The organism is Streptomyces sp. ISL-87 (assembly GCF_018614095.1).
GTDB lineage: Bacteria > Actinomycetota > Actinomycetes > Streptomycetales > Streptomycetaceae > Streptomyces.
On sequence record NZ_JAGGOY010000022.1, the window covers coordinates 56,455 to 110,677 of the forward strand.

Annotated in this window: 45 protein-coding genes (1 of these 45 cut by a window edge); 17 read left to right on the top strand and 28 right to left on the bottom strand. The window is 71.0% G+C overall.

The features are described from left to right. From J7I97_RS08255 to J7I97_RS08290, 8 genes are all read left to right on the top strand, one after another. Positions 1-3,722, top strand: partial view of a nitrate- and nitrite sensing domain-containing protein gene (locus J7I97_RS08255; RefSeq protein ID WP_214932239.1) — the 3' portion only. It extends 34 nt beyond the left edge of the window; 3,722 of the gene's 3,756 nt are visible here — the last part of the coding sequence; its start codon lies beyond the left edge, outside the window; it ends in the stop codon at positions 3,720-3,722. A 9-nt stretch (positions 3,723-3,731) separates the two neighbouring features. After that, positions 3,732-4,145 carry a roadblock/LC7 domain-containing protein gene (locus tag J7I97_RS08260; protein ID WP_150207164.1) on the top strand — a complete coding sequence of 138 codons (414 nt, stop codon included), beginning with the start codon at positions 3,732-3,734 and terminating at the stop codon, positions 4,143-4,145. 154 nt (positions 4,146-4,299) lie between these two features. After that, positions 4,300-4,695, top strand: coding sequence for a DUF742 domain-containing protein (locus J7I97_RS08265; protein WP_214932242.1), 396 nt, complete (start codon positions 4,300-4,302; stop codon positions 4,693-4,695). Further along, positions 4,676-5,260, top strand: a complete 585-nt coding sequence (locus J7I97_RS08270) for an ATP/GTP-binding protein (RefSeq protein WP_214932245.1) — start codon at positions 4,676-4,678, stop codon at positions 5,258-5,260. Before J7I97_RS08265 ends, J7I97_RS08270 begins: the two co-directional genes overlap by 20 nt. A 334-nt stretch (positions 5,261-5,594) precedes the next feature. Next, complete coding sequence (locus J7I97_RS08275) at positions 5,595-8,783, top strand: nitrate- and nitrite sensing domain-containing protein (protein WP_214932248.1); 3,189 nt, start codon at positions 5,595-5,597, stop codon at positions 8,781-8,783. 10 nt (positions 8,784-8,793) lie between these two features. Next, positions 8,794-9,207 carry a roadblock/LC7 domain-containing protein gene (locus J7I97_RS08280; protein ID WP_214932360.1) on the top strand — a complete coding sequence of 138 codons (414 nt, stop codon included), beginning with the start codon at positions 8,794-8,796 and terminating at the stop codon, positions 9,205-9,207. A 93-nt stretch (positions 9,208-9,300) separates the two neighbouring features. Further along, positions 9,301-9,867 carry a DUF742 domain-containing protein gene (locus J7I97_RS08285; protein WP_214932251.1) on the top strand — a complete coding sequence of 189 codons (567 nt, stop codon included), beginning with the start codon at positions 9,301-9,303 and terminating at the stop codon, positions 9,865-9,867. Then, positions 9,848-10,429, top strand: coding sequence for an ATP/GTP-binding protein (locus J7I97_RS08290; protein WP_037792108.1), 582 nt, complete (start codon positions 9,848-9,850; stop codon positions 10,427-10,429). Before J7I97_RS08285 ends, J7I97_RS08290 begins: the two co-directional genes overlap by 20 nt. Before the next feature lie 149 nt (positions 10,430-10,578). On the opposite strand, the gene J7I97_RS08295 is transcribed toward J7I97_RS08290, so the two are convergent. Next, the gene (locus tag J7I97_RS08295) at positions 10,579-10,782 is read right to left on the bottom strand and encodes an acyl-CoA carboxylase subunit epsilon (protein ID WP_214932254.1); all 204 of its coding nucleotides are present in this window, start codon (positions 10,780-10,782) and stop codon (positions 10,579-10,581) included. A gap of 22 nt (positions 10,783-10,804) precedes the next feature. Further along, a complete protein-coding gene (locus tag J7I97_RS08300) occupies positions 10,805-12,388 on the bottom strand; it encodes an acyl-CoA carboxylase subunit beta (protein ID WP_214932256.1) in 1,584 nt (527 codons plus the stop codon). Positions 12,389-12,642: 254 nt separating this feature from the next. Here J7I97_RS08300 and J7I97_RS08305 point away from each other — a divergent pair, with 254 nt between their 5' ends. Then, the gene (locus tag J7I97_RS08305) at positions 12,643-13,257 is read left to right on the top strand and encodes a YceI family protein (protein WP_214932258.1); all 615 of its coding nucleotides are present in this window, start codon (positions 12,643-12,645) and stop codon (positions 13,255-13,257) included. A 277-nt stretch (positions 13,258-13,534) separates the two neighbouring features. On the opposite strand, the gene J7I97_RS08310 is transcribed toward J7I97_RS08305, so the two are convergent. The 6 genes from J7I97_RS08310 to ureA form a co-directional block, all read right to left on the bottom strand. Next, positions 13,535-14,890: a hypothetical protein gene (locus J7I97_RS08310; RefSeq protein WP_214932266.1), complete on the bottom strand. Its 1,356-nt coding sequence runs from the start codon at positions 14,888-14,890 to the stop codon at positions 13,535-13,537. A 126-nt stretch (positions 14,891-15,016) separates the two neighbouring features. Beyond that, on the bottom strand, positions 15,017-16,642 hold the full coding sequence (cimA, locus tag J7I97_RS08315; RefSeq protein WP_214932268.1) for a citramalate synthase: 1,626 nt from the start codon (positions 16,640-16,642) through the stop codon (positions 15,017-15,019). Positions 16,643-16,923: 281 nt separating this feature from the next. Beyond that, entirely contained in the window at positions 16,924-17,532 is a 609-nt protein-coding gene (locus J7I97_RS08320) for a TetR/AcrR family transcriptional regulator (protein WP_214932270.1), read from the bottom strand. 33 nt (positions 17,533-17,565) lie between these two features. Beyond that, positions 17,566-18,600, bottom strand: a complete 1,035-nt coding sequence (locus J7I97_RS08325; RefSeq protein ID WP_214932272.1) for an agmatine/peptidylarginine deiminase — start codon at positions 18,598-18,600, stop codon at positions 17,566-17,568. Between the two features lie 11 nt (positions 18,601-18,611). After that, on the bottom strand, positions 18,612-20,294 hold the full coding sequence (locus J7I97_RS08330; RefSeq protein ID WP_214932362.1) for an urease subunit alpha: 1,683 nt from the start codon (positions 20,292-20,294) through the stop codon (positions 18,612-18,614). 47 nt (positions 20,295-20,341) lie between these two features. Further along, positions 20,342-21,064 (bottom strand): urease subunit gamma, encoded by a 723-nt coding sequence (gene ureA, locus J7I97_RS08335; protein ID WP_214932274.1) that lies wholly within the window; start codon positions 21,062-21,064, stop codon positions 20,342-20,344. Between the two features lie 157 nt (positions 21,065-21,221). Here ureA and J7I97_RS08340 point away from each other — a divergent pair, with 157 nt between their 5' ends. After that, positions 21,222-22,664, top strand: a complete 1,443-nt coding sequence (locus J7I97_RS08340) for a cytosine permease (protein WP_214932276.1) — start codon at positions 21,222-21,224, stop codon at positions 22,662-22,664. 76 nt (positions 22,665-22,740) lie between these two features. Here J7I97_RS08340 and J7I97_RS39485 read toward each other — a convergent pair whose 3' ends face one another. From J7I97_RS39485 to J7I97_RS08355, 5 genes are all read right to left on the bottom strand, one after another. Beyond that, positions 22,741-22,869 (bottom strand): hypothetical protein, encoded by a 129-nt coding sequence (locus J7I97_RS39485; RefSeq protein ID WP_285441024.1) that lies wholly within the window; start codon positions 22,867-22,869, stop codon positions 22,741-22,743. A gap of 174 nt (positions 22,870-23,043) precedes the next feature. Beyond that, on the bottom strand, positions 23,044-24,129 hold the full coding sequence (locus J7I97_RS08345; RefSeq protein ID WP_214932278.1) for a branched-chain amino acid aminotransferase: 1,086 nt from the start codon (positions 24,127-24,129) through the stop codon (positions 23,044-23,046). Positions 24,130-24,361: 232 nt separating this feature from the next. Further along, a complete protein-coding gene (locus J7I97_RS08350) occupies positions 24,362-25,402 on the bottom strand; it encodes a 3-isopropylmalate dehydrogenase (protein WP_214932280.1) in 1,041 nt (346 codons plus the stop codon). Positions 25,403-25,490: 88 nt separating this feature from the next. After that, complete coding sequence (locus tag J7I97_RS39490; protein ID WP_285441022.1) at positions 25,491-25,619, bottom strand: hypothetical protein; 129 nt, start codon at positions 25,617-25,619, stop codon at positions 25,491-25,493. A 272-nt stretch (positions 25,620-25,891) separates the two neighbouring features. Then, positions 25,892-26,815: a LysR family transcriptional regulator gene (locus tag J7I97_RS08355; protein ID WP_308369170.1), complete on the bottom strand. Its 924-nt coding sequence runs from the start codon at positions 26,813-26,815 to the stop codon at positions 25,892-25,894. Positions 26,816-26,916: 101 nt separating this feature from the next. On the opposite strand from J7I97_RS08355, the gene J7I97_RS08360 reads away from it, so the two are divergent. Further along, positions 26,917-27,933, top strand: a complete 1,017-nt coding sequence (locus tag J7I97_RS08360; RefSeq protein ID WP_214932283.1) for an NADP-dependent oxidoreductase — start codon at positions 26,917-26,919, stop codon at positions 27,931-27,933. Positions 27,934-28,321: 388 nt separating this feature from the next. Here the strand turns inward: J7I97_RS08360 and J7I97_RS08365 are convergent, their stop codons facing one another. The 3 genes from J7I97_RS08365 to J7I97_RS08375 are packed head-to-tail and all read right to left on the bottom strand — an operon-like array spanning position 28,322 to position 30,138. Next, complete coding sequence (locus J7I97_RS08365) at positions 28,322-28,864, bottom strand: GNAT family N-acetyltransferase (RefSeq protein ID WP_214932284.1); 543 nt, start codon at positions 28,862-28,864, stop codon at positions 28,322-28,324. Further along, complete coding sequence (locus J7I97_RS08370) at positions 28,861-29,409, bottom strand: SMI1/KNR4 family protein (RefSeq protein WP_214932368.1); 549 nt, start codon at positions 29,407-29,409, stop codon at positions 28,861-28,863. The genes J7I97_RS08365 and J7I97_RS08370 overlap by 4 nt, the downstream gene beginning before the upstream one ends. Before the next feature lie 18 nt (positions 29,410-29,427). Continuing rightward, the gene (locus J7I97_RS08375; protein WP_251058589.1) at positions 29,428-30,138 is read right to left on the bottom strand and encodes a tyrosine-protein phosphatase; all 711 of its coding nucleotides are present in this window, start codon (positions 30,136-30,138) and stop codon (positions 29,428-29,430) included. A gap of 88 nt (positions 30,139-30,226) precedes the next feature. On the opposite strand from J7I97_RS08375, the gene J7I97_RS08380 reads away from it, so the two are divergent. Continuing rightward, a complete protein-coding gene (locus J7I97_RS08380) occupies positions 30,227-30,952 on the top strand; it encodes a nitroreductase family protein (protein ID WP_214932288.1) in 726 nt (241 codons plus the stop codon). A 121-nt stretch (positions 30,953-31,073) separates the two neighbouring features. Here J7I97_RS08380 and pruA read toward each other — a convergent pair whose 3' ends face one another. Together pruA and J7I97_RS08390 are read right to left on the bottom strand one after the other, a co-directional pair. After that, a complete protein-coding gene (gene pruA / locus J7I97_RS08385; protein ID WP_214932290.1) occupies positions 31,074-32,705 on the bottom strand; it encodes an L-glutamate gamma-semialdehyde dehydrogenase in 1,632 nt (543 codons plus the stop codon). 32 nt (positions 32,706-32,737) lie between these two features. Next, positions 32,738-33,664, bottom strand: a complete 927-nt coding sequence (locus J7I97_RS08390; protein WP_214932291.1) for a proline dehydrogenase family protein — start codon at positions 33,662-33,664, stop codon at positions 32,738-32,740. Positions 33,665-33,863: 199 nt separating this feature from the next. On the opposite strand from J7I97_RS08390, the gene J7I97_RS08395 reads away from it, so the two are divergent. Continuing rightward, the gene (locus J7I97_RS08395; protein WP_214932293.1) at positions 33,864-35,072 is read left to right on the top strand and encodes a CdaR family transcriptional regulator; all 1,209 of its coding nucleotides are present in this window, start codon (positions 33,864-33,866) and stop codon (positions 35,070-35,072) included. 87 nt (positions 35,073-35,159) lie between these two features. Here J7I97_RS08395 and J7I97_RS08400 read toward each other — a convergent pair whose 3' ends face one another. Further along, positions 35,160-35,747, bottom strand: a complete 588-nt coding sequence (locus tag J7I97_RS08400) for a TetR/AcrR family transcriptional regulator (protein ID WP_214932295.1) — start codon at positions 35,745-35,747, stop codon at positions 35,160-35,162. 89 nt (positions 35,748-35,836) lie between these two features. On the opposite strand from J7I97_RS08400, the gene J7I97_RS08405 reads away from it, so the two are divergent. Beyond that, positions 35,837-37,372 carry an MFS transporter gene (locus J7I97_RS08405; RefSeq protein ID WP_214932297.1) on the top strand — a complete coding sequence of 512 codons (1,536 nt, stop codon included), beginning with the start codon at positions 35,837-35,839 and terminating at the stop codon, positions 37,370-37,372. 96 nt (positions 37,373-37,468) lie between these two features. Here J7I97_RS08405 and serA read toward each other — a convergent pair whose 3' ends face one another. The 6 genes from serA to J7I97_RS08435 all read right to left on the bottom strand — a co-directional run bounded on the left by serA (position 37,469) and on the right by J7I97_RS08435 (position 47,249). Then, positions 37,469-39,058, bottom strand: a complete 1,590-nt coding sequence (gene serA, locus J7I97_RS08410; RefSeq protein ID WP_214932300.1) for a phosphoglycerate dehydrogenase — start codon at positions 39,056-39,058, stop codon at positions 37,469-37,471. 285 nt (positions 39,059-39,343) lie between these two features. Then, on the bottom strand, positions 39,344-40,345 hold the full coding sequence (gene ilvC, locus J7I97_RS08415; protein ID WP_214932301.1) for a ketol-acid reductoisomerase: 1,002 nt from the start codon (positions 40,343-40,345) through the stop codon (positions 39,344-39,346). Positions 40,346-40,458: 113 nt separating this feature from the next. Then, positions 40,459-40,983, bottom strand: a complete 525-nt coding sequence (ilvN, locus tag J7I97_RS08420) for an acetolactate synthase small subunit (protein WP_214932313.1) — start codon at positions 40,981-40,983, stop codon at positions 40,459-40,461. Between the two features lie 32 nt (positions 40,984-41,015). After that, entirely contained in the window at positions 41,016-42,902 is a 1,887-nt protein-coding gene (locus tag J7I97_RS08425; RefSeq protein ID WP_214932315.1) for an acetolactate synthase large subunit, read from the bottom strand. A gap of 204 nt (positions 42,903-43,106) precedes the next feature. Beyond that, positions 43,107-46,028, bottom strand: a complete 2,922-nt coding sequence (locus tag J7I97_RS08430; RefSeq protein WP_308369168.1) for an EAL domain-containing protein — start codon at positions 46,026-46,028, stop codon at positions 43,107-43,109. A 273-nt stretch (positions 46,029-46,301) separates the two neighbouring features. Then, on the bottom strand, positions 46,302-47,249 hold the full coding sequence (locus J7I97_RS08435) for a 2-hydroxyacid dehydrogenase (protein ID WP_214932318.1): 948 nt from the start codon (positions 47,247-47,249) through the stop codon (positions 46,302-46,304). A gap of 71 nt (positions 47,250-47,320) precedes the next feature. Between J7I97_RS08435 and J7I97_RS08440 the strand changes: the two genes are divergently transcribed. The 3 genes from J7I97_RS08440 to J7I97_RS08450 all read left to right on the top strand — a co-directional run bounded on the left by J7I97_RS08440 (position 47,321) and on the right by J7I97_RS08450 (position 49,918). Beyond that, a complete protein-coding gene (locus tag J7I97_RS08440) occupies positions 47,321-48,340 on the top strand; it encodes an aldo/keto reductase (RefSeq protein ID WP_214932321.1) in 1,020 nt (339 codons plus the stop codon). A 159-nt stretch (positions 48,341-48,499) separates the two neighbouring features. Next, positions 48,500-49,702, top strand: a complete 1,203-nt coding sequence (locus tag J7I97_RS08445; protein ID WP_214932324.1) for a sorbosone dehydrogenase family protein — start codon at positions 48,500-48,502, stop codon at positions 49,700-49,702. A gap of 42 nt (positions 49,703-49,744) precedes the next feature. Further along, on the top strand, positions 49,745-49,918 hold the full coding sequence (locus J7I97_RS08450; protein ID WP_251049261.1) for a DUF6191 domain-containing protein: 174 nt from the start codon (positions 49,745-49,747) through the stop codon (positions 49,916-49,918). A 38-nt stretch (positions 49,919-49,956) separates the two neighbouring features. Here the strand turns inward: J7I97_RS08450 and J7I97_RS08455 are convergent, their stop codons facing one another. From J7I97_RS08455 to J7I97_RS08465, 3 genes are all read right to left on the bottom strand, one after another. Continuing rightward, a complete protein-coding gene (locus tag J7I97_RS08455) occupies positions 49,957-52,983 on the bottom strand; it encodes a helix-turn-helix transcriptional regulator (RefSeq protein WP_214932374.1) in 3,027 nt (1,008 codons plus the stop codon). 80 nt (positions 52,984-53,063) lie between these two features. Then, positions 53,064-53,231: a hypothetical protein gene (locus tag J7I97_RS08460; RefSeq protein WP_214932326.1), complete on the bottom strand. Its 168-nt coding sequence runs from the start codon at positions 53,229-53,231 to the stop codon at positions 53,064-53,066. 188 nt (positions 53,232-53,419) lie between these two features. Next, positions 53,420-54,031 carry a hypothetical protein gene (locus tag J7I97_RS08465; protein ID WP_214932329.1) on the bottom strand — a complete coding sequence of 204 codons (612 nt, stop codon included), beginning with the start codon at positions 54,029-54,031 and terminating at the stop codon, positions 53,420-53,422. Between the last annotated feature and the right edge of the window lie 192 nt (positions 54,032-54,223).

Here is a 54,223-nt window from a genome sequence, read left to right on the forward strand (position 1 = left end):
CGGCGGAGCAGGAGCCGCGCGGCGGGACCGACCGTGGCTCCTCGCCCCAGCACGCCCAGAACCGCGGGCCGGCTGTCGAAGGAGCGAGCCCCGATGCCTCCGCCACGGTGAAGGCGAAGGGTCGCGGCAGGTCCGTCAAGGCCAAGGGCAAGGGCAAGGACCAGTCGGCTGAGCTGGACGTGGCGATACCGAAGGCCCCCAGTGGGCCCGGTTCCCGTCTCCACATGCAGAACTGGCGCATCAGCACGCGACTGGTGTCGCTGCTGACCCTGCCCGTCGTCGCGGCCACCACGCTCGGTGGCTTCCGTATCAACGACTCGCTCAACGACATCGGGCAGCTGGAGCACATGCAGCTGCTGACGACGATGACCCGGCAGGCCACCAACCTGGCCGCCATGCTCCAGGAGGAGCGGGACAAGTCGGCGGGTCCGCTGTCGGTCCCCGAGGCGGCGGGCAGGCCCAACAGCCTCGTCGACGGTGTTCGCGAGCAGACCGACGCCGCCGCCAAGGCCTTCGCCGCCGCGACCGACAAGGTCGACAGCGCGGAGGACAAGGACGAGACCCTCAAGTCGATCCGCAACAACATCCTGCAGATCGGCCGCCAGCTCACCGGCATCGAGGACATCCGCAAGAAGGCGTACCAGAACGGCGCCCAGCAGACCGTCACCGAGTACAACGCGCTGATCGTCTCGCTGCTCTCGCTCTCGCAGGACATGGCCCAGGCCACCTCCAGCCCTGAGATGATCAAGCGTACCCGTGCTCTGGCGGCCTTCTCCTCCGCCAAGGAGTACGCCTCCATCCAGCGCGCGATCATCGCCGCCTCGCTCCCCGAGAGCGGCGACAAGACCGGCAAGCTGGAAGAGAACGACCGCCTCTACGCCCTCTCCGCCCTCCGCGGCGAGAGCCAGGCGAAGAAGACCTTCGAACTCGTCTACCAGGGCAAGCCCGAGGAACTCCTCGCGGCGCTCGGCGACGGCAACCAGGAGATCGGCACCGCCGACCACTACGCCCGCCGTGTCCTGAGCACCCAGGGGCAGTTCGGCAAGGAGAAGAACCGGTCCTGGATGGACTGGTACGACGCCGACGACACCAAGCTCCAGGCCATGAAGGTCATTGAGCTCACCCTGCTCGAGGACATGGAGCAGAAGGCCCGAGAGCTCAAGAGCGAGTCGCAGCAGGACGCCATCATCAACGGTGCCCTGATCCTCCTCGTGCTCGGCGTCTCCCTCGTCGGCGCCTTCGTCATGGCCCGCTCGATGATCCGCTCGCTGCGCCGCCTCCAGGACACCGCGACCCGCGTCGCCCAGGACCGTCTGCCCGAACTCGTCAAGCAGCTCTCCGAGTCCGACCCGCAGGACGTGGACACGTCCGTGGAGTCGGTCGGTGTGCACACCCGCGACGAGATCGGCCAGGTGGCCGCGGCCTTCGACGACGTGCACCGCGAGGCCGTCCGCCTCGCCGCCGAGCAGGCCCTCCTCCGGGGCAACGTCAACGCGATGTTCACCAACCTCTCGCGCCGCTCGCAGGGTCTTATCCAGCGTCAGCTCTCGCTCATCTCCGAGCTGGAGTCGCGCGAGGCCGACCCGGACCAGCTGTCCTCGCTCTTCAAGCTCGACCACCTCGCGACCCGTATGCGCCGTAACGGCGAAAACCTCCTCGTCCTCGCGGGCGAGGAGCCGGGCCGCCGGTGGACCCGCCCCGTCCCGCTCGTCGACGTGCTCCGCGCCGCCGCGTCCGAGGTGGAGCAGTACGAGCGCATCGAGCTCGCGTCGGTGCCGGGCACCGAAGTCGCCGGCCGCGTCGTCAACGACCTCGTGCACCTCCTCGCCGAGCTGCTGGAGAACGCCACCTCATTCTCCTCCCCGCAGACCAAGGTCAAGGTCACCGGTCACGCGCTGCCCGACGGCCGTGTGCTCGTCGAGATCCACGACACCGGTATCGGCCTCTCCCCCGAGGACCTCGCCGCGATCAACGAGCGGCTCGCGTCGCCGCCGACCGTGGACGTCTCCGTCTCCCGCCGCATGGGCCTCTTCGTGGTCGGCCGCCTGTCCCTGCGACACGGCATCCGCATCCAGCTGCGCCCCTCCGACTCGGGCGGTACGACGGCCCTCGTCATGCTGCCGGTGGATGTCGCCCAGGGCGGCAAGAAGCCGGGTCCGATGCCGGGCCAGGGCGGACAGGGTGCCGTCGGCGGTCCGGGGGCTTCCGGTCCGCAGGACGGCCAGCGGCCTTCCGCCGCGCAGGGTTCGGTCGCCGGCGCGGGTGCGCGTCCCGGCGTGGGCGCGGCCCCGCAGCGCGGCCAGGTCTCCGGCGGCGGCCAGCGTGCCGCACTGCCCGGGCGTGACGGCGCGAACGGCCAGCAGCGTCCGCAGGGCCCGCAGGGCGGCCGGCCGCAGCAGCCGGGCGGTCCCGGTGCCCGCCCGCAGGGTGCGTCTTCCGCTCCCACGGGCCAGGGTCAGGGCCAGGGTGCCTTCGGCGCCGGTACGTCCCCGCTGCCGGGCCGCGGTCCGGCCGGTGGCCCGCAGGCCCGTCCGGTGCCCGCTCCCGCGGCGCCTTCGGCGTCCGGTCCCTCCGGGTTCCCCCAGGGCAACGGCTTCGAGCGCCCGCAGCAGCCTCACCAGATGAACCAGCAGCCGTCCGCCCCCGCCGCCCCGGCTCAGCGCGGCTCCCGGCCGCAGCTGCCGCCGCGCGGTGGCGCCGCGCGTCCGGAGCTCCCGGGCGCGGGTGCCCCGTCGGCCGGGATCCCGCAGAGCGCCAGCTGGGGCGCCGGCCAGGGCGGCCATGAGGTTCCGCGCGGCCACGACGAGCTCTCGGGCCCCGGCTCGACGGCCGAGTTCGCCCGCCCGGACTTCAACGCCCCCCTGCCGCCGGCGAACAACGACGGCAGCACGACCGGCCAGTTCGAGCGTCCCGACGTACGCGGCCCCCTGAGCCCGTCCGGCACCGGGCAGTTCGAGCGCCCGGAGCTGCGCGGCCCCGCGAATCCGGCGTCGACCGGCCAGTTCGCCCGACCGGACTACCAGGCCCCCCGGCCCGGCGGCCCCGGTGTCGGCGGATTCGGCCAGCAGCCGCAGGCTCCGCAGCCCCAGGCTCAGCAGCCCGGCGGTAACTACGCCCCCGCGCGGCCCGAGACGCCGCAGCTGCCCCAGGCCCACCAGCCCGAGGCGCTGCCGCCGGCCCAGAGCTCGGGCGACTTCCGCAGCCCGATCTTCGACACGCTGGAGTCGAACTGGTTCCGCCAGGAGGGCGAACAGCCCCCCGCGTCGGCACCGGCCGCACCCCAGCAGCCGCAGCAGGCTCAGCAGGCGGCCCCCACGGCCCCGGCTGCGCCGCAGCGCGCACAGCAGCCCCTGCCGCAGCGCGGCCAGGAGCTCGCGGCCGAGCCCGCCCAGGCGACGACCGGCAGCACGCCGACCGTCAGCTGGCGCTCCTCGCCGAACGACGAGCTGATGCGGCAGGCCGAACGCGTGCGCCAGCCCGCCGCCGGCGGCATCACCACCTCGGGGCTGCCCCGCCGGGTACCGCGGGCGAACCTCGTGGCCGGCACCGCGCAGCAGCAGGCCGAGGCCCAGGCCGGTCCGCAGGTCTCGCGTGCCCCGGACGAAGTCCGCGGCCGTCTGACCAACCTCCGACGCGGTATCCAGCAGGGACGCCAGGCCAGCACCAGCGGTCCGGCCACCGGCAGTTACCACATCGACCCCACTTACCAGCAGGAGCGATAGTTGAGTTCGATGAGCCAGGCGGCACAGAACCTGAACTGGTTGATCACCAACTTCGTGGACAACACCCCAGGGGTGTCCCACACGGTGGTGGTCTCGGCCGACGGCCTCCTTCTGGCGATGTCGGAGGGCTTCCCGCGCGACCGCGCCGATCAGCTGGCGGCCGTGGCCTCCGGTCTGACCTCGCTGACCGCCGGAGCCTCCCGCATCTTCGAGGGCGGCCCCGTCAACCAGACCGTCGTGGAGATGGACCGTGGGTTCCTCTTCCTGATGTCCGTATCCGACGGATCCTCGCTGGCCGTACTCGCGCACCCCGAGTGCGACATCGGCCTCGTGGGCTACGAGATGGCCCTCCTCGTGGACCGCGCCGGCAGCGTCCTCACCCCGGACCTGCGCGCGGAGCTGCAGGGAAGCCTGCTCATCTGACCTTGCAAAGCTCCCGGCCGGACGGTACTTCCGGCCGGGAGACCGGGGCACCCGCCCCGGAACCCAGTACCGCCGCCAGGCCGTCATACCCGTCCCCCCACCGGCCGCCCTGTCAGACGGCACGCTGACCACTGCTGTCCAGCCCGGAGGATCAATGACCCCGCCCCCCGCCTATTCCGATTCGTACGGCGACTCGTCGTACTCGGAAGGCGACCAGCCGCTGGTGCGTCCGTACGCGATGACCGGCGGCCGGACCCGGCCGCGCTACCAGCTCGCCATAGAGGCGCTGGTCAGCACCACGGCCGATCCGATGCACCTGTCCGGCCTCCTCCCGGAGCACCAGCGGATCTGCACCCTGTGCCGTGAGGTGAAGTCGGTCGCGGAGGTCTCCGCACTGCTGTCGATGCCGCTCGGTGTCGCCCGGATCCTCGTCGCCGACCTGGCGGAGGCCGGAATGGTGGCCATCCACCAACCGGGCAATGGAGAGACCGGCGGCACGCCGGATGTAACGCTGCTCGAGAGGGTTCTCAGTGGACTTCGCAAGATCTGACGGTGGGGCGGCTCCTCGCTCCACCACCTCCGCGAAGATCGTGGTGGCGGGCGGCTTCGGCGTGGGCAAGACCACGTTCGTCGGCGCGGTCTCCGAGATCGACCCGCTGCGTACCGAGGCCGTGATGACGTCCGCCAGCGCGGGCATCGACGACCTGACCCACACCGGTGACAAGACGACCACCACGGTCGCCATGGACTTCGGCCGCATCACCCTGGACCAGGACCTGATCCTGTACCTCTTCGGTACGCCGGGCCAGGACCGCTTCTGGTTCATGTGGGACGACCTGGTCCGCGGCGCCATCGGCGCGATCGTGCTGGTCGACACGCGCCGCCTCGCCGACTGCTTCCCCGCCGTCGACTACTTCGAGAACAGCGGGCTGCCGTTCGTCGTGGCACTCAACGGTTTCGAGGGGTACCAGCCGTACACCCCCGAAGAGGTCCGCGAGGCGCTTCAGATCGGTCCGGACGCACCCATCATCACCACCGACGCCCGCCACCGGGCGGACGCCAAGAGCGCGTTGATCACGCTCGTAGAGCATGCCCTGATGGCGCGGCTGAAGTAACAGGTGTTCCGCGAAGGCTCCGTGAAAGCTCCGTGAAGGCGCCGAAAGCTCTGTGAAGGAGCCAAAGGGCGGGCTGTGTCATAGAACACGGCCCGCCCTGCTCGTTCATAACGTTTCGACAGAGAATTCACGCGAGTTGGACACAGGGCGCGTTCGCCCGGTGTCCCTGCGCGCACAACTACCCCCATATTTGCCGCAGCTCGCTCTTTATGTCCGGTTTATGTGAGGCGTAGGTCTCCAGGAGGGGCCTTTTCCAACTGTTTGGAACAGGGCCGTCAACCGTGCTGGAATTCAACGAACTAGCTAGTAGCACCGCCGAGAGGTTGTTGGTCGAGTGAGGCGAAGCAACACGAGCCCCGCGGATGAACCCGCGCGTGGCAACTTCACCCCGCCGCAGCGCGCGGGGGTGTCACCCTTCGACGTACCCGTGGACCCGCCCACGAGCGGCGGCAGCACCAGCAAGTTCGCGCCCCGCAACTGGCGTGTGCCGACCAAGCTGAACGCCATCCTGCTCGTGCCCGTCCTCGTCGGACTGGTCATGGGCAGCTTCCAGGTCAAGGGCTCCGTCGACACCTGGAACGAGGCCAAGGACGCCGAGAAGACGGCTCGCATCGTCCAGGCCGCGGCCGAGTACGGCCAGGCTCTCCTCAACGAGCGCGACCTGTCCGCCGCGCCGCTCCTCAAGGGCGACCGCACCAACGACGCCGTCACGAAGGCGTACGCCGCCACCGACGCGGCCAAGGCGAAGTTCGCCCAGGCCGTGAAGGACGTGCCCGACGGTCAGGGCATGGAGCGCCGCCTTGAGCTCTTCCGCCAGGAAGAGCCCAAGCTGGAGCAGGTCCGCAAGACCGCCTACGCGGTGCCGGAATCGGCGAAGAAGAACCTCCCCACCACGGCCGGCCCCATCCCGACCGAAGAGGGCTATGTGCTGGTCCAGCACTACCTCATGCAGTTCTCCAACGAACTGGGTCTCGGCACCGGCAATGTGACCAGCTACGGCCGCATGGTCTACGCGGTCGAGCTGGCCAAGGCCGCGAACTCGCTCCAGCGCTCCGTCGGCACCCACCTGCTGGTCCGGCCGAACGAGAACGAAGACGTCCGCAAGGCACAGCTGGTCGCCTTCTCCTCGTACGCCTACCTCGAAGAGATAGCCATCGGTGAGTACGTCGCCGCCGGCACCGAGGACGACGTGACCCGCCTCAAGGAGGTCATGGGCGCGAAGTCGAAGGAGGGTGCAGCCAAGCTCGCTGCCGCCAAGCAGCAGGCAGAGCAGGCCGGTACCACCTTCAAGGCCCCGCCCGTGGTCAACGGCTCCGCGCTCACCGGTATGACCGAGGCGATAGCCAGCGGCGAGAAGAACACCAAGCTGGCCCAGAACGGCACTACGGCTCCGGCCTGGCAGGCCGCCGCCACCGCCAAGTTCGACGGTTACGCCCAGATCGAGAAGGAACTCCTCGACAAGGCCGTACTGGACTCCGTCGCGGTCTCCGACGACGCCCGCAACGACGCCTTCATCACCGGCGCCATCGTGGTCGTGGCCCTGCTCGCCGCCTTCATCATGGCCGGCATGATGGCCCGCCAGATGGGCCGCTCGATGCGCCGGCTGCGCAGCGCCGCCTTCGACATCGCCGAGCAGCGCCTGCCGATGCTCGTCGACCAGCTCTCCCGTACGGACCCGGGCAAGGTCGACACCCGTGTCGCCCCGATCCCGATCGACTCCCAGGACGAGATCGGCGAGGTCGCCCGCGCGTTCGACCAGGTGCACCGCGAAGCCGTCCGTCTCGCCGCCGAGCAGGCGCTCCTGCGAGGGAACGTCAACGCGATCTTCACGAACCTCTCCATGCGCAACCAGTCGCTGATCGAGGGTCAGCTGACCCTCATCACCGACCTGGAGAACAACGAGGCCGACCCGGACCAGCTGGAGAACCTCTTCCGCCTGGACCACCTGGCCACCCGTATGCGCCGCAACGGCGAGAACCTCCTCATCCTCGCGGGTGAGGAGCCGGGCCGCCGCTGGGACCAGCCGGTGCCCCTCGTCGACGTCCTGCGCGCCGCCTCCTCCGAGGTGGAGCAGTACGAGCGCATCGAGCTCTCGGGCGTCTCCGAGGCCGAGATCCACGGCCAGGCCGTGACCGACCTCGTGCACCTGCTCGCCGAGCTCCTGGAGAACGCCACCACGTTCTCCTCCCCGCAGACCAAGGTCCGCGTCAACGCCACGCGTCTGCCCGACGGCCGCGTGATGGTCGAGATCCACGACAAGGGCATCGGCCTCACCGCCGAGGACTTCGCGGACATCAACCACAAGCTGGCCAACCCGCCGACCGTGGACGCCGCGATCTCGCAGCGCATGGGTCTGTTCGTGGTCGGCCGGCTGGCGGACCGCCACAGCATCCGCGTCCAGCTGCGCCCCTCGGGCGAGGCGGCCGGCACCACCTCGCTGGTCATGCTCCCCGACGCCATCACCCACGGTGGCGGTGGAGAGGGTGGCCCTGGGCTAGATTCTGACGACTTCACCGTCTCCCAGATCATTCCGCAGCAGCAGGCCCAGCAGGCCGCCCCGCTGCGCACGGCCGCCGAGCTCGGCTTCGACGACTCGCGCTACGACCAGCAGGGCGCCGACGGCGCCGGGCTCGACCCGGTCGGCCGGTCCCTGAGTCACCAGGAGCGCCGGGCCGCGCTGGCGGCCCAGGTGGGCTACCCGCAGGAGCAGCAGGAGTATTCCGGGCAGGAGTATCCGGAATCTCAGCCCGAGCACGGGTACCAGCCGTACCAGGGGTACGAGCAGCAGCCGGAGCAGGGCTACGACACGGCGTACGAGTCCCAGCAGGCCCAGCAGGGCTACGAGGCGTACCCGCAGCAGGGCTACGAGTATCCGGAAGCCTCCTACCAGGACGGACAGCCGGACAGCCAGGGCTACGACGGCGGCTACGATTCTCAGTCCCACCAGGCCGAGTGGCCCGAGCAGAAGACGTATCCGGCTGCCTACCAGCAGGACTACGGGACCGAATCGGAATCCGCGGCCGCTCCCGAACCGGCTGCGGAACGCGTAGGCTTCGACCGTCCGGGCGCCGCTGCCGACACCGGTCACGCGGTGACCGGAGCGGGCCTGCCGCGCCGCGGCAGCCAGCAGCAGTGGCAGCCGGCACAGCAGGAAGCGGAGTCCTCCGGATCCCTCTTCGAGCAGCGGCCGCAGCGTCAGCAGCAGCCCGCTGAGACGAAGCAGGCTCCGGAGGGTACGGAAGGCAGCGCGGCCTGGCGTTCGACGAACGACGAGCGCTGGCAGCAGGCCGGCAAACTCCGTGAGCCGAAGGCGGGCGGGGTAACACCCTCCGGCCTCCCTCGGCGTGTGCCCAAGGCCAACCTGGTCGAGGGCGCTGCGGAGACGACCCCGCAGGGCGGCCCCCAGGTCTCCCGCGCCCCGGAGGACGTCCGTGGCAGGTTGAGCAACCTGCGACGCGGTGTCCAGCAGGGACGTACCGCGGGTTCTGAGCAGTCAAGTAACAGCTATGACCAGGAGCGTTAGTGTGAGCCCGATGAGCCAGGCGGCACAGAACCTGAACTGGTTGATCACCAACTTCGTGGACAACACCCCAGGGGTGTCCCACACGGTGGTGGTCTCCGCCGACGGCCTTCTTCTGGCGATGTCAGACGGATTCCCGCGCGACCGCGCCGATCAGCTGGCGGCCGTGGCCTCCGGTCTGACCTCGCTGACCGCCGGAGCCTCCCGCATCTTCGAGGGCGGCCCCGTCAACCAGACCGTCGTGGAGATGGACCGTGGGTTCCTCTTCCTGATGTCCGTATCCGACGGATCCTCGCTGGCCGTACTCGCGCACCCCGAGTGCGACATCGGCCTCGTGGGCTACGAGATGGCCCTTCTTGTGGACCGAGCGGGCAGCGTCCTCACCCCGGACTTGCGTGCGGAGCTGCAGGGAAGTCTTCTCAACTAGCAGACAGACAGTGCGTTTCGCGTCATCGCACCATAGGGTGCGGTGGCGCGGTTCCACAGGGAGTACTGCGTTCTTGGAGTCGGAGGAGGAAACGTGACAACACCCGGAGGACATCCTTATGGCGGCGCGCAGCAGCCGCAGGGTGGACACGACCAGAACCGATTCAACTTCCCTTCCGCGCCCAGCCGGCCGGTGCCGGAGCAGCACAACCCGTACCAGCAGCAACCGTACGGCCAGCCCCAGCAGCCCCAGCAGCCTCAGCCGCCGCACCGGCAGGCGCAGCCCCCGCGGGCTTCGCAGCCGCAGGCTCCCAAGGCGCACAACCCGCTGGTGCGTCCGTACGCGATGACCGGCGGCCGTACCCGGCCGCGCTACCAGCTCGCCATCGAGGCGCTGGTCAGTACCACGGCCGATCCCGCGCGCCTGCAAGGGCAGTTGCCCGAGCACCAGCGCATCTGCCGTCTGTGCCAGGAGATCAAATCCGTCGCGGAGATCTCGGCACTTCTCTCCATTCCTCTTGGTGTCGCCCGAATCCTCGTCGCCGACTTGGCGGAGGCGGGCCTTGTCGCCATTCACCAGCCCGGCGGCGACGAGTCTGCCGGCGGCCAGCCAGATGTGACACTGCTCGAAAGGGTGCTCAGTGGACTTCGCAAGCTCTAACGGCGGAGCGGCTCGCTCCACCACCTCCGCGAAGATCGTGGTGGCGGGCGGCTTCGGCGTGGGCAAGACCACGTTCGTCGGCGCGGTCTCCGAGATCAACCCGCTGCGCACCGAAGCCGTCATGACCAGTGCCTCGGCCGGTATCGACGACCTCACCCACACCGGTGACAAGACGACGACCACGGTCGCCATGGACTTCGGCCGCATCACCCTGGACCAGGACCTGATCCTGTACCTCTTCGGTACGCCGGGCCAGGACCGCTTCTGGTTCATGTGGGACGACCTGGTCCGCGGCGCCATCGGCGCCGTCGTGCTGGTCGACACGCGCCGGCTGGCCGACTGCTTCCCGGCCGTCGACTACTTCGAGAACAGCGGCCTGCCGTTCGTCATCGCCCTCAACGGCTTTGACGGACACCAGCCTTACACCCCGGAGGAAGTCCGCGAGGCGCTGCAGATCGGCCCGGACGCCCCCATCATCACCACCGACGCCCGCCACCGCGCGGACGCCAAGAGCGCGCTCATCACCCTGGTTGAGCACGCCCTGATGGCCCGCCTGCGGTAGTCGCCGGACAGTTCGCGAGAGGCCCCCACACGCTTCGGAGCGTGTGGGGGCCTCTCGCATGTCCTCCCGTGTCCCCAGGGGCACGAGAACCGTCGCCCCATGCGAAAGGCCCCGCACCTTCAGGGTGCGGGGCCTTTCGGAGCGGGGTGTCAGCCCTGCCAGCTGTGCGGGGCGCGGAAGCCCGGGGTGCGCTCCAGGCGGCGCCAGCCGGCCTGGGTGCCGATGCGGTGCACGGTGGCGGTCGCCGGGGCGGCGGCGGCGCGGGCGAGCAGGATCGCGGTGATCGCGGCCAGCTCCTCGGGCTCGGCGTGGCCCTTCTCGACCTTCAGCAGGGTGTCGGCGGTGATGCTCATGAGTGGCAGGTCTCCTTCGCTGCTACTGCGGCGGGTTGCCGTGCTTGCGGGACGGCAGGTCGGCGTGCTTGTTGCGGAGCATCGAGAGAGCGCTGATCAGGGTGGACCGGGTCTCGGCGGGGTCGATGACGTCGTCGACGAGGCCGCGCTCGGCCGCGTAATACGGGTGCATCAGCTCGGACTTGTACTCCTTGACCATGCGCGCGCGCATGGCCTCGGGGTCTTCGGCGTCCGCGATCTGCTTGCGGAAGATGACGTTGGCCGCGCCCTCGGCGCCCATGACGGCGATCTCGTTGGTCGGCCAGGCGTAGGTGATGTCGGCGCCGATGGACTGGGAGTCCATGACGATGTACGCGCCGCCGTATGCCTTGCGCAGGATCAGCGAGATCCGCGGGACGGTGGCGTTGCAGTACGCGTACAGCAGCTTGGCGCCGTGGCGGATGATGCCGCCGTGCTCCTGGTCGACGCCGGGCAGGAAGCCCGGGACGTCCAGCAGCGTGATGATCGGGATGTTGAACGCGTCGCAGAGCTGCACGAAGCGTGCGGCCTTCTCCGAGGCGTGGATGTCCAGTACACCGGCGAGGTGGCCGGGCTGGTTCGCGACGATGCCGACGACCTGGCCGTCGAGACGGGCCAGGGCGCAGATGATGTTGCGGGCCCAGCGCTCGTGGATCTCCAGGACGTCGCCTTCGTCGACGAGTTCCTCGATGACCTTGAGCATGTCGTACGGACGGTTGCCGTCCGCCGGCACCAGGTCGAGGAGGACGTCCGAGCGGCGGTCGGCCGGGTCGGTCGTCTCGTGGACCGGCGGGTTCTCGCGGTTGTTGGAGGGCAGCATCGAGATGAGGTAGCGCACCTCGGCGATGCAGGTCTCCTCGTCGTCGTACGCGAAGTGCGCGACGCCCGAGGTCTCGGCGTGCACGTCCGCGCCGCCGAGCCCGTTCTGCGAGATCTCCTCGCCGGTCACCGCGCGGACGACGTCCGGGCCGGTGATGAACATCTGCGAGGTGTCCCGGACCATGAACACGAAGTCCGTGAGGGCGGGGCTGTAGGCCGCGCCGCCGGCGCAGGGGCCCAGCATGACCGAGATCTGCGGGATGACGCCCGAGGCCTTGGTGTTGCGCTGGAAGATGCCGCCGTAGCCGGCGAGGGCGGAGACGCCCTCCTGAATACGGGCACCCGCACCGTCGTTGAGCGAGACCAGCGGAGCACCGGCCGCGATGGCCATGTCCATGATCTTGTGGATCTTCGTCGCGTGAGCCTCGCCCAGCGCGCCGCCGAAGATCCGGAAGTCGTGCGCGTAGACGAAGACCGTACGGCCCTCGACCGTGCCCCAACCGGTGATCACACCGTCGGTGTAAGGCTTCTTGGCCTCCAGGCCGAACCCGGTCGCCCGGTGCCGGCGGAGCTGCTCGACCTCGCGGAAGGAACCTTCGTCGAGGAGGAGCGCGATGCGCTCGCGGGCGGTCAGCTTGCCCTTGGCGTGCTGCGCCTCGGTCGCACGGTCGCTGGGGCCGCGCCGGGCCTGCTCGCGCAAGTCCTGCAGCTCGGCCACGCGCCCACGGGCGTCCGTCGGCTCGCTCGAAGTCTGATCCACAACGGTCATGTACTGACCTTACGAAGCCGGTCGAGGAAAACCCTCCGTTGGATCCGCACAGTCTCGGACGCGTTCCGCTGTGTGGGCCGGACAGAACCATTGAACGATGCACGGAGTCCACCAGCGGCAGCCGTGGACCTTTGTTGAGTTTCCACAAAATCGTGGAATGAGCCCCAGATGTTGAAATTTGAACGGAATAGGTCTAGCGTCGTTCTCGTTGAACGTTCAACAAGAACGGTCAGCACCCTACCGAGGAGGAAGCCATGGGCCTCTTCACCCGCCGCAGCCAGGACAACACCGCAGTCGCCACCCTCGACGCCCCCGACGTGAACCCGGCCCTGGCCGCGCTCACCGGCGACTACGTCATCGACTCCGCGCACAGCAGCATCGGCTTCACCGTCCGCCATGCGATGGTGACCAACGTCCGCGGCGCCTTCGCCGACCACGAGGGCACCCTGTACCTGGACGGCAACGACCCGTCTCGCTCCACCGCCGCGATCGACGTGAAGATCTCCTCCGTCGAGACCGGTATCGCCGACCGCGACGGCCACCTGCGCGGCGGAGACTTCTTCGACGCCGAGGTCTTCCCGCTGATGAGCTTCCGCTCCACCGAGGCGGCCACGCTGGGCGGCGACAGCTACCGCATCACGGGCGACCTGACGATCAAGGACGTCACGCGTCCGCTCTCCATCGACCTGGAGTTCAACGGCTCCGCCACCGACGTCTACGGCAACGAGCGCGTGGGCTTCGAGGGTGCCACGGAGATCCTGCGCTCCGACTGGGGTCTGACCTGGAACGCCGCGCTTGAGGCGGGCGGCGTGATGGTCAGCGACAAGGTGAAGCTGACGTTCGACATCTCGGCCATCAAGCAGGCCTGACCTGGCGCGGCCAGACGCGGCCAGACGCGGCCAGACGCGGCCAGACCTGGCCAGACTGGCGCAGGCCAGGACATACGGGGACAGGCGGCCCGGGGGCGGTGTCCGGGCGGTCGGCCTAGGTCGTGTCTTTTGGATCAGGCCGGATCAGCTCGCGGCGTCTGGCGCCGTGCATCGCAAGGCCGAGGAGGGAGCCATTGCGGAGCACTGGCGACCGACGAGAACGCCGCGAGGCGCGGCGCCAGGCGTCGCGGGCCCGGCATGATCCAAAAGACACGGCCTAGAAGCCGCCCCCGCCGTCGAACCCGCCGCCGCCGTCGAAGCCCCCACCGCCGCCGAAGTCCCCGCCGCCGAAGTCGGACGGGTTGAAGTCGGCTCCCGACACGTCCCCGCCGTCGAAGCCGTTCCCGCCGCCGAAGTCGGAGGCGTAGGCGGGGCTGGACATCATCGAACCGAGCATCGTGCCCATCAGCAGGCCGGGCAGGATGCCGCCGCCGAAGTAGCCGCCGGCCCAGGGGCCGTACGCCGGGCCGGCGTCGTAGTACGGGCGCGGCCCGCGCTCGGTGTCGACGGTGCGGACCGCCGGGTCCAGGCCGTCGCGCAGCCGTACGGCGTCCGCCGCGCAGACCGGGACGGTACGGGCGGCCCCGCCGGCCGGGGCCCAGGGCGCGTCCTCGGTGCTCGGCCCGTGCCGGGGGTCGAAGAAGCAGGGGGACCGGCGCTCCGGGAGCGGCTTGCCCTGGCGGCGGGCATCGAGTGAGGCCAGCGCAAACCGCCCGTCCTCCAGGGCCTGTGTCACCCCCTTGACCTCCTCCGGGTACTGCACGGAGGCCATGATCTGCTTGGCCCTCTCGTAGGAGTCCAGGCCCTGCTCGTAATCCTTCCGCATGGCGTCGTCGGCGCCGGGCTCGCCTGGGTGGAAGTCCAGCCGGTCGAGCTCCTCGCCGAAGGCGGTGATGTCCTCGTCCACGACCACGCGGAGGCGCTCGATGGCCTCGCGTCGCGTCTCTTCCTTCCTGGCGCGGTTGCGGCGCACCAGTGCGTACGCGCCACCGCCGCCGACGGCGGCCACCACGCCGAGAGTGATCAGCCCGCCGACCGGGGCGCCGTTGTCGTCGCCGGTGCTGCCCCAGGAGGCCGGGGCGCCGCCCTTGGCCTGGGCCAGGGCCTGGTCGACGAAGCTGTTGAGCTGGGTACCCGCGTCCACCGGCCCGCCCGCCTTCACGGCGTCGGTGAGATTGCGTACGGCGTTGGCCGGCATGACCGCCCTGTCGGCTCCGGCGTCGAAGCCGTCGCCGAGCCGGATCGCGTAGAGCCCGGTGATGCCGGTCTCGGTACGGACCGTGCGCAGCACGCTGGCCGCGGGGAACTCACTGGTGGCCGGCAGCACGGCGACGAACACCGGCTTCCCGGCATCCTTGATCTTCTGGGCGAGCGCGTCCGCCTCACCCTTGGGCAGCTGCGCCTCGGCCCGGGGGTCGACGTAGACCGGCCCCTGCTTGAGGGCCTCCGCCACGGCGGCGGGCCCGGTGGCGGCCGACGCCTGTGGGGCGCCCACGAGGGCTGTCGCGGACAGGGCCAGCAGCAGACCGGCCAGCAACCGCCCGGAAAGTACGGATATAAGCCTGGTCCTCATACTCCCGACGCTACCGGAACCGGGACATTCCTGTGTGAGCCGAACATAAGGACCTTGACCGCGGGGCCCGACACGGCAGACCTCGCCCGGCTGGAGCCCGGCGAGGTCTGGTCCGACGACCGCGAGCTACTCGGCCGGCTCCACGCCCGCGTGGAGGAGGCCGTAGGTGAAGGCGTCCTCCAGGGCCTGCCAGGAGGCGGCGATCACGTTCGGGGCGACGCCGACCGTGGACCAGTCGCGGGTGCCGTCCGTCGTGGAGATCAGGACGCGGGTCGTGGACTCCGTGCCGTGCTTGCCCTCCAGGATGCGGACCTTGTAGTCGACCAGCTCGAACTTGGCCAGCTGGGGGTAGAAGCGTTCGAGGGCGACGCGCAGGGCCCGGTCCAGCGCGTTGACCGGGCCGTTGCCCTCCGCCGTGGCGACGATCCGCTCGCCCTTGGCCCACAGCTTGACCGTGGCCTCGTTGGCGTGGGTGCCGTCCGGGCGGTCCTCGACGATCGCGCGCCAGGACTCCGTACGGAAGTACTTGCGCGCGCGGCCCTCGACCTCCGCGCGGAGCAGCAGCTCGAAGGAGGCGTCGGCGGCTTCGTAGGTGTAGCCCGCCAGCTCCCGCTCCTTGACCCGCTCGACCACCCGGGAGACCAGCGCGCGGTCGCCGCCGAGCTCGACGCCGAGCTCCTTGCCCTTGAGCTCGATGGAGGCGCGGCCGGCCATGTCGGAGACCAGCATCCGCATGGTGTTGCCGACCCGCTCGGGGTCGATGTGCTGGTACAGGTCCGGGTCGACCTTGATGGCGGAGGCGTGCAGGCCGGCCTTGTGCGCGAAGGCGGAGACGCCGACGTAGGGCTGGTGCGTGGAGGGGGTGAGGTTGACGACCTCGGCGATGGCGTGGGAGATCCGGGTCATCTCGGCGAGCGCGCCCTCCGGGAGGACCTGGCGCCCGTACTTGATCTCCAGCGCGGCGACGACCGGGAAGAGGTTGGCGTTGCCGACCCGCTCGCCGTAGCCGTTCGCGGTGCACTGGACGTGCGTGGCGCCCGCGTCGACCGCGGCCAGGGTGTTGGCCACCGCGCAGCCGGTGTCGTCCTGGGCATGGATGCCGAGGCGCGCGCCCGTGTCGGCGAGGACGGTCGCGACGACCGCGGTGACCTGCGCGGGCAGCATGCCGCCGTTGGTGTCGCAGAGGATGACGACGTCGGCGCCGGCCTCGTGGGCGGCGCGTACGACGGACTTCGCGTACTCGGCGTTGGCCCGGTAGCCGTCGAAGAAGTGCTCGCAGTCGACGAAGACCCGGCGGCCCTGTCCGACCAGGTAGGAGACGGTGTCCCGGACCATCTCCAGGTTCTCGTCCAGCGTGGTGCGCAGCGCCAGCTCGACATGGCGGTCGTGCGACTTGGCCACCAGCGTGATCACCGGAGCGCCCGATTCCAGCAGCGCCCGCACCTGCGGGTCCTCGGCGGCCGAGCCGCCGGCCCGCCGGGTCGCGCCGAAGGCGACCAGCTTGGCGTGCTTGAAGTCGATCTCGGCCTGCGCGCGGGAGAAGAACTCGGTGTCGCGGGGGTTGGCGCCCGGCCAGCCGCCCTCGATGAAGCCCACCCCGAAGTCGTCCAGGTGCCGGGCGATCGTCAGCTTGTCCGCGACGGTGAGGTTGATGCCCTCACGCTGGGCGCCGTCGCGCAGGGTGGTGTCGAAGACGTGGAAGCTGTCGTCGAGGACCGCTACTGCCCCTGTCGCCTCTGGTGTCGTCGTCATGCTGATCTGACTCCTGTCGGATGAGTGGTTCCGGATTCCCGGGATCCACTGCCCCCATCATCGCGCGCAGCCTGCTCCCGGCCTGGATGGTGCCGGAAAACGAAAAAACCTCTCGCGGGTGCGAGAGGTCTGCGCGCGGGTCTGGGGCACTGTGGCCGCCTCCGCGAAGTTCGTTCACGGTTCAGCGGTCACTGCGGACCGGCGCGCTGCTGTCCATAATCATGAGCTGAGCAGGCACGCCCGCAGTGTGGCACAGCCGTCCGCGTGCATGGACACGCGTCTCACGATACGAGCGCCTCGTCAAAGAATTCCGAGACGTGGGCCAGGATGTCGTCCCGCCCGATCCCGGGCAGGCCCACGGCGACCTGGATGCTGAACCCGTCGAGCAGGGCCCGCAGCCGGGCGCCGAAGCGGTCGGGGTCCACGGCCCGGAACTCCCCGCGCGAGATGCCCGCGGCGAGCAGCGCCACCAGGTCGCGGTGCCAGGCGCCCTCGATGGCCGCCTGGCGGTCGCGTTCCTTCTGGCCCGCGTTCTGCGAGCGGTTCCAGACCTCCAGCCACAGGGTCCAGTGCGGGTCCCGGGGGCCGTCGGGCACGTACAGGTCGACGTACGCCTGGAGGCGCTCGCGCGCCGTCCCGCTGCGGGACAGCAGCGCCCGCCGCTCGGCGCCGAGGGCCGCCTCGCTCCACTCCAGGGTCTGGAGCAGCAGCTCGTCCTTGCTGCCGAAGTAATAGAGGAGGTGGCCGCTGCTCATGCCGACCTGGCGGCCCAGGCCGGCCATGGTCAGGCCGTCCAGGCCGCGCTCGGCGATCGTGGCCATGGCGGCGACGAGTACGTCCTCGCGCGGCGGGGCGTTCTTCCGAGCCGCGCGTACTCCACCCGCCACCATGGGCCACTCCTTTTACATGAGGTCAGCCGTGGGTCAGACCTTCGGCTGCTGCTGGGTGATGCAGTGGATACCGCCACCCCCGGCGAAAATCGTACGTGCGTCAACCAGTGTCACGGTCCGCTCGGGGAACAGTCCACGGAACATCTCCGCCGCTTTCTCGTCGCGCGGGTCGTCGAAGGAACAGAGCACGACGCCGCCGTTGCACTGGTAGTGGTTGATGTAGGAGTAGTCGACCCACTCACCATCCTCCTCCAGGACGGTCGGCGCCGGGATCTCCACGACCTCCAGCTGCCGGCCCCGGGCGTCGGTGGACGCGCGCAGGATGGCGGCGATGGTCTTGCAGCGCTCGTGGTCCGGGTGGGCGGGGTCGGGCTGGGTGTGGACCATGACCACGCCGGGGCGGGCGAAGGCGGCGACGATGTCCACGTGGCCCTGGGTGCCGTAGGTGCCGTAGTCGCCGGCCAGGCCGTACGGCAGCCAGATCGCCTTGGTCGTGCCGAGGTGGGCGTGGATCTCGGCCTCGACCTGCTGGCGGGTCCAGCCGGGGTTGCGGCCCTCACCCAGCTGCACGGTGTCGGTGAGGAGCACGGTGCCCTCGCCGTCGACGTGGATGGCGCCGCCCTCGTTGACCAGCGGGGTGCTGTACGTACGGGTGCCGACCAGGTCCGAGATGTGCCGGGCGATCTTCGCGTCGTGGTCCCAGCGGGCCCACTCCTGGGCGCCCCAGCCGTTGAAGGTCCAGTCCACGGCCGCCAGCTCGCCGGCGTCGTTGGTGACGAAGGTCGGGCCGATGTCGCGCATCCAGGCGTCGTCGAGCTCCTGCTCGACCAGGTCGACGTCGTCGCCGACGATGGCGCGGGCGCTCTCGGCGTCACCCGGGGAGACGATGAGGGTGACGGGCTCGTACGTGCGGACCGCGCGCGCGACGGCGCCCCAGGCCTCGCGGGCCTCGGCGAGCTCCTGCTCGTTGGTGAAGGTCGGGTTGGGGCTGGGCCAGGCCATCCAGGTGCGCTCGTGGGGCGTCCACTCGGCGGGCATCCGGAATCCGTCGGTTGCGGGCTTCGTCATGGCAAAGGTCCTTAAAGGAAGTACAGGCGGTTGAGGGAGACCGAATCGGCCGCTTCGGAGCGCAGCGGGTCACCGTCGAGGGTGACGAGCCCACTGCGCGCGTCCACATCGACCGCGCCCACCCGGGAGTTCAGGAGGAGGTTCCCCGGGCCGATGCCGCGGGTGCCGCGGACGGCGACCCGGCGCCGGCGGGTCGGCATCTCGTCGCTGCCGAGGGCTGCCGCCGCGGCGGAGACGAAGGCGACGGAGATGTCGGCGGCCGTGGCCCCGTACGAGCCGAACTGCGGGCCGAGGACCAGCGGTTCGCAGGTGTCGGTGGCGGCGTTGGGGTCGCCGGTGACCCCGTAGGCCGGGAAGCCGGACTTGAGGACCAGCTGCGGCTTGGCGCCGAAGAACTGGGGGCGCCACAGCACGATGTCGGCGAGCTTGCCGACCTCGATGGAGCCGATCTCGTGGGCCAGACCGTGGGCGATGGCCGGGTTGATGGTCAGCTTGGCCATGTAGCGCAGGACGCGGGCGTTGTCGTCGCCCTCACCGTCGCCGGCCAGCGGACCCAGCTCGCCCTTCATCTTGGCGGCCATGGCGAAGGTGCGGCGGATGGTCTCGCCCGCGCGGCCCATGCCCTGGGCGTCGGAGGAGGTGATGCCGATCGCGCCCAGGTCGTGCAGCACGTCCTCGGCGCCCATCGTCCCGGCGCGGATCCGGTCGCGGGCCATGGCGGCGTCGCCGGGGAGGTCCGGCTTGAGGTCGTGGACGGAGACGATCATGCCGTAGTGCTCGGCGACCGCGTCCCGGCCGAAGGGCAGGGTGGGGTTGGTGGAGGAGCCGATGACGTTCGGCACGCCCGCCATCTTGAGCACGTTGGGGACGTGCCCGCCGCCGCAGCCCTCGATGTGGAAGGCGTGGATGGTGCGGCCGTCCAGGACGCGCAGGGTGTCCTCGACGGAGAGGCACTCGTTGAGGCCGTCGCTGTGCAGGGCGACCTGTACGTCGTACTCCTCGGCCACGCGCAGGGCGGTGTCCAGGGCGCGGGTGTGGGCGCCCATGTCCTCGTGGACCTTGAAGCCGCTCGCGCCGCCTTCGGCCAGGGCCTCGACCAGCGGGGCGGCGTCCGAGGAGGAGCCGCGGGCGAGGAAGCCGATGTTGACGGGCCAGGCGTCGAAGGCGTTGAAGGCGTGCCGCAGCGCCCACGGGGAGTTGACGCCGACGCCCCAGACCGGGCCGAACTCCTGGCCGATGACCGTGGTGACGCCCGCGGCGAGCGAGGCCTCCATGATCCGCGGGGAGAGCAGGTGGACGTGGGTGTCGACGGCGCCGGCGGTGGCGATCAGGCCCTCGCCGGAGACGATCGACGTACCGGTGCCGACCACGACGTCCACCCCGTCGAGGGTGTCCGGGTTGCCGGCCCGGCCGATCGCGTGGATACGGCCCTCGCGGATGCCGATGGAGACCTTCCGGATGCCGAGGACGGCGTCGATGACCAGAACGTTGCTGATCACGACGTCGCAGGTCTCGCGGACGGCTGCGGCCTTCAGGTGCAGGCCGTCGCGGGCGGTCTTGCCGAAGCCGGCCAGGAACTCGTCGCCGGGCTGCTGGGCGTCGTGCTCGACCCGGACGGTCAGCCCGGAGTCGCCGAGCCGGACCCGGTCCCCGGCGCGGGGGCCGAAGACGGAGGCGTACTCGTGCGGGTCGATGTGCCGGCTGCCCGGCGCGCAGTGGTCGCTGTGGGGGGTCTGCCTGCTCACGCCTTGTCTCCGTCCGTGCCGCCGGCGGGCTCGCTGATCCCCGTACCCAGGTAGCCGCAGGCGGCGGCTCGGGCCAGGGCCTCCTCCTTGGCGCCCGGGGCGTCCAGGGGGCCGTCCACCAGGCCGGCGAAGCCGACGGCGATCCGGTCGCCGCCGATCGGGACCAGCCCGACCTCGCCCTCGCCGTGCGGGTCGAACCGTACGGACGAGCCCGCCGGGACGCACAGCCGCATCCCGTAGGCCGCGGCGCGGTCGAAGTCGAGGCGGGGGTTCGCCTCGAAGAAGTGGAAGTGGGAGGTGACGCTCACCGGCACGGACGCGGTGTTGCGCACGCGCAGGTGCAGGGCCGGCTCCGGCTGGGGGGCGCCGGGGCCGGGCAGGACCGCGCCCGGGGCGTCGTCGCCCAGGCCGACCGCTCCACGGATCGGGGACGAGACCACCGCCAGGCGGGATCCGTCGTCGAAGACGGCCTCCACGTGGACCTCGGCGACCACGTCGGCCACGCCGGGCAGGACATCGTCCGGGCCCAGCACGCTCCGGGCCTCCTCGATGGCCTCCGCCAGCCGCTTGCCGTCGCGTGCGGCCTCACAGACCGTGTCCGCGATCAGCGCGGTGGCCTCCGGGACATTGAGCCTGAGGCCCCGGGCCCGCCGGGCCCTGGCCAGTTCCGCAGCGCTGCGCAGCAGCAGCCGGTCGCGCTCCGTAGGGGTCAGCCGCACGCCGATCCACCACCTTTTGAGTCGATGGGTTAGAGCATCACTCTAACTCTTCATTTCTCTGCAATGAAGCATTGACCTGGGACCAGGGCTTAGGTCACATTGAGTGTCGCTCAAACAAATGCGAACCACCCCCCGCCCTGCCAAGGGAGTTCCCCCCATGCCCATCGAACAGCGCGGAGTCGACACCATCCCCGAAGAGGAGCGGACGAGCGGTCCCCGTGACTTGATCTCGATCCTCCTCGGCTCCAATCTCTGCCTCGGCGTGATCGTGTTCGGCTGGCTGCCCCCGTCCTTCGGACTGGGTCTGTGGCCTTCCGTCACCGCCATCGTGACCGGAACCCTCGTCGGTATCGCCTTCACCGCGCCGCTGGCGCTGGTCTCCCTGCGCACCGCGACCAACCTCTCCACTTCCAGTGGTGCCCAGTTCGGCGTCCGCGGCCGGCTGGTCGGGTCCGTAGTCGGCCTGCTCCTCGCCCTCGGCTACACCGCGCTGACGCTGTGGATCGGCGGCGACGTCATGGTCGGCACCCTGTCCCGGCTCGTCGGGCTGCCGGACACCGGCTTCACGCACGCCGCGATGTACGGCGTACTCGCCGCCTGTACCGTCGTCGGGGCCGTATTCGGCTACCGGCTGCTGCTCCGCATGAGCAAGGTCCTGTCCATCGGCATGGTGGCCCTGCTGGCCGTCGGCATCTACGCCTACGCCCCCGACTTCACCACCGCCGCGCCGCCGGACACCGCGTACCTGCTCGGCTCCTTCTGGCCGACCTGGATACTCGCCGCCGTCGCCGCGGGCCTCAGCGGTCCGGTCGCCTTCATCACCCTGCTCGGCGACTACACCCGCTACATCTCCCCCCTCAAGCACAGCTCCCGCAAGGTCTACTGGGCCACCGGCTTCGGCCTGCTCATCGGCCTGCTGATCCCGCAGCTGTTCGGCACCTACACCGCGCTCGCCGCCAAGGCCGGCGCCGACTACGCCGGACCGCTCGTCGACGCCGCGCCGTTCTGGTACCTGGTCCCGCTGCTCGCCGCCGCCGCGGCCGGCTCGGTGGGCAACGCCGGGCTGATGCTCTACTCCATGGGCCTCGACCTCGACGCCATCGTGCCCAAGGCCACCCGGACCAAGGCCACCGTGATCGCCGCGGCCGTCGCCACCGCGTTCGTCTTCTTCGGCTCCTTCGAGTGGGACGTGCAGTCCGCGATGACCTCGTTCGTCCTGCTGCTGACCGCGATCGGCACCCCCTGGGCCGTGATCACCCTGATCGGGTACGTCCGCTGCCGCGGGCAGTACGACGCCGACGCGCTTCAGGTCTTCAACCGCCGCTCGGTGGGCGGGATCTACTGGTACCGCGCCGGCTGGAACGTACAGGCCACCGTCTCCTGGGTGATCGGCGCCGGCGTCGGCCTGCTCGCCGTGACCACCCCGTTCTACGAGGGCCCGCTGCTCGCCCTGACCGGCGGCGTGGACTGCTCCTTCGTCCTCTCCGGCCTGGCCGGCGGCCTGGTGTACCTGGCGCTGACCTTCCGGACCGCGAACGCGTCCGAACCCGCCGGGACGGCCGCGCCGGCCGCGGTCGCGGTCGGGGTCGCCGCCGACTGACGGCGGCGCTCGTCGCCATGGCGCGGGCCCCGGGGAGAACGTCTCCCCGGGGCCCGCGCCCTGTCGCAGGCTGCCGTCAGCCGCCCGGGCACTTCTGAGCGGTGGCCGCCTCGCTGACCGACTGGTCGAGCTTCTGGATCTTCGGCTGGAGCTGGGTCAGCGCGTCCTTGCCGGTGTCCGGCGCCGGATCGGCTGGCGCGTTCAAACTCGCACGGCGGTACGCACCCCCGCATCTGCGCCGAGGCGGACTTCGCACGCCCGCACGAGGCGAAGCCGGGGCCGGAAAGCCCACAGGCCCCTGCCGCGCGGTGCGGCAGGGGCCTGTGGAAGGGCAGCGCCCCGGGGTTCGCCCGTACAGGTGGAACTGTCGGGCGCGCTCCTAGCCCAGCGGGTGCATCCAGCCGTGGGCGTCGGCGGCGTGGCCGGTCTGGAGGTCAAGGAGCGCCTTGCGGAGCTTCATGGTGACCTCGCCGGGCTCGCCGTTGCCCTGGGTCCAGTTGGCGCCCTCGGACTTGACGGTGCCGACCGGGGTGATGACGGCGGCGGTGCCGCAGGCGAACACCTCGGTGAGGGTGCCGTTCTCGGTGTCGCGCTTCCAGTCCTCGGTGGTGATCCGGCCCTCCTCGGCGGTGTAGCCGAGGTCGCGGGCGATGGTGAGGAGGGAGTCGCGGGTGATGCCGGGGAGGAGCGAGCCGGTGAGCTCGGGGGTGACGATGCGGTCGCCGTACACGAAGTACAGGTTCATGCCGCCCATCTCCTCGATCCAGCGGTGCTCGACGGCGTCGAGCCAGACCACCTGGTCGCAGCCGTGCGAGGCGGCCTGGGCCTGGGCCACGAGGGAGGCCGCGTAGTTGCCGCCGGTCTTGGCCGCGCCGGTGCCGCCCTTGACCGCGCGGACGTAGTCCTCGGAGAGCCAGACGGAGACGGGCTTGACGCCGCCGGGGAAGTACGCGCCGGCGGGCGAGGCGATGACGATGAAGAGGAACTCGTTGGCCGGACGGACGCCCAGGCCGACCTCGGTGGCGAACATGAACGGACGCAGGTAGAGGGAGGCCTCGCCGGAGTCCGGCACCCAGGCGCGGTCCTGCTTGATCAGCGCGTCGCAGGCCTCGATGAAGAGCTCGGCCGGCAGCTCGGGCATGGCCATGCGGCGGGCGGAGGACTGGAAGCGCTCGGCGTTGGCCTGCGGGCGGAAGGTGGCCACGGTGCCGTCGGGCTGGCGGTACGCCTTGAGGCCCTCGAAGATCGTCTGCGCGTAGTGCAGGGTCATGTTCGCCGGGTCGATCGACATCGGCGCGTACGGGACCAGCTCGGCGTCGTGCCAGCCGCGCCCCTCGGTCCACTTGATGGTCACCATGTGATCGGTGAAGTGGCGGCCGAAGCCGGGGCTGGCCAGGATCGCCTCGCGCTCCGCGTCGGACAGGGGGTTCGAGGAGGGCTTCAGCTCGATCGTGGGCGTCGTCATGAGTGCTTGTCCTTCACCGGTTGTGTATGGCGGACCGCGCTCACGGCGTACTAGGACGTCCGAGCTTCCCCGCATTCCGCGGCCTCGCGTTCGATTATCGCGCGCGGGGCACCTTCGGTGAAACGGGGGGATAGCGGCCCAGGGGAGATGGTGGCACCCGGAGCCGCACAGGAAAAGCCGCCGGGTGCGATGGTCGCATGACCCGGCGGCTTCCTGAGGTGGAGCTGCCGGGTCAGCCGGCTACTCGCGCGGCGAGGGCGTCGCCGATCGCGTCGGTGGAGCGGAAGGTGCCGTCGCGCTCGGCCAGGTCGGCGGCGACCGCGTCCTCGATGCGGACGGCCTGGGCCTCGTAGCCCAGGTGGCGCAGCAGGAGGGCGACCGAGAGGATCGTCGCGGTCGGGTCGGCCTTGCCGGTGCCCGCGATGTCCGGGGCCGAGCCGTGGACGGGCTCGAACATGGACGGGAAGCTGCCGGTCGGGTTGATGTTCCCGGAGGCGGCGAGGCCGATTCCGCCGGTCACGGCGGCGGCCAGGTCGGTGAGGATGTCACCGAAGAGGTTGTCCGTGACGATGACGTCGAAGCGCTCGGGCTGGGTGACGAAGAAGATGGTCGCGGCGTCGACGTGCAGGTAGTCGGTGGTGACCTCGGGGTACTCCTGGCCGACCTTGTCGAAGATGTTCTTCCACATGTGGCCCGCGTACACGAGGACGTTGTTCTTGTGAACCAGCGTCAGCTTCTTGCGCGGGCGGGCGTTGGCCCGCTCGTACGCGTCGCGGACGACACGCTCGACGCCGTACGCCGTGTTGATGCTGACCTCGGTGGCCACCTCGGCGGGCGTACCGGTGCGCAGGCTGCCGCCGTTGCCGGTGTACGGGCCTTCGGTGCCCTCACGGACCACGACGAAGTCGATCTCCGGGCGGCCGGCGAGCGGGGTGGCCGTGTTCGGGAAGAGCTTCGAGGGGCGCAGGTTGATGAAGTGGTCGAAGGCGAAGCGGAGCTTCAGCAGCAGGCCACGCTCAAGGACGCCCGACGGGACCGAGGGGTCGCCGATGGCGCCCAGCAGGATCGCGTCGTGATGCTTGAGGGATTCGAGCTCCGCGTCCGGGAGGGTCTCACCGGTGCGGTGCCAGCGCTGGGCGCCGAGGTCGTATTCCTTGGTCTCCAGCTTCACATCCTGGGGCAGGACCGCGGTAAGGACCTTGAGTCCCTGAGCCACGACTTCCTGGCCGATGCCATCACCGGGGATCACTGCGAGATTGATGCTGGTCGACATGTCGGAACCGTACTCCCTGTCCCAGCCCTCAGACATATTGCGTCCATCATCTGGACGCAATATGTCGTCCTGAGGGGCCTGCAGCCCGTCAGTGGCCCGTCGAGCCGCCGTTGTCGCGGCGATCCAGGGCGCGCTGGAGGGCGGCGGCGGCGTTCTTGCGGTCGGCGTCGGCCGTGGAGGAGTGGCGGACGCGGCGAACAGCGGTGATTGCGGTCATGGTGATCGACTCCTTGAGATCACGGCGTGGCGGAGCCACGGATGAGGGGTTTCTTCAAGGCGCCGGAAGAGGCGGGGAGCGATGCGCCGCAGGGGTTGCCTGCCAAAGGGCGCGCGCTCTCGACCGCCATTCGCTGGATCAGCGAGACGTTCGGCTTCTACAAAGCTAGGGCAGCTCGCGCTGTATGTCTCCGCAATTACTCGGACTTCCTAGTATCTGAGACGGGAACCGCTCGAGTGGATCTCCCCGGCGGCCCCGTCTTCGCTCCGTTTTCAGCTCCTGTCGGAGCGAAGTTCCCTGATCAGAGCCCTGACGGCGAGAGTTGCAGCAGATTCCGGGGTGGTGACGTATCCCACGCGCCTCAGAGGCCTCCGTGGGCCCAGATCGGTGATCTCAACGGCGTCCGTGGCCTCGCGGAGCGACAGCTCGGGCAGGATCGCCATGCCGAGTCCCCGGCCGACCATGGTGAGCACCATCGCGTCGTCCTCCGCCTTGACCGTGGCCCGCGGGATCCAGTCCTGGGCCCGCCACCAGTCGCGGGTGTACGAGCCGCAGTTCTCGTCCCAGTCCAGCAGGGGCAGCGACTTCGGGTCCGGGTGCCCGGCCGGGTGGACCAGGGCGTACGCCTCCTCCGCGAGCACCCCGGTGAGCAGGCCGGCCGGGCCGCCCTGGGCGCCCCGCGCGCCCTGCCCTTCGGGGGCACCCGCGTTCAGCGTCGCGATGCCGAGGTCGGCGCGGCCGGCCACCACCTCCCCGGCGGCGCCGGCGCCGAGCTCGCGCACCACCCGTACCTCAGGGCGGATTCCGGGGTGCCGGGCGGTGAGCCGCTCCAGGGCGGGCGGCAGCAGATGCAGGGCCGCGCTCCGGAAGGCGGCGATGCGCAGGGTTCCTCCGACGACCTCGACCGAACCGCCGGCCGCGCCCCGGGCCTCCGCGCGCAGGGCCTCGTAGAGCCGCAGGATCCGGCGGGCGTGCCCGACGGCCCGCTCCCCCGCCGGAGTGGGCGAGGCGCCGCCGCGCCCGCGCTCGAAGAGCACCGCCCCGACCTTGGCCTCGCTGCCGCGGACAGAGTGCGAGACGGCCGACTGGGTGAGGCCGAGTGCGGCCGCGGCGGCGGAGAAACCGCCGGACTCGGCGACGGCGACCAGGACACGGAGTTCCTGAGGCAGCAGATCGGCCTGGGCGGGGCTGGCCACGGGGGCTCTCACCTCGTTCTATGAGCGGTGTTCATGGATGGGCGGCTTCCATGAGCGGAACCCCCTGCCCGGGCCGGTGATTCCTTCCTAGCGTGCCGCCCATGACCACGAACACCACTGCCTACGCCGTCCACCAGATCGCCCGCCCCACCGGCTTCCCGGACGCGGCCCATTTCGCCTACGTCGAGACCCCGGTCCCCTCCCCCGCCCCGGGCACCGCACTTGTGGAGAACCTCCTGTTGTCCGTGGACCCGTACCACCGCGGACTGATGGACGGCGGCGAGGGCGGCTTCGAGCTGAACACCCCATTGGAGGGACGCTCGGTGGGCCTAGTGGTCGCCTCCCGCGACCCGGGGCTGCGCGAGGGCGACCTCGTCTACCACCGCGAGGGCTGGCGCACGCACGCGCTCGTCACCCTCGGCGTGGCCGGCACGCGCAAGCTGCGCGGGTACGAGGGCGTGCCGCTGGAGGCGTACCTCAGCATCCTGGGCGGCACCGGCCTGACGGCGTACGCCGCCCTGACCCGGACCGCGGCCCTGCGCGAGGGCGAGGACCTGTTCGTCTCCGCCGCGGCGGGCGGGGTCGGCACCGCGACCGGCCACATCGCCCGGCTGCTCGGCGCCCGCCGGATCACCGGCAGCGCGGGCTCGGCCGCGAAGGTCCGCCACCTCACGGAGCGGCTCGGCTTCGACGCGGCCTTCGACTACCACGACGGGCCGGTCGGCGAGCAGCTGGCCGAGGCCGCCCCGGACGGCATCGACGTCTACGTGGACAACGTCGGCGGGGACCACCTGGAGGGCGCGATCGACGTACTGCGCGAGTACGGACGGATCGCATGGGTCGGCGGGATCTCGATGTACAACGGCGACCGCTCGCCGGCCGCACCCCGCAATCTCTTCGAGGTCGTACACAAGTCGCTGCGCCTGGAAGGGGTATTGGTTCGCAATCACACCAATCTTCAGGAGGAGTTGGAGGACTTCCTCGTCCCGCATCTGCGCAGTGGTCGCGTGAGTACCGACACGACCGTTGTGCAGGGATTTGACCGGACGGTGGAGGCCTTCCTAGGGGTGCTCCGGGGGGACAATCTGGGCAAGATGCTCGTCCGCGTCGACAGCTGATTCCAGCCACCCGGATGTTCACCGACTTCTTACCGCACGGATGTAGACCTTTGGACCGGCTCCCGTCACTCTTGCGGTCAACGTGCCAGCGGGGCACTGGAGTTGGAGGCGAGTAGCCAGTGACACCGATCAGCCGCAGAGGATTCGTGGGAATCGGCGCCGGGCTGATGGCGGGAACGGCCCTGCCCGCGGTCGCGCCGGCGACGGCGGCCGCGGCTGCCGCGGCCGCCGCGACCGGCACGATCACCGATGTGAAGCACGTGGTGATCCTGATGCAGGAGAACCGCAGAATGCGGGGCGCTCGGCTCCGGCCTCCGGGCGGCTCTGGGCTCCGGGCTCCGGGCGGCTCCGGGCTCCGGGCTCCGGACTCCGGGCTCCGGACTCCGGACTAGAGCACGTCCCCGGTGCGCCAGTCGAAGTCGAGCCGCCCGGCGGCGGGTTCGGGCAGGGCCCCGCCGTCCGGCACCCACAGGTACGTGGACCCCTCCTCTTCGGCCAGCCGCCGGGGCCCGTCCGGCCCGAGCACCCCGATCCGCCCGGCCCACACCTGCCAGCCCCGCCCCGCGTACAGCGCGGCGCCCGCCTCCGAGGCCGACAGCGCGCCCAGCACGTACGCCCGCGCGATGATCCGTTCCAGCTCGGCCATGACGGCCCCGCCGAGCCCCCGCCCACGCCGGTCGCCCCGTACCGCGACCCCCTCCACGTACCCGGTCCGCAGCGCCTGCCCCCGGTGCGCGACCCGCCGCTGCACCACACTCCCGTGCGCGACGAGCTCACCGCCCTCCCGCACCAGCACGTGCATCCCGCCCAGCGCGTGGTCGAAGTCCTCGTCGGAGAAGTCCCCGTCGAAGGCGCCGTCGAGCAGCGTCCGGATCTCGCCGAGCTCCCCGGCGGTCAGGTCCGAGGTGTGCCGTACAAGGGTCCCGCTCATGCCTGCTCCAGCCATGCGGTGTACCAGCCGCGGAAGTCGGGGGCCTGGGGCACGAAGCCACCCCAGTCCGGGTCGAGCCCCCACACCTCCCCGGCGTACGGCCCGTTCAGGACCAGCCGGGAGAACATCCCGCAACCCTGCTCGGCGAGGGTCAGCGTGCCCCGGGTCCACTCCTCGGCCTCCACCGGCCCGAGCGGTCCCGGCCGGGGCCCGCTCAGCGGGAACGGCGCGGCGAGCCGTCCCGGGCGCCGGTCGTCCTCCCACTCTCCGTCAACGGCCCAGTCGTCACCGGCCTCGGGCCTCGGCGTGGTGAGGGGGAGCAGCCCGTGGTGCGGACCGGCGGGCCCGTTCCCCACGCCGACGACGAACGCCCGGTACGCCCCGGGCAGCCGGATCCCGTGCGCGCTCTCGAACCCCCGCACCTCCGCCTCCCCCAGCGGCGCCCCCATGGCATAGCGATGCGTCTCGGCCCCGGACCGCGTCAGCCCCGGGTCGCTCTCCCCCAAGCCCCGCACCCGCGCCCGTACGGCTACGCCGTCCCACATCTCCACCCCCGGACCGTATCAACGCCCCTGAAGCCGCCCGCCCAGCCGCTCCAGCGCGTCCGCGTCGAGCCCAGCGGCGCGCAGGTACGGCCCGGCCTCCAGCCAGGCGGCGGTTTCGCGGGACAGGTCGTGGACGGTCGTGCCGAGCCCGTCGACGTACTCCTCGATCTCCGCGGCGTCGTACGGGCGGCCCTGCGCGGAAGGCATCGCCCGTACCCGGGGCTCGCTCAGCCCGTGGTCAGCGGCGATCTCCTCGGGCGTCGCCCCGGCCAGCCGCAGCAGGACGAGCGCGATGATCCCGGTGCGGTCGCGGCCGAGGCCGCAGTGGAAGGCCACCCCGCCCGGCGGGGCTTCGGCGATCGCTCGGGCCACGGCCGCCACCCGGTCGGGGAAGCGCTCCAGGAACGGCCGGAAATAGGCGGGGGTTCCGAAACCCGGAGTGCCCCACCACACGTCCCAGAAATCCCGGTGCTCGATCCCGTCGAGCGGTATCCGCACGGTGGTGAGGCCGGCCGGGCGGGCCGCGCGGTCCACCCGGACCTCGTCGTCATTGCGCAGGTCGACGACGGTCCGCACCCCGTGCGCGGCCAGGCTGGTCCAGCCGTGCGCGGTGAGCGCGTCGAGCCCGTCGGCCCGGACGGCCGCACCCGGCACGACCCGCCCCAGGCCCCCCAGCTCGCGCACGTTGAAACAGCCGTCCCACTCAAGGAATCGACCGGCGGTCGCCATACCCATAGCCCCCCTGTCAGTACACATCGGACAAGGCATGACGACGCGACCCTGGCGACGAACGGTTCCCCCGCGTGAAAATCTGTCCATGTCGCCTGAGACCACTCCCGGGACCACGCCCGAAACCAAGAAGTGGACCCCCACCCACGGTGAGCCGTACCACCCCGTCGCCTACCGGCCGGAGCGGATGCCGCGCCCCGAATCCCTCGTCCGCTCCGCGGAGTTACGGGCCCGCATGGGCGAGCGGCGCACCGTACGCCACTTCTCCCCCGACCCCGTGCCCGAGCAGGTCATCCGGGACGCGATCGCGTGCGCCGCGACCGCGCCGTCCGGGGCGCACCAGCAGCCGTGGACCTTCGTCCTGGTCAAGGATCCCGCGATCCGGCAGCAGATCCGCGCCGCCGCCGAGCAGGAGGAGGAGCTCTCCTACGACGGCCGCCTCGGCGACGAGTGGCTCGCGGCCCTGCGCCCCATCGGCACGGACGCCGTGAAGACCCACCTGACGGACGCCCCGGCGCTCTTCGTGGTCTTCCAGCAGCGCTACTGGCTCGGCCCGGACGGCACGAAGCGCAAGCACTACTACGTCGACGAGTCGGTCGGCATCTCGGTCGGCATGTTCCTCTCCGCCCTCCACCTCAGCGGCCTGGCCGCCCTGATCCACACCCCGAGCCCGATGCGCTTCCTGGGCCACGTCCTGAACCGCCCGGAGAACGAGAAGGCCTTCGCGGTGATCCCGATCGGCTACCCCGCCGACGACTGCGAGGTCCCCGACCTCCTCCGCAAGTCCCTGGACCAGGTCCTGGTCGAGGTCTGAGGGGGACCTCGTGCACCCGCCCCGTGCCCCCGCCCCGTCCACCCGCACCCGGAAATTGGAACCGCCCCCGCTCCGGGCTTGGGGGTACCGGAGCGGGGGCGGGGTTCTGCGGGGGCCGGGGTCAGCCCATGTGGGGGTACGCGTAGTCGGTCGGGGCGACCAGGGTCTCCTTGATGGAGCGGGTCGACGTCCAGCGCATCAGGTTCGACGCGGCGCCCGCCTTGTCGTTCGTGCCCGAGGCGCGGCCGCCGCCGAAGGGCTGCTGGCCGACGACGGCACCGGTCGACTTGTCGTTGATGTAGAAGTTGCCCGCCGCGAAGCGGAGCTTCTCCATCGCGTCGGCCGCCGCGTAGCGGTCCTGGGCGATGACGGCGCCGGTCAGCGCGTACGCCGACACCGACTCCATCTGCGCCAGCATCGCGTCGAACTCCGCGTCCTCGTACACGTGGATGGCCAGGATCGGGCCGAAGTACTCGGTCGTGAAGACCTCGTTCTCCGGGTCCGTGCACTCGATGACGGTCGGGCGGACGAAGTAGCCCTCCGAGTCGTCGTACGTGCCGCCAGCGACGATCGTGCAGGTCGGGTCGGCCTTGGCGCGGTCGATCGCGGCCTTGTTCTTCGCGAACGAGCGCTCGTCGATGACGGCGCCGATGAAGTTCGACAGGTCGCGGACGTCACCCATGGAGATTCCGTCGACCTCGGCCGCGAAGGCCTCCTTGAAGCCGTCGTTCCAGATCGACGCCGGGACGTAGGCGCGCGAGGACGCCGAGCACTTCTGGCCCTGGAACTCGAAGGAGCCGCGGGTCAGGGCGGTCTTCAGGATCGCGCGGTCCGCGGACGGGTGCGCGACGACGAAGTCCTTGCCGCCGGTCTCGCCTACCAGGCGCGGGTAGGACTTGTAGTTCTCGATGTTGTTGCCGACCGTCTTCCACAGGTACTGGAAGGTCTTGGTCGAGCCGGTGAAGTGGATGCCCGCGAGCTCGGGGTGGGTCAGGGCCACCTCGGAGACGGCGATGCCGTCGCCGGTCACCAGGTTGATGACGCCCTTGGGCAGGCCGGCCGCCTCGAGGAGCTCCATCAGCAGGACCGCGGAGTGCGTCTGCGTCGGGGACGGCTTCCACACGACCACGTTGCCCATCAGGGCCGGGGCGGTCGGCAGGTTGCCGGCGATGGCCGTGAAGTTGAACGGGGTGATCGCGTAGACGAAGCCTTCGAGCGGCCGGTGGTCGCTGCGGTTCCACACGCCGGCCGAGTTCGCGGCCGGCTGCTCGGCCAGGATCTGGCGGGCGAAGTGGACGTTGAAGCGCCAGAAGTCGACGAGCTCGCACGGGGTGTCGATCTCGGCCTGCTGAACGGTCTTCGACTGGCCCAGCATCGTCGAGGCGGCCAGCTTCTCGCGCCACGGGCCGGCCAGCAGCTCGGCGGCGCGCAGGATGATCGCGGCGCGGTCGTCGAAGGACATCGCACGCCACGCCGGGGCGGCGGCGAGGGCGGCGTCGACGGCCTCCTGGGCGTCGGCCTCGGTGGCGTTGGCGTACGTACCGATGACCGACTTGTGGTCGTGCGGCTGCACGACGTCGAAGCGCTCGCCGCCGCCCATCCGCTTGACGCCGTTGATCGTCATCGGGAGGTCGATCGGGTTCTCGGACAGCTGCTTGAGCTGGATCTCGAGACGTGCGCGCTCCGGGCTGCCGGGGGCGTACGAGTGCACCGGCTCGTTGACCGGCGCGGGGACCTGGGTCACAGCATCCATGGGGCTGGTAACTCCTTGAGCTAGTTCTGGACCTAGTTCTTGGTGATCATCGAGCGGAGGAAGAAGAGGAGGTTGGCCGGCTTCTCCGCCAGGCGGCGCATGAAGTAGCCGTACCAGTCCGTCCCGTACGCGGTGTAGACACGCATCCGGTGGCCCTCGGCGGCGAGCCGCAGGTGCTCCTCGCTGCGGATGCCGTACAGCATCTGGAATTCGTACTCATCCAGTTTGCGCCCGGCCTGGCGGCCCAGCTCCTGCGCGATGGCGATCAGACGCGGGTCGTGGGACCCGATCATCGGGTAACCCTCGCCCTCCATCAGGATCTTCATGATGCGGACGTACGCCTTGTCGATCTCGGCCTTGTCCTGGTAGGCGACCTCGGCGGGCTCCTTGTAGGCGCCCTTCACGATCCGGACGCGGCTGCCCGCGGCGGCCAGCCGGCGGGCGTCGGCCTCGGTGCGGAAGAGGTACGCCTGGATCACGCAGCCGGTCTGCGGGAAGTCGCGGCGCAGCTCCTCGTGGATGGCGAACATCGAGTCGAGGGTGGTGTGGTCCTCGGCGTCCAGCGTGACGGTGGTGCCGATGGCCGCGGCGGCCTCGACGACCGGGCGGACGTTGGCGAGGGCGAGCTCGTGGCCGCCCTCCAGCGCCTGGCCGAACATCGACAGCTTGACCGACATCTCGACGGTCTCGCCGAGACCGAGGACCGCCAGGCGCTCGATGAGCTCCAGGTAGGCGTCACGAGCGGCGTGGGACTGTTCCACGGCGGTGATGTCCTCGCCGACGACGTCGAGGGTCACCTCCAGCCCGTTGCGGGTGAGGTCCTCGACGATCGGGATGACCTGGTCGACCGTCTCACCGGGGATGAACCGGTTCACCACGGGCTTGGTCACCGGGGCGGCAGAGACGATTCGGCGCATCTTGTCGCTGCGCGAGGCGGCGAGGATCACGGGACCCAGCACGGGGGCACCTCCAACGGGTGGCAGAAGCGGGCACGGTCCGCCGCGGGGGTGGGCTGGGGACCGTAGGGAAACGCAAGTAAAACCACCGTGAAACCTAAGGATCGCCTCGATCCTCTGCCATCGACAGCTGTCACGCATCCGTGGTCCGGATCTCATACATCTGTCTGAAGCAGCGGTTTCCGGGTGGGAGAATGTCCGGGTGAAGGGCGATTACCAGGACCTGGTGGACGAGATCTCGGCGCTGCTCGGCGCCCCGGCGACGCTGGAGAACCGGGACTTCCGCCTCATCGCCTTCGGCGCGCACGACGGCGAATCCGGCGAACTCGCACTGGACCCCGTACGCACCCGCTCGATCCTGACCCGTCAGTCGACGGCGGCCGTCCGGTCCTGGTTCGAGGCCTTCGGCATCGCCCGGGCCACCGGGCCGGTGCGGATCCCGGCGGCGCCGGACGCGGGGGTCTTCCGGGGGCGGATCTGCCTGCCGGTGCGGTACCGGGGCATCGTGCAGGGCTACGTATGGCTCCTCGATCCGGAGCCCGGCTCCGAGGCGGGGCCCGGGCCGGAGGCGCTGGCCTCGGCCATGGAGGTGGCGCAGCGGATCGGGATCCTGCTCGCCGAGGAGGCGAAGGCCGGGGCCGATCTGTCGCGGGAGTTCCTGGCGGTGCTCACGGCCGGGCGGGGCTGGCAGCAGGACATGGCGGTGGCCGCGCTCCGGGTCGCCCTGGGCCCCGGAGCCGACGGACTGCACGCGGCGGTGTGCGTGGCCCCGTGGACCGGGGAGGCCCCGGCGTCGGTCCCGGGGGCGTCGGCGGTGTGCCTGGCCCCCTGGCGGGGGCGCGGTGACCGGGGCCCCGGCCCGGGTCCGGCAGGCGAGGCATCGGATCCCGCCGGCCGAGAGCCCGTCCAGGCGCTGGCCCTGCTGGTCCGGCTCCGCTCGGCGGACACCCTCACCCCCGCCACGGCCATGGCGACCCGGCTGCTCCAGCAGGGCGGCGCGGCCGCCGGTATCGCGGAGCCCCGCCGGGGGCTGACCAGCCTGGCCGACGCCTGGGCGGAGGCCTCGGCGGGAGCCCGGGCGGCAGCGGCCCAGCCGCGGTTCGGCCCGGTCGCGCAGTGGTCGCGGATCGGCCCGTACCGGCTGCTGGCGACCCTGGCGGCGGACCCGGTGGACGACCCCGCGACGCGGGCCCTGCTGAGCCCCGCCCACCGCGAACTCGCCCGCACGGCCGAGGTGTTCCTGGACTGCGCGGGCCAGGCCGGCCGCGCCGCGGCGGCCCTGGGCATCCACCGCCAGACCCTGTACTACCGGCTCGCCAGGGTCGAGCAGCTGACCGGCCTCGACCTGGACGAGGGGGAGGACCGCCTGCTGCTCCACATGTCCCTCAAGGCGGCCCGCCTGCACGGCTGATCCACCGTCACCCCGCGATTCGTCCGCCCACCGCGTCGAGCCGCAAGTCCCCTTCGCCCGGGCGGCGGTTCCCGGCTCCGCCTCCGCCTAGCCCGCCGCTCCCGAAGCCTTGGCCATACCCTCCACCGCCCGCCGCATCCCCTCCGTCAGCTCCGCCGGGGTCGCGGCGGTCGTTGGGTCGAACAGCCACTGGATCATGAAACCGTTCAGCAGCGCCTGGTAGAACGCGCCCGTCGTGCGCAGGTCCTCCTCACTCAGCCGCTCCTCCGGCACGCCGGTGAACATCGAGACCAGCCCCCTGCGCCCCTCCCCCTGCGAGGACGCGAGCAGCTCCCGCAGCTCCGGCAGCCGCTCCCGGGACAGCGCGACCTCCATGCTGGCCGCCCACACCGGGCCCGACTCCTCGTGCCCGGCGTGCACCGCCTCCCACACCGAACGGAAGCGCTCCAGCGAGCCGCCCTCCCCCGTCACGGCGCCCGTGAACTTGTCCCCCCACTCCTCGATCAGCGCGATGAACGCCTGCGTCAGCAGTGCGTCCTTCGAGCCGTAGTGGTAGCCGATGGACGCCAGGTTCGCGCCCGACGCCTTGACGATGTCGCGCGCGGTGGTGCGCACGAAACCCTTCTCGACCAGGCACTCCTTGGCGCCTTCCAGCAAGTCTTCGCGATGTCCCATGGCCTCACGGTAACAAGACAGCCGTCCTAGACGGAAGTTCTAGACAGTCGTACTAGACAAGCGTTTATGACGCTTGTACATTGCTGCTCATGACGAACCCCGCAGCACGTCTCGCCGGTCGCCGGGAATGGATCGCCTTCACCGTTCTCGTGCTCCCCCTGCTCCTGGTCTCGATGGACGTCTCCGTCCTCTACTTCGCCATCCCCGCCATCACCCGGGAGCTCGACCCGAGCGCCACCCAGCAGCTCTGGATCTTCGACAGCTACGCCTTCGCCCTTTCCGGACTGCTGATCACGATGGGCTCGCTCGGCGACCGGATCGGCCGCCGCAAGCTCCTGCTGATCGGCGCGACCGCCTTCGGCCTCGCCTCCGTCGGCGCCGGCTACGCCAACAGCGCCGAGATGCTGATCGCCTGCCGGGTCCTGCTCGGGATCGGCGGCGCGACCCTGATGCCGTCCACGCTGGCCCTCATCCGGAACCTCTTCCAGGACGCCAAGCAGCGCGGCCGGGCCATCGCCATCTGGTCCGGGGCCATGACCGGCGGCATCGCCCTCGGCTCGGTGATGAGCGGCGTGATGCTGAACCACTTCCGGTGGGGCTCGGTCTTCCTGATCAACGTCCCCGCGATGCTGCTCCTGCTGATCCTGGTTCCGGTGCTGGTCCCGGAGTTCAAGGACCCGGCCCCCGGCCGCTTCGACCTGCTGAGCGTGCCGCTGTCCATGGCCGCCGTGCTGCCCGTCGTCTACGGGCTCAAGGAGATCGCCGCCGAGGGCTTCGAGCCGCTCTACGCGATCTGTGCCGGTATCGGCCTGGCCTTCGGGTACGTGTTCGTCCGCCGCCAGCGCACCCGTGACGACGCCATAATCAGCCGGGCCCTGTTCCAGGGACGCGGTTTCGGGGCGGGCATCGGCCTCAACACCCTGGCCGCATTCGCCATGATGGGCTCGGCCTACTTCACCACCCAGTACCTCCAGTCGGTGCTCGGCATGGGCACCCTGGAAGCCGCCCTGTGGAGCCTCGCCCCCTCCGTCGTCATCGGCGCGGCGGCCCCGGTCAGCGCGGCCCTGGCCCAGAAGACCGACCGGGCCCACGTCATCGCGGGCGGCTTCGCCCTCGCCGCCGCCGGCTTCGCCCTGATCGGCCTGGTGGGCACCGACTCCCTGTGGCTGCTGCTGACCGGCGCCGGCGCGCTGGCCTCCGGCATCGTGACCGTGATGTCCCTGGTCTCCGACATGGCGCTGGGCTCCGCCCCCGCCGAGAAGGCCGGCTCGGCCGCCTCCCTGCTGGAGACCGGCCAGGAGTTCGGCGGCGCGCTGGGCATGGCGGTCCTGGGCAGCCTCGGCACCGCGGTCTACCGCGAGGACCTGAGCGGCTCGGAGCCGGCTGTACGGGAGACCCTGGGCGGCGCCGTCGCCACCGCCCACCAGCTCGGCGGCCCGGCCGGTGAGCAGGTGCTGACGCTGGCCCGCGAGGCCTTCGTCCACGGCATGCAGTACGCCGCCTGGGGCGGTGCGGCCTTGCTGATCGCGGCCGGCGTCCTCTCCGTGGCCCTGCTGCGGGGTCTGGGAGCTCCTGCCGCGGCTACGGCGGCTCCGGCCGAGGCCGGCGAAGCCCTCGTGCACTGAGCGACGTAGACGTAAGACGTAAGACGTAAAGGGTGGAACCGCGAAAGGGCCCGGGGTCTCCCCCGGGCCCTTCCCGTGTTCAAGCCAGTGCGCGGATCAGGCGAGGCTGACCGTGCGCGCCGAGACGGCGCCGATCTCGGCGGCGATGTCCGTGAGGACGTTGGCCGGGACCTCGGCGTCGACGGTGAGCACGCCGAGCGCCTCGCCGCCCTCCTCGGCACGGGCGACCTGCATGCCCGCGATGTTCAGGCCGGCCTCGCCGAGGATGCGGCCGACGGTGCCGACGACGCCCGGGCGGTCGGCGTAGCGCAGGACGAGCATCTGCTCGGCCAGCGCCAGGTCCAGGTCGTACTCGCCGATGCCGACGATCTTCTGAAGGTGCTTCGGGCCCGCGAGCGTGCCGGAGACCGAGACCTCCTGGCCGTCCGAGAGCGTGCCGCGGACGGTCACGACGTTGCGGTGGTCCGGGGACTCCGAGCTGGTCGTCAGACGTACCTCGACACCGCGCTCCTGCGCGAACAGCGGGGCGTTGACGTAGGAGACCGTCTCGTCGACGACGTCCTCGAAGACGCCCTTCAGCGCGGAGAGCTCCAGCACCTTGACGTCGTGCTGGGTGATCTCGCCGTAGACCTCCACGTCGAGGCGGACCGCCACCTCGCCCGCGAGGGCGGTGAAGATGCGGCCGAGCTTCTCGGCGAGCGGCAGGCCCGGACGGACGTCCTCGGCGATGACGCCGCCCTGGACGTTGACCGCGTCCGGCACGAGCTCTCCGGCGAGCGCGAGGCGCACCGACTTGGCGACCGAGACACCGGCCTTCTCCTGGGCCTCGTCCGTGGACGCGCCGAGGTGCGGGGTGCAGACGACCTGGTCGAGCTCGAACAGCGGGGAGTCCGTGCAGGGCTCCTTCGCGTACACGTCGAGGCCGGCGCCGGCGACGCGGCCCTCCTTGATGGCCGTGTACAGCGCGGCCTCGTCCACGATCCCGCCGCGGGCGGCGTTGACGATGCGGACGGAGGGCTTCACCTTGTGCAGGGCCTCGTCCCCGATGAGACCGAGGGTCTCGGGGGTCTTGGGCAGGTGCACGGTGATGAAGTCGGCGACCTCCAGCAGCTCGTCCAGCGTCAGCATCTTGACGCCCATCTGGGCGGCGCGCGCGGGCTGTACGTAGGGGTCGTACGCGACGACCTTCATGCCGAAGGCCGACATGCGCTGGGCGACCAGGACGCCGATGCGGCCGAGGCCGACGACGCCGAGGGTCTTCTCGCTGAGCTCGACACCCGTGTACTTGTTCCGCTTCCACTCGCCGTTCTTCAGGGCGGTGTTGGCCTGCGGGATGTTGCGGGCGGTGGCGACGAGCAGGCCGCAGGCGAGCTCGGCGGCGGTGACGATGTTGGAGGTCGGGGCGTTCACGACCATCACGCCGGCCTTGGTGGCCGAGGAGACGTCGACGTTGTCGAGGCCGACACCGGCGCGCGCGACGACCTTCAGCTTCTTGGCGGCGGCGATGGCCTCGGCGTCGACCTTGGTCGCGGAGCGGACCAGGATGGCGTCGACGTCCTCGATCGCGGGCAGCAGCTCCGCGCGGTCGGCGCCGTTGCAGTGCCGGATCTCGAAGTCGGGGCCGAGCGCCTCGACGGTGGCAGGCGACAGCTCTTCGGCGATGAGTACGACAGGTTTCGAGCTCACGTGGGTCCTCACAAGTCCAGTGCGGACGGCCGTCCCGACGGCCGCAGGCGGTGGAGGGGGGTAGCCGCGTGGAAGACGCACGACACTGTGGGCCTGACGCGTTGTGTTCAGCAGTGTAGTAGCGGATCCCGAGCGGTATTCCGCCTGTACGGAAGGATCACCCTTCCGGGGTTGGCCAGGGTGGACAAGCAACACTTTCGGAGGTCTACATTCCGGCAGATCTCCGGGAGCGCCGGATACGCGGCGGGGCCGGAACTCACCGTCCCGGCCCCGCCGCGTACACGATCAGCTCTCGTCGCTGTCGACCCAGCTCATCAGCTTGCGCAGCTTCTTGCCGGTGGTCTCCAGCAGGTGCGCCTCGTCGGCCTTCTTGTACTCGTTGTACTTCGGCAGACCGGCCTTGTACTCGGCCATCCAGGTGTTGGCGAACTCGCCGCTCTGGATCTCCGCGAGGACCTTCTTCATCTCGGCCTTGGTGGCGTCGGTGATGACGCGGGGGCCGGTGATGTAGTCGCCCCACTCGGCGGTCTCGGAGACCGACCAGCGCATCTTCTCCAGGCCGCCCTCGTACATGAGGTCCACGATGAGCTTCAGCTCGTGCAGGCACTCGAAGTACGCGATCTCCGGCTGGTAGCCGGCCTCGGTCAGGGTCTCGAAACCGGCCTTGACCAGGGCGGAGGCGCCACCGCAGAGGACGGCCTGCTCACCGAACAGGTCGGTCTCGGTCTCCTCGGTGAAGGTGGTCTTGATGACGCCGGCGCGGGTGCCGCCGATGCCGGCCGCGTACGAGAGCGCGAGCGCGAAGGCGCTGCCGGTGAAGTCCTGCTCCACGGCCGCGATGCAGGGCACGCCGCGGCCTTCCTCGTACTGACGGCGGACCAGGTGACCCGGGCCCTTCGGAGCGACCAGGGCGACGTCCACGTTGGCCGGGGGCTTGATGAAGCCGTAGCGCACGTTGAAGCCGTGGCCGAAGAAGAGCGCGTCGCCCTCCTCGAGGTTGTCCTTGATGGACTCCTCGTAGATCTCGGCCTGGAGCGGGTCCGGGGTCAGGATCATGATGACGTTGGCCCACGCCGCGGCCTCCGACACGGAGACGACCTTCAGACCCTGCTCCTCGGCCTTGGCCTTGGACTTCGAGCCTTCCTTCAGACCGACGACGACGTCGACGCCGGAGTCACGCAGCGACAGCGCGTGGGCATGGCCCTGGCTGCCGTAGCCGATGACCGCGACCTTGCGGCCCTGGATGATGGACAGGTCGGCGTCGTTCTCGTAGAACAGCTCGGCCACTGGGATATCTCCTTGGTGCGCTGGTGTTGCTCCCACCGTATGGCGGGGAACGGAATCGAAGTTTCCTGGTCTCGCTATGCGAGAGGCAAAGACTGGTGCGCCGGTCGAGCGCGTCAGGCGCTGCGGTCGAGCGAGCGCAGGCTGCGGTCCGTGATGGACCGTCCGCCACGCCCTATGGCGATCGTGCCGGACTGCACGAGCTCCTTGATGCCGAACGGCTCCAGCATCTTGAGCATCGCGCCGAGCTTGTCGGCGCCGCCGGTGGCCTCGATGGTGACGGCCTCCGGGGAGACGTCGACCGTCTTGGCGCGGAACAGCTGGACGATCTCGACGATCTGCGAGCGGGTCTCGTTGTCGGCGCGGACCTTCACCAGAACGAGCTCTCGCTCGATGGCGTTGTGCGGCTCCAGCTCGACGATCTTGAGCACGTTGACCAGCTTGTTGAGCTGCTTGGTCACCTGCTCCAGCGGGAGGTCCTCGACATTCACGACGATGGTGATGCGGGAGATGTCGGGGTGCTCGGTGACGCCGACCGCGAGGGAGTCGATGTTGAACCCGCGGCGGGAGAACAGCGCGGCGATCCGGGCGAGGATGCCGGGCGTGTTCTCGACCAGGACGGAGAGCGTGTGCTTGGACATGTGAGGCGTTCTCTCTCTCAGGCTCTCTCGGCTCAGTCGTCTTCGTTGTCGCCGAAGTCGGGACGGACGCCCCGGGCTGCCATGACCTCGTCGTTGGAGGTGCCGGCGGCGACCATCGGCCACACCATGGCGTCCTCGTGGACGATGAAGTCGATGACCACCGTACGGTCGTTGATCGCGTTGGCCTCGGCGATGACCTTGTCCAGGTCGGCCGGGTCCTCGCAGCGCAGCGCCACGCAGCCCATGGCCTCGGACAGCTTCACGAAGTCCGGGACGCGGGTGCCCTTGCGGGGGGCGATGGACTCGCCGAGCTGGGAGCCGACGGCGTCGTGGCCCGTCTCGTCCGCGTGCAGCACGGTGCTGGAGTACCGCTGGTTGTAGAACAGGGTCTGCCACTGGCGGACCATGCCCAGCGCACCGTTGTTGATGATCGCGACCTTGATCGGGATGTTGTTCAGCGCGCAGGTGACCAGTTCCTGATTGGTCATCTGGAAGCAGCCGTCACCGTCGATCGCCCAGACCGTGCGGTCCGGCATGCCGACCTTGGCGCCCATCGCGGCGGGGACCGCGTAGCCCATGGTTCCGGCGCCGCCGGAGTTCAGCCAGGTGCGGGGCTCCTCGTAGTTGACGAAGTGCGAGGCCCACATCTGGTGCTGGCCGACGCCGGCCGCGTAGATGGTGTGCTCCGGCGCGAGCTGGCCGATGCGCTCGATGACCTGCTGCGGCGACAGCATGCCGTCCGAGGGCTTCTCGTAGCCCAGCGGGTACGTGTCGCGCCAGCGGCTGAGGTCCTTCCACCAGGCGCTGTAGTCGCCGGCGTGGCCCTCGGTGTGCTCCGCCTGGACGGCCTGGATCAGGTCGGCGATGACCTCGCGGGCGTCGCCGACGATCGGGACGTCGACCGCGCGGTTCTTGCCGATCTCGGCCGGGTCGATGTCCGCGTGGATGATCTTGGCGAACGGGGCGAAGCTGTCCAGCTTGCCGGTGACGCGGTCGTCGAAGCGGGTGCCGAGCGCGATCAGCAGGTCCGACTTCTGGAGTGCGGTGACGGCCGTGACCGCGCCGTGCATGCCGGGCATGCCGACGTGCAGCGGGTGGCTGTCGGGGAAGGAGCCCAGCGCCATCAGGGTGGTGGTGACCGGGACGCCGGTCAGCTCGGCCAGGACCTTCAGCTCGGCGGTCGCGCCGGACTTCATGACGCCGCCGCCGACGTACAGGACCGGGCGCTTGGCCTGGCAGATGAGCTTGGCGGCCTCGCGGATCTGCTTGGCGTGCGGCTTGGTGACCGGCCGGTAACCGGGGAGGTCCTGGGTCGGCGGCCACGTGAAGGTGGTCTTCGCCTGCAGGGCGTCCTTGGCGATGTCGACCAGGACCGGGCCGGGGCGGCCGGTGGAGGCGATGTGGAACGCCTCGGCGATCGTCCGCGGGATGTCCTCGGCCTTGGTGACCAGGAAGTTGTGCTTGGTGATCGGCATGGTGATGCCGACGATGTCCGCCTCCTGGAAGGCGTCGGTGCCGATCGCCTTGGAGGAGACCTGGCCGGTGATCGCGACGAGCGGGACGGAGTCCATGTGCGCGTCGGCGATCGGGGTGACCAGGTTGGTGGCGCCGGGGCCGGAGGTGGCCATACAGACGCCGACCTTGCCGGTGGCCTGCGCGTAGCCGGTGGCGGCGTGGCCGGCCCCCTGCTCGTGGCGGACCAGGATGTGACGGACCTTCTTGCTGTCCATCATCGGGTCGTACGCGGGGAGGATGGCGCCACCCGGAATCCCGAAGACGGTGTCGCACCCCACCTCTTCGAGAGAGCGGATGAGGGACTGCGCACCCGTGACGTGCTCAACTGCGGCGGACTGCTGTCCGCCGGAACGGGGCCGCGGCTGCGGATGGTGGGCCCCGGTGGCCTGCTCGGTCATCGGCATTCTCTTCTCGAAGCTGAGGGTTTTACGAGGATTCGACGGTGTGCCAGTGCAACAAAAAACCCCTCGTGCCAGGAGGCAAGCGAGGGGAGCGCGTCGGGAGCGATGAGCGGGGACATGCTGGTCCCTGCTTCAGCCGACGCGCTTTCCAAGTACGAGAATTCGGGTGCGCATGGCACTGACCCTCCCTCCGGCGGGAGGGGGATGTCAAGTGGGTGGGACGGGCGTCTCATTATGTGAGCCTCTATGGATGGCCATCGTTCCCCCGGGCGAACCAAGGGCCAGGGCTGGTTGGGCCGCTCCGCCCGGTACTGGGAACGTACCGCGCACGAGCGCGCGCCGCAGCCTGTACTCGTCGAGAGGGCCGGAAAACGCCATTCCCTGTCCGTGGCTGCACCCCATCGCCCGCAGGGCCATGACCTGCTCGGGGAGGTCCACCCCGTCGGCCACCGACTGCATGCCGAGGTCGTTTGCGATCCGCAACAGACCGGCGGTGATCTTGTGGATACGGGCGGACTCGACCACGCCTTCGACCAGGCCCCGGTCGAGCTTGAGCATGTCCATCGGGAGCCGTCGCAGGGCGCTGATGGCCGCATAGCCGCTGCCGAAGCCGTCCAGGGCGATCAGTACGCCGAGCCGCCGCAAGGCCGCGAGACGGCGCTCCAGCTCGTCGAAGGGCACTCTGGGGTCGCTGTCCGCCAGTTCGATCACTAGGGCCCCCGAAGGCAGCCCGTGCCGGGTCAGCAGGGCTTCCACGGAGCCGCGCGGCATGGAGCGGTCCAGCAGCCGCTGGGCGGACATCCGGACGGCCACCGGCACGTCGTGCCCGGCCCGGTGCCGCTCGGCGGCCTGCGCCACGGCCTCTTCCAGCAGCCAGCGGCCCAGCTCGGCGGTACGGGACGCGTCCGGGCCGCCCGCTGCCGCGCCGGCCCTGCCCGCCGCGCCCGCCGCGCCTGACCCGCCGCCCGTCTGGCCCTCGCTGTACTCGGCCACCCGGAGGAATTCCGCGGGTGTGAACAGGATCCCCTGGGAGGAGCGCCAGCGGGCCTGCGCCGCCAAGGCCGTCACCTCGCCGGTGGCCAGCGAGACCACGGGCTGGTGCAGGAGGGCGAACTCCCCCTCATGGAGCGCGGTGCGCAGCCGCCCGGCCAGCTCGGCCTTGCGCACCACCTCGGCCTGCATCTGCGGCGCGTACAGCTCGACCCTGTCCTTGCCGCCCGCCTTGGCCCGGTACATCGCGAGATCCGCGTTGCGCATCAGGTCCGAAGGGGTGATGCCGGGGTCGGCGAAGGCCACGCCGATGCTGGCGGCGACCCGGACCTCGCTGCCGGCGATCCGGTACGGCTGGGAGAGGGTGGTGCGCAGCCGGTCGGCGATCTCGTGGACCTGGTACTCGCGGGCGCTGCGGTCGCGGCTGCCGTCGCCCACGATCAGCGCGGCGAACTCGTCCCCGCCGAGGCGGGCCGCGGTGTCCCCCGCCCGGACCGAGTCCTGGAGCCGGCGGGCGGCCTCCACGAGCAGCTCGTCGCCCGCCTGGTGGCCGATGGTGTCGTTGACCGCCTTGAACCCGTCGAGGTCGATGAAGAGCACGGCGGTGCTGTGGTCGCCGGCCCGCCGCCCGGTCAGTGCCCGGCGGACCCGGCGGGTGAACAGGGCCCGGTTGGGCAGATCGGTGAGCGGGTCGTGCTCGGCGCTGTGCTGGAGCTGCGCCTGGAGCCGCACCCGCTCGGTGACGTCCCGGCTGTTGAGGATGAGGCCGCCCTGGTGGCGGTTGACGGTGGACTCCACGTTGAGCCATTCGCCGCTGCCGGACTTGAAACGGCATTCGATGCGGGTGGTGGGCTCCTCGGCCGGCGGTGCGGCGAGGAAGCGGCGGACCTCGTGGACCACCCGGCCGAGGTCGTCGGGGTGGATCAGGGTGGCGAGCTCGCTGCCGACCAGCTCCTCCGCCTCGCGGCCGTAGACCCCGGCGGCGGCGGGGCTGACGTAGCGCAGGGTCCCGGTGGGCGCGGCGATCATGATGACGTCGCTGGAGCCCTGGACCAGGGAGCGGAAGTGGTTCTCCTTCTGGGCCAGTTCCTGGGTCAGCGCGATGTTGTCGAGCAGCATGATGCCCTGCCGGATGACTAGGGCGAGCACCACCGTGCAGCCGGTGAAGACGACCATCCGGTCGACCTTCCGGCCGTCCACTACGTTGTAGAGGATCCCGAGGGTGCACACGGCGGCCGCGAGGTACGGGGTGAGGGCGGGCAGCGAACCGCTGATGGGGCGGCTGTGCGGCCGGTCCACACGCGGATGCGGGGCGACGGGGGCCGGGTGCACGCGCTGGGCGCCCCAGGGCGCGTACGCGAGGAGCAGCGAGCCGGCGAACCAGCCGGCGTCGAGGAGTTGGCCGGACTGGTAGCCGTCGCTGAGCAGCGGCGAGGTGAACAGGGCGTCGCTGAGCACGGTCAGGGCCAGCGCCGCGATGGCGGTGTTGACAGCGGAGCGGTTGGTGTCGGAGCGCCGGAAGTGCAGGACCAGGACCATCGAGACGAGCGCGATGTCCAGGAGCGGGTAGGCCAGGGAGAGTGCGGCGCTGGGGACGCTGCCGGCGGCGCCGGACTGGGCGGTCCGCGCCGCGTGTGCGAGGGCCAGGCTCCAGGAGAGGGTGAGCAGGGAGCCGCCGATGAGCCAGGAGTCCAGCCCGAGGCACACCCAACCGGCCCGGGTGACCGGGCGCTTGGCGAGGACGAGCAGGCCCACGATGGCGGGCGGGGCGAAGCAGAGGAAGGCGTAGTCGGCGAGCGAGGATTTGGGCATCGGCTCCCCGAGGATCACCTCGTACCAGCCCCAGATCGCGTTGCCGGAGGCGCCCATGAGGGAGGAGAACGCGAACAGGAGCCAGGCGGGGCGCTCACGCCGGTCGATCGTCCGGGCGTAGGAGAAGCAGGAGACCGCGGCGAGTACGCCGGCCGCGCTGAGCCCGAAGTCACCCATGATCTCGGCGAGTTCCTTCGAACCCCAGCCGAGCGCGGCGCCCACGGCGTACCCGCCACTGATCAGTGCGAGGAGCCATTGCGCCGCTAGGCCCCGGCCGCCGTCCGGGGCCGGTTGCCTGGTCAGGAGCGCCGCCCCCGGGGCGCTCACCGGCCCCCCTCGCCGGCTTGTTTCGGCGCACCCCATCGTCGCCTCCGACGGCTCTGCCGCTTCGGATCTTTCGCCCATTGGCCGTGCATCGCCCGTCGCCCCCCAAAGTGTCCGATCACTCCCCAGCGCCAGACGTTCGTGGCGCAGCCCCTTGTTCCGGACGATACACCACTTTCGTCACTCAGGGACAGGGGTTCTCTACGCTCCGTTACCAAGGAGGGAGTTGCAGGCACAGCCCGCACTCGGGTGAACGCGGAGCGTGGGCAGCGCGCGTCACTCGGTGATCAGCACCGTGTTCTCCACGGGCTCACCCGCGGCGAACCGGGTGAGCTGGCGCGCGATCAGCCGCTTGGCCCGCGGCTCGAACGCGGTGCTGCTGCCGCCGACATGGGGCGTGATCAGGACATTCGGAGCATGCCAGAGCGGGTGGCCGGCGGGCAGCGGTTCCGGGTCGGTGACATCGAGCGCCGCGCGCAGCCGGCCCGACTGGAGTTCGGCGAGCAGGGACTTGGTGTCGACGACGGGGCCGCGCGCCACGTTCACGAGCAGGGCGCCGTCCTTCATCCGGCTCAGGAAATCGGCGCCGGCCAGGCCCCGGGTGGCGTCGGTCAGCGGGGTGGAGAGGATCACCACGTCGGCGTCCGGGAGCAGTCGCGGCAGGTCGGCGAGGGCGTGCACGGATCCCCGGGCGGTGTCGCGCGCCGACCGTGCCACGCGGGTGACCGGCCCGCACTCGAAGGGCACGAGCCGGTCCTCGACGGCCGCGCCGACCGATCCGTAGCCGACGATCAGGACGGACTTGTCGGCGAGGGCGTCGTAGAAACCGCCGTGCCACTCCTCGCGGCCCTGGCCGCGCACCATGCCGGGAATCCCGCGCAGCGCGGCGAGGACGAGGGTGAGGGCGAGCTCGGCGGTGCTCGCGTCGTGGACACCGCGCGCGTTGCACAGCCGTACGCCGCGGTGCAGGGCGGCGAGGCCGCCCATGACGTCGTCGACGCCGGCGGTCAGGGTCTGGATCACCTCCAGGCGGGGCATGGCCGCCAGCGGGCGCAGGGTCACCTCGGAGGGCTTCATATAGGGGGCGACGTAGAAGACGCAAGGCCCCGGGTCCGCCGGGAACGCGTCCTCGCCGTCCCACTGGCGGTACCGGAAGCCGGTGGGAAGGCCGTCGATCTCTTCTGCGGGGAAGGGGAGCCAGACGTCCCCGGTCGTTGCGCTCATGACCCGGAGGCTATGCGAACGGATGTGGATCAAGCCGTTAGTTTGTTTCCGGACCGGGAGGGGGACGCACGGTGGAGCGCAGGTCGATCGGGTCGGGACCGCTGAGGGTGGGCGCCGTCGGGCTCGGCTGCATGCCGATGAGCTGGGCGTACGCGCCCTCGCGGCGCCACGGCGAGGAGTCGCTGCGCACCGTCCACACGGCGCTGGACCTGGGGGCGAACCTGCTGGACACGGCGGACGTGTACGGGCCGTTCACCAACGAGCTGGTGCTGGGGCGGGTGCTGAAGGAGCGGCGGTCCGAGGCATTCGTGTCGGCCAAGGTGGGGCTGCGGGCCGGCGAACAGCACGTGGTGGCCGACGGGAGGCCCGGCTATGTGCGGCGGGCCTGCGACGCCTCGCTGCGGCGGCTGCGGACGGATGTCATAGACCTCTACCAGCTGCACCGGGTGGACCCTGAGGTTCCGGTCGAGGAGACCTGGGGCGCGATGGCGGAGCTGGTGGGCGCCGGAAAGGTACGGGCGCTCGGGTTCTGCGCGCTGGGCGCCGGAGCCGGGCCGGGGGCCGGGCGGCGCGGGGACCGGGCGTACGGGGCGACCGTGCGGCACCTGGAACGGGCGCAGCAGGTGTTCCCGGTGAGCGCGGTGCAGGCGGAGCTGTCGGTGTGGTCGCCGGAGGCGGCGTGGCAGCTGCTTCCGTGGTGTGCGGCGCGCGGGGTTGGTGTGCTGGCGGCGATGCCGCTGGGCAGCGGGTTCCTGACCGGGACGCTCACTCCGGGCGAGGGCTTCGAGTCGCAGGATGTGCGGGCCCGGCATTCGCGGTTCACGGCGTATGCGATGGCTGCGAACCAGGTGCTGGTGGCGGGGCTGCGGCGGGTCGCGCGGCGGCACGGCGAGGTGGGCGGGGTGCCGGTGACGGCGGCGCAGGTGGCGCTGGCGTGGGTGCTGGCGCAGGGGCCTCATGTGGTGCCGGTGCCGGGGGCGGACCGGGCGCAGTGGGCGGCGGAGAACGCGCGGGCGGCGGAGGTCCGGCTCACGACGGGGGACCTGGCCGAGATAGCGGGTCTGCCGGCCGCCGTGGGAGCCTGGGACTGATCCCCCTCCCACCGTCCGCTCCCACTGCCCTCATCCGGTTCCCTCAGCCGCGTCCCACATCCACTCGATCGGGTGTACGAGCGGTGGAACTTCGGGAACCGCCGGAGCTGTTGAGACAGATGAAAGGGCAGGATCGGGGGACCGGAGGGGAGCAGGACGATGCGATACGGACGGTACGAGGGGCAGGGCGCGCGGCGTCGAAGCGCGCTGGCGGCGGCCGCGCTGGCCGGATGCGGTGTGGTGCTGGCGGCGGGGTGCTCGCCGGCGGGCGGGGAGGGGGCGCGGGCGGGGAGCTCGCCACCGGTGACGGCGTCGGCCGGCTCCTCGGCGAGACCGTCCGGTTCCCCGGAGGCGTCCGGAGCGCCCGCGAAGGGCTCGGTGACGGTGACCGGCGAGGTCGCCAAGGGCCTGGAGTCCCCGTGGGGCGTGGCCCCGCTGCCCGACGGGGACCTGCTGGTCGCCTCGCGGGACAAGGGGACGATCAGCAGGGTCGAGGTCGGCTCGGGCAAGGTGACGCCGATCGGCGAGGTGCCCGGGGTGGCGCCGGGCGGCGAGGGCGGGCTGCTGGGTCTCGCCCTGTCCCCCGGGTTCGCCTCGGACAAGATGGTGTACGCGTATTTCACGACGGAGTCGGACAACCGCATCGCCCGGATGCGCTATGACGAGCACCGGGATCCCGGCCAGCAACTGGGCGCGCCCGACACGGTGCTCCGGGGCATCCCCAAGGGCCTCATCCACAACGGCGGCCGGATCGCCTTCGGCCCGGACAAGATGCTCTATGCGGGGACCGGCGAGACGGGTGACGGCGGGCTCGCGCAGGACAAGAAGTCGCTGGGCGGCAAGATCCTTCGGATGACGCCGGACGGGGATCCGGTGCACGGCAATCCGGAGGCGGATTCGGTCGTCTACTCCTACGGGCACCGCAATGTGCAGGGGCTCGCCTGGGACAAGGACAAGCGGCTGTGGGCGGCCGAGTTCGGGCAGAACACCTGGGACGAGCTGAATCTCATCGAGCCCGGCGGCAACTACGGCTGGCCCGAGGCGGAGGGCAAGGCCGGCAGACCGGGCTTGCGGGACCCGGTGGCCGTGTGGAAGACCGACGAGGCCTCGCCGAGCGGGATCGCCGTGGCGCAGGGGTCGGTGTGGATGGCCGCGCTGAAGGGCGAGCGGCTGTGGCGGATCCCGCTCGCCGGGGCTTCCCCGGTGGCGGAGCCGGAGACCTTCCTGGAGGGGAAGTACGGCCGGCTGCGCACGGTGGTCTCCCTCGGCGGGGACAGACTGCTGCTGGTCACGAGCGAGACGGACGGGCGCGGGTCGCCGGAAGCGGGCGACGACAGGATCCTGACACTGACGGTGCGGTAACCGGCGTGGCCCCGGCAGGGGAGGGAAGGCGCGGTGGACGCGATGTTCAACATGTTCGAGGAGCTGTTCAGCCCGGGACGCAAGCACACGGACGAGGAGACCAAGCGGCTGGAGCTGTCCCGGGTCGATGTGAATGACGGCGACCCGGGACGGGGTCCGATAGATCTCGACTCCGGCAAGGTGCTCATACGCCTGGACGAGCAGCCTCCGCGGTAGCGGGGGCCGGCCTGATGCGGGTGTCCGGCGTACTGGTGCTATCGGGCGGCAGGTGCGAACAGCCGGAGCCGGTGGGCGAGAGCGGCTGCCTCGCCCCGGCCGGCCACGCCCAGCTTGGCCAGGATGTTCGAGACGTGCACGCTGGCCGTCTTCGGGGAGATGAACAGCTCCTCGGCGATCTGGCGGTTGCTGTTGCCGGCCGCGACCAGGCGCAGGACGTCCCGTTCGCGGCTGGTCAGGCCGAGGGCCTCGGCCGGGTCGGTGTCCGGTACGGGCGGGGCCGGGGGCGCTTCGGGGCCGAGCGGAAGCCGGGCGCGCTGTGCCAGCAGGCCCAGGTCCTCGCGCAGCCGGCGTGAGCCGAGCCCGTCGGCGGTGGCGTAGGCCTGGCAGAGCAGGGCGGCGGCCTGGTCCCGGTCGCGGCCGGCGGCCAGCAGGGCCTCGGCGAGCCGGTGGCGGGCACGGGCCAGCAGGTACGGGCGCTCCAGCGGGCGGATGGCCTGCTCGACGGCGGTCCAGTCGGCGACGGTATCCCGTTCCTCGGCCCGGCGCAGCTCGGCCCGCAGGAACTCGGCGTGGGCGGTCCACAACGGCACCGGGGTGGCCAGGCCCGCGGCGGCGGTGCGCAGCACGTCCAGGGCGGCTCGGCGGCCGGCATCGGCGACCGGGAGTCCCCGGGCGTCGGCCTCGGCCGAGGCCCCCGCGAGCAGCAGCGGCCAGGCGTAGCGGTGGTGGCCGAGGGGGAACCCGTAGGCGATCGCGTCGGCTATCTCGGTCCGGACGTCGGCTATCCGGCCCTCCCCCACGGCCAGGCCGACCGCCAGGCGGAACAGCGGTATGCGGTGCTGGGGCTGGGTGTCGTGGGTGCCGAAGTGCGCGTAGGCGGCCGCGAGCTGGGTGGCTGCCTCGGTCAGTTCGCCGCGGGCCAGTGCCAGGTAGGAGAGCCGTGCCGAGGCGGCGCCGCGCGGGGCGGCGCTCTGGCCGACGCGCAGGGTGCGCCGGGCCGCCTCGGCGGCCTCGTCCCAGCGGCCGAGGCCGTACAGGCTCTCCGCCATGTTTCCGCTGATCCACGCCTCGGTGTCCAGCAGCCGGGACTTGTGGACGAGTTCAACGCCCTGTTCGGCCAGTTCCACGGCTTCCCGGGACCGGCCCATACTTTCCAACTGAGAGCTGAGGTTGATATGTGCACGACCCGCCAGCATCACGAGCCCGAGTTCGGTGGCCCGCTTCCTGACCGCGTGCATCTCGGCGAGGCCGCGTTCGGGGTCGCCGGAGTCGGTGAGCAGGCAGCCGACCGTGATCCGGGCATTGAGCTCGATCTCCTCGGCGCCGAGCATGCGCGCGTACTCCACGGCCCGTTCGGCGGCTTCGAGGTTGCCGGGGCCCGGGTTGTGGAGCATGCCCCAGCCCGCGGCCCGGACCAGGACCTGGGCGTGCACTTGCGACGGGGGCAGCCCCCGGACGAGTTCCTGGGCCTTGGCGAGTTCCTCCCAGCCGTCGCCGCGGGCGAGGCTGGAGACCAGCGAGGAGCGCTCGGACCAGAACCAGGCGGAGCGGAGCGGGTCCTCGTCCTCCTCCAGCAGGCGCAGCGCGAGCTTGGTGAGCTTCAGAGCACGCTCGCGCTCCCCGCCGAACCGGGCCGCGACGGTCGCCTCGGCGAGCAGGTCGAGGCGGGCCAGCGGGGTGGTGGCCGGGTCGCAGCCGCAGGGGGGATACACCTCGGTGTAGTCCGCCGGGCGCAACTCCGCGCGCACCTCCTCCGGCGCGCTCTCCCACAGGTCCAATGCCCGTTCCAGCAGCCGCAGTTGTTCGGAGTAGGCGTGCCGGCGGCGGGCGGCCACCGAGGCGGCGAGTACCGCGGGCAGCGCCTTGGCGGGGGCGTTGGCGTAGTACCAGTAGCTGGCCATCCGGATGACCCGCTCCTCGGCGCGGACGAGGGAGTCGTCGTCCTCCATGGCCTCGGCGTAGCGGCGGTTGACGCGGGCGCGCTCGCCGGGCAGCAGGTCGTCGCTGACGGCCTCGCGGACCAGCGAGTGGCGAAAGCGGTAGCCGTCGCCGTCGGGGGTGGCGAGGAGGATGTTGGCGCCGACGGCCGCGCGCAGGGCCTCGATCAGCTCGTCCTCGGTCAGCCCGGCGACGGCGCGCAGCAGCGGGTACTCGACGGTGGAGCCGCCCTCGGCGACGATGCGCACCACGCGCTGGGCGGCGTCCGGGAGAACCTCGACGCGGACGAGCAGCAGATCGCGCAGGGATTCGGTGAGCCCGGTGCGGCAGCCGCTGGCCCGGGAGGCGACGAGTTCCTCGACGAAGAAGGCGTTGCCGTCGGAGCGCTCGAACACGGAGTCAACGAAGGCCTCGTCGGGCTGCGAGGCGAGGATGCCGGCGAGCTGGCGACGCACCTCGGCCCGGTTGAAGCGGGGCAGTTCGATCCGGTGGACGGTGCGGAGCCGGTCCAGTTCGGCGAGCAGCGGGCGCAGCGGGTGGCGACGGTGGACGTCGTCGGCTCGGTAGGTGGCGACGACGACGAGGCGGCCGCGGCCGAGGGTGCGGAACAGATAGGCGAGCAGGTGCCGGGTGGAGGTGTCGGCCCAGTGCAGGTCCTCCAGGACGAGGACGACGGTGCGGTCGCAAGCGAGCCGTTCCAGCATCCGGGCCGTCAGCTCGAAGAGCCGGGCGGTGCTTTCCTCGTCGTGCGGGCCCCGGAGGGTCTCGCCGAGTTCCGGGAGGATCCGGGCGAGTTCGTCCTCCTGGCCGGCGGCAGCGGCGGCCAGTTCGTCGGGGAGCTGGCGGCGCAGACTGCGCAGAGCAGTGGAAAAGGGGGCGAAGGGAAGCCCCTCCGCCCCGATCTCCACACAGCCTCCGACGGCCACGACCGCGCCGCGGCGGGTCGCCTCGCAGAGGAACTCCTCCGTGAGGCGGGTCTTGCCGACCCCGGCCTCTCCCCCGATGAGCAGGGCCTGCGGCTCTTTGCCGGCGGCGCGGTTCAGGGCGTCGACGAGGACGGCCAGTTCGTCGGCGCGGCCGACGAACACCGGGCTGACAGATCTGGTCTCCACGCCGCCGAGCATCGCACAGAGGTCCTGCTCAGCGGCACTCGTTATCGGTGCGCTTCTCATCACGCGTCAGTTCACGCGGGTGGCGGCGCGGACTACGCGGCGCGGGTGAAGCGGCTCCGCTGCACTCTCACCGACCCCTCGGGTTCCTTGTCGCGCATGGAGCCGCGGTGCGCCTTCTTGGCCTCCCGGGCCAGACGGTACGCGTCGGCCTCGCGGATGAGGTCGGCGCGGCGGGCCTTGGCCATCTCGTACTCGAACATCTCGTTCTCCCTGGGTTGCGATTCCCGGCACCTCGTTCGGTGTGATCCAAGATTCGCTTCCCAGGGGGTGCCGGCACATCGGGCGCATGCCGCATGTACGCCGGGCAGGGGGCCTTAGTCCAGGGCCGAAGGTCCCTGGGGCGGACTAAGGCAGGGCCGGGGAGTGCCTAGGCGTACCCGTGTGCGGCTTAGCCGGCCGCCTTCGGAAGGGGGAGAAGGATGTCGAAGTACATAAGGCCGAAGAGCAGTACGCCCAGGGCGCCGAGGGCGACGGCGGCCCAGGAGACGGACCGGATCCAGGTCGGGAGGACGCGGCCGGGGGCGCCGAAGGCGGGGCGGGCCAGGACGAAGACGGCGAGGAGGAGGGCGAGGGTGGAGACGACACCGTTGACGAGGGCGGTCTGGTGCCAGGCGTCGCCGTACAGGGCGGCGATCTTCGCTTCGGTGGTGGCGGCGTTGACCGACTCGATCTGGCCGATGAGGGTCTGGCGCTCGGCGACGACCCGGGAGACCCAGGTTCCGCTCAGGGCGACGAGCCCGAGCCCGGCGGCGACGATCGCGGAGGCCGCGGCGCCGACCCCGCCGACCTGCTCAAGGGGCTCGTCCTCGAAGTCCGGCTCGGCGGCGTCGAGCGTGTCGTCGAGCTCCTCGGCGGCGGGGGCGGCCTCGGCCTCGGCCGTCTCGGCCGCGGTGTCGGCCGGGGTGTTCACGGCCGCCTTGGCCGTGTCCTGCGCGGAGGGCGCGGGCTCGGCGGAGTCCGCCTCGGGGGCGTTCGGGGCGGCGGTCTTCGTGGTATCCATGCGGGGCACCGTAGGTGGCCTACATGAGAGGTTCCTGAGAGCCTGCCGGGCCCGCCGCGGGTCCGGTCCCCCGGCCCGTGCCCGGATGGCGCCGGGGGCCGTCCGCAGCCTAGTGCCGTGGCCGGCAAGGTTCACCGGGTCGCGACGCCCAGTACGGCACCTCGCCGCGTTGTCGGCCCACGCAAGTACGTC

What these genes read in the sequence shown, in the direction of transcription:
- ilvN (WP_214932313.1), bottom strand. Translation starts at nt 40,983, where the DNA reads ATGTCCAAGCACACGCTCTCCGTCCTGGTCGAGAACACGCCCGGCATC.
- J7I97_RS08325 (WP_214932272.1), bottom strand. Translation starts at nt 18,600, where the DNA reads ATGACGAAGCCCGCAACCGACGGATTCCGGATGCCCGCCGAGTGGACG.
- pruA (WP_214932290.1), bottom strand. Translation starts at nt 32,705, where the DNA reads ATGGATGCTGTGACCCAGGTCCCCGCGCCGGTCAACGAGCCGGTGCAC.
- J7I97_RS08340 (WP_214932276.1), top strand. Translation starts at nt 21,222, where the DNA reads ATGCCCATCGAACAGCGCGGAGTCGACACCATCCCCGAAGAGGAGCGG.
- J7I97_RS08280 (WP_214932360.1), top strand. Translation starts at nt 8,794, where the DNA reads ATGAGCCAGGCGGCACAGAACCTGAACTGGTTGATCACCAACTTCGTG.
- J7I97_RS08375 (WP_251058589.1), bottom strand. Translation starts at nt 30,138, where the DNA reads ATGGCGACCGCCGGTCGATTCCTTGAGTGGGACGGCTGTTTCAACGTG.
- J7I97_RS08305 (WP_214932258.1), top strand. Translation starts at nt 12,643, where the DNA reads ATGGGCCTCTTCACCCGCCGCAGCCAGGACAACACCGCAGTCGCCACC.
- J7I97_RS08260 (WP_150207164.1), top strand. Translation starts at nt 3,732, where the DNA reads ATGAGCCAGGCGGCACAGAACCTGAACTGGTTGATCACCAACTTCGTG.
- J7I97_RS08365 (WP_214932284.1), bottom strand. Translation starts at nt 28,864, where the DNA reads ATGAGCGGGACCCTTGTACGGCACACCTCGGACCTGACCGCCGGGGAG.
- J7I97_RS08370 (WP_214932368.1), bottom strand. Translation starts at nt 29,409, where the DNA reads ATGTGGGACGGCGTAGCCGTACGGGCGCGGGTGCGGGGCTTGGGGGAG.
- J7I97_RS08455 (WP_214932374.1), bottom strand. Translation starts at nt 52,983, where the DNA reads ATGCTCGGCGGCGTGGAGACCAGATCTGTCAGCCCGGTGTTCGTCGGC.
- J7I97_RS08360 (WP_214932283.1), top strand. Translation starts at nt 26,917, where the DNA reads ATGACCACGAACACCACTGCCTACGCCGTCCACCAGATCGCCCGCCCC.
- J7I97_RS08445 (WP_214932324.1), top strand. Translation starts at nt 48,500, where the DNA reads ATGCGATACGGACGGTACGAGGGGCAGGGCGCGCGGCGTCGAAGCGCG.
- J7I97_RS08265 (WP_214932242.1), top strand. Translation starts at nt 4,300, where the DNA reads ATGACCCCGCCCCCCGCCTATTCCGATTCGTACGGCGACTCGTCGTAC.
- J7I97_RS08310 (WP_214932266.1), bottom strand. Translation starts at nt 14,890, where the DNA reads ATGAGGACCAGGCTTATATCCGTACTTTCCGGGCGGTTGCTGGCCGGT.
- cimA (WP_214932268.1), bottom strand. Translation starts at nt 16,642, where the DNA reads ATGACGACGACACCAGAGGCGACAGGGGCAGTAGCGGTCCTCGACGAC.
- J7I97_RS08465 (WP_214932329.1), bottom strand. Translation starts at nt 54,031, where the DNA reads ATGGATACCACGAAGACCGCCGCCCCGAACGCCCCCGAGGCGGACTCC.
- J7I97_RS08460 (WP_214932326.1), bottom strand. Translation starts at nt 53,231, where the DNA reads ATGTTCGAGTACGAGATGGCCAAGGCCCGCCGCGCCGACCTCATCCGC.
- J7I97_RS08380 (WP_214932288.1), top strand. Translation starts at nt 30,227, where the DNA reads ATGTCGCCTGAGACCACTCCCGGGACCACGCCCGAAACCAAGAAGTGG.
- J7I97_RS08350 (WP_214932280.1), bottom strand. Translation starts at nt 25,402, where the DNA reads ATGTCGACCAGCATCAATCTCGCAGTGATCCCCGGTGATGGCATCGGC.
- J7I97_RS08400 (WP_214932295.1), bottom strand. Translation starts at nt 35,747, where the DNA reads ATGGGACATCGCGAAGACTTGCTGGAAGGCGCCAAGGAGTGCCTGGTC.
- J7I97_RS39490 (WP_285441022.1), bottom strand. Translation starts at nt 25,619, where the DNA reads ATGACCGCAATCACCGCTGTTCGCCGCGTCCGCCACTCCTCCACGGCC.
- J7I97_RS08320 (WP_214932270.1), bottom strand. Translation starts at nt 17,532, where the DNA reads ATGGTGGCGGGTGGAGTACGCGCGGCTCGGAAGAACGCCCCGCCGCGC.
- J7I97_RS08295 (WP_214932254.1), bottom strand. Translation starts at nt 10,782, where the DNA reads ATGAGCATCACCGCCGACACCCTGCTGAAGGTCGAGAAGGGCCACGCC.
- J7I97_RS08300 (WP_214932256.1), bottom strand. Translation starts at nt 12,388, where the DNA reads ATGACCGTTGTGGATCAGACTTCGAGCGAGCCGACGGACGCCCGTGGG.
- J7I97_RS08450 (WP_251049261.1), top strand. Translation starts at nt 49,745, where the DNA reads ATGTTCAACATGTTCGAGGAGCTGTTCAGCCCGGGACGCAAGCACACG.
- J7I97_RS08425 (WP_214932315.1), bottom strand. Translation starts at nt 42,902, where the DNA reads ATGCCGATGACCGAGCAGGCCACCGGGGCCCACCATCCGCAGCCGCGG.
- J7I97_RS08345 (WP_214932278.1), bottom strand. Translation starts at nt 24,129, where the DNA reads ATGACGACGCCCACGATCGAGCTGAAGCCCTCCTCGAACCCCCTGTCC.
- J7I97_RS08435 (WP_214932318.1), bottom strand. Translation starts at nt 47,249, where the DNA reads ATGAGCGCAACGACCGGGGACGTCTGGCTCCCCTTCCCCGCAGAAGAG.
- J7I97_RS08405 (WP_214932297.1), top strand. Translation starts at nt 35,837, where the DNA reads ATGACGAACCCCGCAGCACGTCTCGCCGGTCGCCGGGAATGGATCGCC.